Here is a 57,671-nt window from a genome sequence, read left to right on the forward strand (position 1 = left end):
ATGACCTTGGTCGGTACGACGAGGAGCACGGCATCAACACTATCTAATGCTTCACTCAAGTCCTTATAGGCCTTAATAGCAGGGTCTAGGACAATATCCTTGAAGTAGCGTTTGTTGGTGTGGAATTGGTTGATTTCATCGATTTGCTCTGGGATATTTCCCCAGATCCGCACTTCGTGCCCATTGTCATTGAGGACTTGCGACAGGGCGGTTCCCCATGATCCAGGGCCTAGTACAGCGATTTTTTGTTTGTTCATTATGCTTCCTCTCTTTGGGAGTAATCAGTATCTTTATTCTATCATATTTATGAAAAATTTGCATGGGCAACTTTTTTCTAATGAGCAAAAAGGATTGAAACTAAGCCTCAAATATGATACCATGGAGGGTATTATCAAAGTGAGAAGGAGACGATATGCTCATCAAAGCGATTATGAAATACAAGTGGCATGTCCTAGCGTCTATTAGTATGGTCATGTTATATGTCGGAAGTAGCTTGTTGCAGCCGCGATTTTTACAGAGTGTGTTAGCAGCTGTAGCAACAAATGATCAAGCAGAAATTTATCAACTTGGTGGCTGGTTGCTAGGAATTGCAGGAGTGGGACTGCTCGCAGGAGCGCTCAATACGGTTCTTGCTGCCTACATTGCCCAATCAGTGTCGGCGGACTTACGAGAGCAGATGTTCAAGAAAATCCAAACCTTTTCCTACGCCAATATCGAAGAATTTAACGCAGGAAACTTGGTTGTACGGATGACCAATGACATTTCTCAGGTGCAAAACCTGCTCATGATGACCTTTCAGGTCTTACTTCGGATGCCCTTGCTGTTTACAGGAGCTATTGTTTTTGCGATCATGACCATGCCGTCCTTGTGGTGGATTGTTCTTTTGATGATTGTCTTGATTGGTACGACCATGACAGTGATTATGGGGATTATGGGACCGCGTTTTGGTCGCTTCCAGCAATTGTTGGATAGACTAAATGCCATTGCTAAGGAAAATCTTCGTGGCGTGCGGGTGGTCAAATCCTTTGTTCAAGAAAAAGAACAGGCTGAAAAATTTAATCAGGTATCTGATGACTTGCTGGAGTTGAATCTTTTTATCGGACGGGGCTTTTCTTTCTTAGAACCTGTATTTATTCTCGTTTCTTATCTGGCGATTTATGTGGCAATTTACTCAGTCTATGGGATGTTGGGCTCAAATCCAGAAGCGATTAACAAGCTCGCTTCTTTTAACACCTATCTGATTCAGGTTATGTTTTCGATTATCATGGTTGGGTTTATGGGGAGTAATGCCAGCCGTGCTATGATTTCCATTCGTCGGATTAAGGAAGTGTTAACTACAGAGCCAGCCTTGGTATATCAGGATGTAGCAGATCAGGAATTGATAGGAGACATTCGCTTTGACCATGTAACGTTCACTTATCCAAAAGATGAACAGCCGACCTTAAAAGACATCAGTTTTGAGATTAAAGCAGGTCAAATGGTCGGTGTGGTTGGAGCAACAGGTGCAGGAAAGTCGACCCTCGCACAGCTTATTCCACGCTTGTTTGACCCTCAAGAGGGACAGATTGAAATCGGTGGTGTCGATATTAAGACTGTTAGCCAAGCCACCCTGCGTCAGACGGTATCGATCATTTTGCAAAAAGCTATTCTCTTTTCAGGAACCATTGCTTCTAATATCCGTCAAGGAAAGCAGGATGCAGATGATGCAGAATTGGAAAGCGCTGCACGGATTGCCCAGGCGATGGAGTTTATCCACCGCATGCCCGACCGCTACCATAGTGATGTTGAAGAGCGGGGCAATAACTTCTCAGGTGGTCAGAAGCAACGGATGTCAATTGCCCGTGGACTGGTGGCAAAGCCTAACATTTTGATTTTGGATGATTCCACATCGGCCCTTGATGCCAAGTCTGAAAAGCTAGTGCAAGAGGCTTTAAACAAGGACTTGAAAGGGACAACGACCATTATCATTGCCCAGAAGATTTCGTCTGTTGTTAAGGCGGATACTATTTTGGTCTTGGATGAAGGTCGCTTGATTGGGCAGGGGACTCATAAAGAATTACTTGCAACCAATAGCGTGTATCGTGAAATTTTTGAAACCCAGAAAGGAAAGGAGGAAGAATAGATGAAAACAGCACGGTTTTTTTGGACCTATTTTAAACAATTCAAACTGTCTTTTGCTATTATCTTTTTAGCCATTCTCCTTTCGACGGGTATGCAGGTCATCACTCCTGTCTACATGGGAAAAGCAGTGACAGAGTTGACCGAATTAGCCCAGAAAATGGCAGCAGGAGAGGCTGTAGATCCAGGAGTATTTTTTACGACCTTAAAAAGCTTGCTCGTAGCCGTATTTCTGATGGCAGCAAGCGCCGTCACCTACGCTCTCCTGTTTACAAGAATTATTTCCCGCTCAACCAATCAGATGCGCAAAGGCTTGTTTGGGAAGCTTGAACGCTTGACGGTTCGCTTCTTTGACCAACATCAGGACGGGGAGATTCTTTCTCGTTTTACATCAGACTTGGATAATATCCAAAATGCTTTTAACATGTCCTTGACCAACGTGGTGACCCAGTCGGTCCTCTATATCGGGATTGTCATCATGATGTTTCTCCAAAATAGCAAACTGGCGCTTGTCGTGGTAGCGACTAGCCCTCTTGCTTTTGCCTTTTTATTCTTTATTATCCGCATGTCACGGAAATATACAGATTTGCAGCAAAAAGAAGTGGGGCAGTTGAATGCCTATATGGATGAGCATATTTCAGGACAAAAAGCGATTATCGTTCAGGGCTTGCAGGAGCAGGTTATTGATGGTTTTATGGAGCGCAATGCCAGAGTACGGAAAGCTACCTTTAAAGGGCGGATTTTCTCAGGTTTGCTCTTTCCTGTTATGAATGGGCTGAGCTTGATCAATACTGCTATTGTGATTTTTGTGGGTTCTACGATTGCTCTGTCAGATAGTAGCTTATCAACGGCTGCTGCACTAGGTTTAGTAGTAACCTTTGTCCAATATTCCCAGCAATACTACCAGCCCATGATGCAGGTTGCGTCAAGCTGGGCAGAGATGCAGTTGGCCTTTACAGGAGCGCACCGGATTCAGGAAATGTTTGACGAGAAAGAAGAAGTCCGTCCGCAACATGCGCCAGCCTTTACTAAATTAGAAGACAAGGTCGAGATTGACCGAGTAGACTTCAGTTATGTAGCTGGGAAACCGATTTTGAAGCAGGTCAGCATTACCGCACCGAAGGGTCAGATGACGGCAGTTGTTGGGCCGACCGGCTCTGGAAAGACGACCATTATGAACTTGCTCAATCGTTTCTACGATGTAGACGGAGGAAGCATTCGTTTTGACGGGACAGACATTCGGGAATTTGAACTCGACAGTCTCCGCCAAAATGTCGGAATCGTCTTGCAGGAATCGCTCCTCTTTTCAGGTACGATTCGTGACAATATCGCCTTTGGAGCAGGTGATGTCTCGCAGGAAATGGTAGAAACAGCTGCTCGGGCGACCCATATTCATGATTTTATCAAGAGTCTGCCAGAAGGCTACGATACCTATGTCGATGATGAAAATAATGTCTTTTCAACAGGGCAGAAACAGTTGATTTCCATTGCACGAACCCTGTTGACAGATCCGCAAATTTTGATTTTGGATGAGGCGACTTCTAACGTTGATACTGTGACAGAAGCTAAGATTCAGTCAGCCATGGAAGCTATCGCAGCAGGTCGGACTAGCTTTGTCATCGCTCATCGCTTGAAGACAATTCTCAATGCTGATCAAATCATTGTCTTAAAAGACGGCGAAGTCATTGAGCAGGGGAATCACCATGAACTGCTTAAACTCGGCGGATTCTACGCAGAATTGTACCATAACCAGTTTGTCTTTGAATGACACTTGTTAAAAATCAAAACAGCACCGCACAAGGTGCTGTTTTGAACTATGCTTGAATATGTATTGAGAATGTCACCACGCAAATGCTCTTGTTATTTCTTTTTATATAGCACCATTTTCGTGTTGTTCTCCTTTTTCATCATTTTTCACGAATATATAGTATAATGGTAGGTAACTAGACTACAGTTTTAGGAGACAAACATGAAACAACGTGGATTTGAATTGGTATCGCACTTTACAGATGAGAACTTGCTGCCAAAGCGTGAGACAGCGCATGCGGCGGGCTATGATTTGAAAGTGGCAGAGCGTGTGGAGCTTGCTCCAGGTGAGATTAAGCTGGTGCCAACAGGTATCAAGGCTTATATGCAAGCAGGTGAGGTTCTCTACCTCTATGACCGCTCGTCCAATCCTCGCAAGAAAGGCTTGGTTTTGATTAACTCAGTCGGTGTGATTGATGGCGATTATTATGGGAATCCCGCTAATGAAGGGCATATCTTTGCGCAGATGCAAAATATTACGGATAGGACCGTCGTGCTTGAAGTCGGAGAGCGCATTGTTCAAGCTGTCTTTGCGCCCTTTTTACTAGCAGACGGTGATGAAGCAACAGGCACGCGGACAGGTGGCTTTGGCTCAACGGGGAATTAAGCATGGCCAAGAAAAAAGCAACCTTTGTCTGTCAAAATTGTGACTACCATTCACCTAAGTACTTAGGACGTTGCCCCAATTGCGGAGCTTGGTCCTCTTTTGTGGAAGAAATCGAAGTCGCAGAAGTCAAAAATGCGCGCGTGTCCTTGACAGGAGAAAAGACCAAGCCTGTTAAGCTCAATCAAGTCACTTCAAGCAATGTCGCCCGCACTAAAACTGATATGGCAGAGTTTAACCGCGTTCTCGGTGGTGGTGTAGTGCCAGGAAGCCTTGTTCTAATCGGTGGTGACCCGGGGATTGGAAAGTCTACTCTCCTCTTACAAGTTTCCACCCAGCTGGCGAGTCGTGGAACAGTTCTTTATGTCAGTGGAGAGGAATCAGCAGAGCAAATCAAGTTACGTAGCGAACGCCTGGGGGATATCGACAATGAATTTTATCTCTATGCCGAAACCAACATGCAGAGTATTCGAGCCGAGGTGGAGAAGATTCAGCCTGATTTTCTGATTATCGACTCCATCCAGACTATTATGAGTCCTGAAATCTCCAGTGTCCAAGGTTCGGTCAGCCAAGTCCGTGAGGTGACCGCAGAGCTGATGCAGATTGCAAAGACCAACAACATCGCAACCTTTATCGTAGGACATGTGACCAAGGAAGGAACGCTTGCGGGACCTCGCATGCTAGAACACATGGTAGACACTGTTTTGTATTTTGAGGGCGAACGTCAGCACACCTTTCGTATCCTGCGGGCCGTGAAAAATCGTTTTGGCTCAACCAATGAAATCGGAATTTTCGAGATGCAGTCGTCAGGTCTTGTGGAAGTGCTAAACCCTAGTCAGGTCTTTTTAGAAGAGCGGTTGGACGGTGCAACTGGTTCAGCCATTGTTGTGACCATGGAGGGGACACGTCCGATTTTAGCTGAGGTTCAGGCCTTGGTAACACCGACCATGTTTGGCAATGCCAAGCGCACAACGACAGGTCTTGATTTTAATCGGGCAAGCCTCATTATGGCAGTCTTAGAAAAGCGAGCTGGCTTACTTTTGCAAAACCAAGATGCTTATCTCAAGTCAGCAGGCGGTGTAAAACTAGATGAACCAGCTATTGACTTAGCGGTTGCTGTTGCCATTGCCTCAAGTTACAAGGATAGACCAACCAATCCTCAGGAATGTTTTATCGGAGAAATCGGTTTGACAGGTGAAATCCGTCGTGTCAACCGCATCGAGCAACGAATCAATGAAGCAGCCAAGCTTGGCTTCACCAAGATTTACGCTCCCAAAAACTCCCTTATAGGTCTTGAAATCCCCCAAGGTATCACGATCGTTGGTGTGACGACCATTGGTGAGGTCTTGCAGAAAGTATTTGGTTAGCTTACACGAAAAATGTAATAGAAGAGAAAAGCTAGAGATTCTATCTGGAATGTCTAGCTTTTTGCGTAAATCTGTCTAAAACATTCGGAAGTAGCAACAAGATTTTGCATTACCAAGCCCATATGCTGACAAATGCTCCATAAAATGATAGCCTAAGAAAAAGAAATGAAAATATACGATATGCACGAAAGGAGTTTTCATGTCTTATTTTCAACAGTTTATGAAGGCCAATCAGGCCTATGTCGATTTGCATGGCACGCACCATTTGCCCTTGAAACCAAAAACTAGGGTAGCGATTGTGACCTGTATGGATTCGCGGCTCCACGTGGCACAAGCCTTGGGGTTGGCGCTTGGAGATGCTCATATTTTGCGGAATGCTGGAGGTCGTGTGACTGATGACATGATTCGCTCGCTGGTCATTTCCCAGCAACAACTAGGTACTCGGGAAATTGTGGTTTTGCACCATACGGATTGCGGAGCTCAGACCTTTACCAATAAAGAGTTTCAGGCAGAGTTGCAGGAAAAATTTGACGTAGATGTGTCTCATCAGGACTTTTTGCCCTTTAGTGATGTGGAAGAAAGTGTTCGTGAGGATATGAACTTGTTGAGACAATCTCCCTTGATTCCAGAGGATATTGAGATTTCTGGTGCGGTCTATGATGTGGATACAGGGCGCATGACAGAAGTTGTATAAGATACGAGGGCGTAAAAAAAGCAAATGAAAAATAGGAAATACGACGAAGAAGCGCAAGCTTCTAGGAGTATTTATACCTAAAGGTAGCCATATCTATAATCTAGCTAAAGCTAGAACGGCTATGTCTCTTTTTTCCGAGCTTTTAGTCCGAGTTCAATTTCATAAGATACAAAGGACGTCAAGAGCAAAGTATACCCCTAGGGCATCCGTATCTGTAGAACGAGCAAGCTCGCAACAGCTACGGTAAGATAGGAGATTGACGATGTGCTCGATGAACACAAGGCAATCGATCCCTAAAGGGAGCCTCAGCTGTAACCAGCTAAAGCTGGAACATCTGCGTCCCCACTAAAGGGAGCCTCAGCTGTAACCAGCTAAAGCTGGAACATCTGCGTCCCCGCTAAAGGGAGCCTCAGCTGTAACTAGCTAAAGCTGGAACATCTGCGTCCCCACTAAAGGGAGCCTCAGCTGTAACCAGCTAAAGCTGGAACATCTGCGTCTCTTTTTCACCCAGTGCTTAGCTCGTGTTCAGTTCTCAATCCACTATATCGTTATGAGGGTGTGATGCGTATTCAATAAAAATGGGAAATTCATCTGCTATCAGGCTTGACAGGTTTTGAGGAAAAGTGTATAGTTGTATTAAATAAACGACACAAAAGGAGACTACATCATGGCTGATAACCGAATGAAGTATACCATTGACAGCAATATGCAATTTCCGCTGGTTGAGATTGCCTTAGAAAGAGGCGAAACTGCTTATATTCAGCGGGGAAGCATGGTCTATCATACACCGAGTGTAACCTTAAACACCAAGCTGAATGCGCGTGGTGGCTCTGGTCTTGGGAAGCTCATGGGAGCAATTGGACGTTCTGTGACATCTGGCGAGTCCATGTTTATCACGGAGGCAATGTCAAGCGCTGATGACGGCACATTAGCCCTTGCTCCGTCCATGCCAGGTCAAGTCATTGTGCTTGAATTGGGAGCAAAGCAATATCGTCTAAATGACGGTGCTTTTTTAGCCCTAGATGGTTCTGCCCAGTATAAAATGGAACGCCAAAGCGTGGGTCGTGCTTTGTTTGGTGGTCAAGGTGGCTTCTTTGTCATGACGACAGAAGGAGAAGGGACCTTACTTGCTAATGCCTTTGGCTCCATTAAAAAACTGGAATTAAACGGTGGCAGTATTACGATTGACAATGCCCATGTAGTAGCTTGGAGCAGGGACTTGAACTACGATATTCATCTTGAAAATGGCTTCTTGCAGTCTATTGGTACAGGCGAAGGCGTGGTCAATACCTTCTCGGGTTACGGTGAAATCTACGTTCAAAGTTTAAATATCGAAACCTTTGCCCAAGTTATCGGAAGCCATATCATCACAGGTGGTGGAGACGGTGGCGGCAAGACTACCTTACTTGATGCCTTTCTATAGTGCAAGAGACACGCGTCAACAATCAAACGCATGTCAGATTTTTGAGTCTGAAGTTCAGTAAAAAGGAGTTTCTATGACCTTATTTCCCGCTATAGCAGCTTTTCTTCCCTATCAAGGGGATAAATATATCGCGCCTGAAAAGGCGGGCGAATTAGAAGAGAGCATGCGTGAGATGAGACACGTAGCGCAGGCTGCACGCAAGGAATTTCAGCAGCTAGCCCAAGCATTCCACGCGCTTCATCCCAGCCTTGACATGCACCGCACGAGCCAATGGATGAATCAGGCTCAGTATGCGCGCCCTCATTTCTGGACCTATTTTCAAAGTGAGGGTGGGGTTAGCAAGCCCATGTTTGCCCTGCGCTTGTATGGAAATCAAAGAGCTTATGGTATCTCAGTAGAGGTGAGCTTTGTCGAGCGTAAAAAAGATGAGACAAGCCTTGTCAAGCAAAATCAGGTTTTGCAGGTTGCGGTAGCAGATCCTGTCTATTACATGGTTCAGGCAAATGGAGAAAGTCGGCGGGTAGAAGGGACAGAAGAAAATCGCTTCAGTCTTCTTGAGCAACTAGCCCAAGACCAGATTCGCAAAGTTTTGGTGAAGCTGGATATTGACCTGACCAAGGCAGATAGCATGGAGTCCGTTTTACATCAGCTGGAATCAGCTTTTGAAACTTTACAGCCCTATTATCAAGCGACAACCATCAAATTGTAAGAATTAACGGAGAAAAATCAGGTTTGATTCTTCTTCGTTTTTCATTTTCAATGCCCAATCCTGCCACTTACCCTCGAAAATGAACCACTCACGAAAATGGTCTTGCCTTTGTGTCAAATCTTGCTATAATGAGGTATAGCAAAATAAGGAGGGAGTTATGAAAATACGGATCGAGCTAGATGACAGCTTGGACGATGTGGAAGTGGTTATCAAGACCGCTCGTTTGACGGATCAAGTTGACCAGTTGCAGCAGCTGTTGTCCAAGATGAATCAGCCCTCCTTGATCTTTTACAAGGATGCGAGCGAGTATTTCGTCAAACTAGAGGATATTTTATTTTTCGAAACAGATGGTGCGAAGATTTTTGCCCATTCAAGGACAGATGCTTACGAGGTCAAGTTAAAGCTCTACGAGTTAGAAGAGGTCCTACCGATTACCTTTTGCAGGATTTCAAAGTCCAGCATTGCAAACGTTCGTGCGATATATTCGCTCGATAAGTCCTTTTCAGGGACCAGTCGGATTCGCTTTGCGGACACGCACAAGGTAGTTCATGTATCGCGTCATTATTATCAGTTATTAAAAGAAAGATTGCAGGAGTTGAGGTAGTGCGATGAAAAAGTATGCATTAGGAATTGGCTTGTTGGTTTTGTCAGGCTTGGTCTTGTTTCAAAATTATTTGCCACGGTTTGATCTTTCCATTTGGAAAATGGTCTGGCTTGTCGTATTGGCAGTAGGCTTGGTGAACGGTCTGGTAAAGAGAAGATTGTACGATAGTTTCTTTTTTGGAACTTGGTTGTTTATCTTGCTGAACAAGCAGTATCATTTTTTAATGATGGATACCAAGACAATCATTGTCGGAGCCATCTTGGCCTGTCTGGGTTGTCACATTCTCTTTAAGCCCAAGCGAGGAAATATTCGCTTTTTGGGAGATTTCAAGTCTGTCGCAAGTGGTGGAAAAGGAGCTATGGTCGAAGACGAAGACAGTGTAGCCTTTGGTAGCTCGACCCGTTACATTCACGACACCAATTTTGTACGTGACACGGTTGATGTCGCTTTTGGCAGTACAACGATTTACTTTGACAATACCGTCATGGCTGGTGAGGAGGCGACCTTTATTGTTGATGCAGCATTTTCAACAGTGCGGCTCTATGTGCCAGATACCTGGCTGGTAGAGGTCAGGGCAGATAAGGCTTTTAGCAGTATTCAGCAGGTATCTCCTCCTATCGTATTTGACAAGAAACTCGTGGTCAAGGCTGATTTAGCCTTTTCGACCCTTGAAATTATCAGCTTATAAGAAATCAGCCCTTGTGGCTGATTTTTTGGCTCAAAGTAGGGGATATGTGCTATAATAGGACTATTGAATGTTGACAAGGAGAGCTTATAGCAAATGACAAAACCTATTCGTGTGCGTTATGCACCAAGTCCAACTGGACTATTACACATCGGAAATGCGCGGACGGCGCTCTTTAACTATTTGTATGCACGTCATCATGGCGGAACTTTTTTGATTCGGATTGAAGATACTGACCGCAAGCGCCATGTCGAAGACGGTGAGCGTTCTCAGATGGAAAATCTGCGTTGGTTAGGGATTGATTGGGATGAAAGCCCAGAAACTCATGAAAAGTACCGCCAGTCAGAACGGCTTGACATTTATCAAGAGTATGTTAATGAACTGTTAGCAAAAGGTTTGGCCTACAAATCTTACGTGACCGAGGAAGAATTGGCGGCTGAGCGTGAGCGCCAAGAGGCAGCTGGTGAAACACCGCGCTACATCAATGAATACCTTGGGATGTCAGATGAAGAAAAGGCAGCCTATGTTGCGGAACGTGAGGCTGCAGGTATCATTCCGACCGTTCGTCTGGCCGTAAATGAAGCTGGCATCTACAAATGGAATGACATGGTCAAGGGTGAGATTGAGTTTGAAGGTGGCAATATCGGTGGCGACTGGGTCATTCAGAAAAAAGATGGCTACCCAACCTACAACTTTGCCGTGGTCATCGATGACCACTTAATGGAGATTTCCCATGTTATCCGTGGAGATGACCATATTGCCAATACCCCTAAACAACTGATGGTCTATGAAGCCCTTGGTTGGGAAGCACCAGCATTCGGTCACATGACCTTGATTATCAACTCTGAAACGGGTAAGAAACTATCCAAACGTGATACCAACACGCTTCAGTTTATTGAAGATTACCGCAAAAAAGGCTATTTGCCAGAAGCAGTCTTTAACTTTATTGCCCTTCTTGGTTGGAATCCTGGTGGGGAGCATGAAATCTTCTCTCGTAAGGAATTGATTGAGCTATTTGACGAAAATCGTCTCAGCAAATCACCAGCAGCTTTTGATCAGAAGAAGCTTGATTGGATGAGCAATGAATACATCAAGAATGCGGACTTTGCAACGATTTTTGAACTGGCAAAACCATTTTTAGCAGAGGCAGGTCGTTTGACAGACAAGGCCGAAAAATTGGTGGAACTTTACAAACCGCAAATGAAAGCAGTCGATGAAATCGTGCCATTGACAGACCTCTTCTTTGAAGACTTCCCAGCTCTTACTGAAGCTGAAAAAGAAGTCATGGCAGGAGAAACCGTACCGACTGTTCTGACCGCTTTCAAAGAAAAATTGGAAGCCATGACGGAGGAGGACTTCAAGTCTGAAAACATCTTCCCACAAATCAAAGCGGTTCAAAAAGAGACTGGTATCAAGGGTAAAAACCTCTTTATGCCGATTCGGATTGCCGTATCAGGCGAAATGCACGGACCAGAATTACCAGATACCATTTATCTGCTCGGCCGTGAAAAATCAATTCAGCATTTGGACAATATGCTGACAGAAATTACGAAATAATGTGAAAAGCCTGGGAACTCCCTAGGCTTTTTCTGCTAATAATTTATTGAGTTGTTCAACTAACCCGGTCAAGTTTGTAATCTGTTGCTCGAGCAGCTGAATTTGTGTTCTTCGTTCTGCGATTTCATCTTGCAGGACTTCTCGGTTTTCGAGCCACTGCTCTTTAGTGCCACACATGGTGTCATGGACTTCCTTTATGCGTTGAATGGCTTTAATAGATAGTCCCAATTCCCGCAGTTGGAGAATATTTTCCAGGTCGGTGCAATCTTTTTGGTTCCAGCTGTATTGGCCTTGTTGAGTTGCTGGAGAAAGCAGTCCTTTTCGAATATAAAATCGAAGGGTATCTCGGCTAATCTTGTAGGTTTGAGTGATTTGTCCAGTTTTCATGGAACTCCTTTCAAGTAGGGTTGACAGGGTCTTGGTCTTAGTCCCTCATGTTTTAATGGTGAACAAGGAGGAAAGATATGTTTCAGTTTTTGATTTTCTTGTATGTTACCTTGCCATTTTTGGCTGTATTGTTCATGAAAGAGCGAGTTTCTGCACTTTGGCGACTGGTTTATGCAATACCAGTCTTTCTGGTATTTCTGGCTTTGCTAGGGCAAGTTGACAGAGTTGTCAGTCAGGGGATGTTCATTGCTAGCTTAGTCCTTCTTTGGCTGATTCGTCCCTTAGTAGGAAAATTTGTTTTTGGTCAGGTTCACCTGTCTCATTTTCTCCTTCATGGTCTTATCAGCCTGTTGCTTGTATTGGGATTATTCGTTTTCTAAAAACAACTGCTCGACGTACTCTTTTTGCCGTGGAATGATGAGGGCATTTTCTAGAAAGGTAGGTAAATCTTTGCGTGACACCCAAATGAAATCAGTTGTTTCTCCGTCTTGGAGAGTAATCGTATCTTTTTTGCCATCGACCTTCGCCCAAAAGAGGTCAAAGATACAGTGGTCATCATGGGCCACAAAATGGTGATAATGAATGAGCTGATCAGTCTGTAGCTGGATACCGGTTTCTTCTGCCATTTCACGCAGGATAGCTGTCTCAGGACTTTCGCCAAGTAGGGCAGAGCCGCCTGCGGTTGCTTCAAAATAGTTGGGAAAGGCGGGTTTCGTACTATCTCGCTTCATGAACAGGATGCTTCCGTCCTTGTGGGCAATGATACATTCGACGACTAGGTGATAAAGCCCTTTGGGAATCACTTTGCCACGCTCTAAAATGACGTCTGTTTTCTCTCCAGTTTCTAAGTAAGCATTCCAATATTCCGTCATGATCTACTCCTTTGATTTTGTGGTAAAGATAGGATATCATAAATTTTCAAAAAAATCTGCAAAAAATCGTGGGAAAGGGCATAACTAAGCAGTTTATTGGCTTTTTTGAAAAATATGGTATAATAGAAGTAATTTTGAAAGATGGAGTTAGATTTTGAAGAAAACGTATCGTGTGAAGCGTGAACGTGATTTTAACGATATTTTTACACAAGGCAAAAATGTAGCCAATCGGAAGTTTGTGATTTATCGATTGGCTAAGGAGCAAGGGCATTTCCGAGTGGGTTTATCTGTCAGTAAAAAATTGGGAAATGCAGTAACGCGCAATAGAATCAAACGTAAAATTCGACATGTTCTGATGGAATGTGCTCCTTATCTAGCTACAGATGATTTTGTCGTTATTGCGCGTAAAGGCGTTGAGGAGTTGACTTATCAAGAAATCAAACAAAATCTTCTACATGTTTTAAAACTAGCTAAACTATACCAGGAAGGTGTTTCTCTTGAAAAAGAAAGTTAAATGGGCTAGTCTGCTTACCATATCCCTGCTGTTACTGACGGCTTGTGGTAGGGGAGATGTGACCAGCCAATCGACAGATGCTTGGGAACGATTGATTTATTGGTTTGCAAGTATCATCAAATTGTTGTCTATTAATGGACAGTTGGGAGTTGGGATTATTCTCTTTACCATCTTAGTCCGCACGCTCCTCTTGCCACTTTTCCAATTGCAGATGACCTCATCTCGGAAAATGCAGGAATTGCAACCTCAATTGCGAGCTTTGCAAGAGCAGTACCCAGGAAAAGATTTGGAGAGTAGAGAGCTTTTGACGCAAGCTACACGCAAGCTCTACAAGGACAATGACGTCAAAATGTCTGCGTCTATGATACCCGTCTTTATCCAGATGCCAATTTTGCTGGCCCTTTATCAGGCGCTTACAAGGGTGCCAGACTTGCGGGTTGGACAGTTCCTTTGGTTAAATCTCGGAGAGACTGATCCTTACTATATCTTGCCTATTCTAGCCACTGTTTTTACATTCTTGAGTATGTGGTTGAGCAATAAGGCTGCGCCAGAACGCAATGGTGCGATGACGGTCATGATGGTTGCGATGCCGCTGATGATTTTAATGTTTGCCCTAACAGCAGCAAGTGGTGTTACTCTTTATTGGACGGTATCAAATGCCTATCAGGTCTTCCAAATCTTAGCCTTGAACAATCCCTTTAAAATCATTGCGGAGCGAGAGGCCAAGATTGAAGCGGAGCGGGAGCGTCAAGCTAAAATTAGAAAAGCTCAGAAAAAAGCTCGGAAAAAGAAATAGGATATTAGGAGATAAAAGATGAAATTTACAGGAGCAACAGTTGAAGAGGCAATTCAGAATGGATTGGCAGAATTAAATATTCCTCGTAAGAGAGCGCATATCACCGTACTTGCACGTGAGAAAAAAGGATTTTTAGGGTTTGGGAAAAAGCCTGCTCAAGTTGACATCGATGTTATTGATGAAACCACGGTTGTTAAAGCCAATCAAAAGGCTATTCGTGGTGTTCCAAGTGAGGTCAATGAGCTCAATGATCCGGTTAAAAGTGTTTCTGAAGCAACGATTGACCTTGGGAAAGTGGTTGCGGCAGTCAAAGAATTTGAAAAAACAGGTCAGCACTTGGAGGATACGGTAAAGGCTAAAATCTTGAAAAACAAGAAGGATGCGAAGGCCATTCTTGCTGAGACAGGTCGTATCGAGATTCTTAAAGACGAAGATATCATGGCAGGAGCAGAGCCTGAAGTAGCTCAGGCTGAATCGTTTGATGATTTAGATATTAAGATTGAGCAACAATACGATATTGACCAAGTAGTAGCAGAAGTCTCTGCCTATATCCAAGAAATCTTAGATGACATGGATGTGGAAGCCCGTATTGAAACAACCCATAACCGCCGTACAATTAATCTCCAAGTGGATACTGATGAGCCAGGACGCGTCATTGGCTACCACGGAAAAGTGTTGAAATCCTTGCAACTCTTGGCGCAGAATTTCTTGTACAACCGTTATGAGCGTAATTTCTATATTACCATCAATGTCAATGACTACGTGGAGCACCGTGCTGAGGTCTTGCAAGGCTATGCTCAAAAACTGGCAGAGCGCGTGCTTGAAGAGCAAGAGGCTTACCATACAGACCCAATGTCTAGTAGCGAACGCAAGATTATTCACCGCATCATTTCCAAAATGGACGGTCTAACTAGTTATTCAGAAGGTAGTGAGCCAAACCGTTATGTGGTGGTAGATATCGAAGGAAAAAATGACTAAAATGGATAGACTGGAGGAATAATCCTCTGGTTTTTTCTTGAAAATTTTCCTTGTTTCCTGTTATTTTTTCATGGAATTTGACAAAATGATTGAAATTTAAAGAACTGACCAGCCGGTATAGCTTGACAAAGCCGACAGAATCAGATAGAATAGTAAAGTATGTTTAGTAACTGATCAAAACTAGCCGGCTAAACGAATACAAAATCTATGAGGAGGTATTCATCGTGAAACGTACTTTTCAACCAAGTAAAATCCGTCGTGCACGCAAACACGGATTCCGTAACCGTATGTCAACTAAAAACGGCCGTCGCGTGTTAGCAGCTCGTCGTCGTAAAGGACGCAAAGTGCTTGCAGTGGCATAATAAAACGATAAAAAAGCCAGCAGAAACTCGAGTCTGTTGGTTTTTTTATGGCAAAAGCGGTATAATAGAACAAATAAGTTAGTAGGTGTTTAAAAGCCTAGGAGAAAAAGATGATTCAAATTTTTGATACCCATACCCACCTCAACGTTGAAGAATTTGAGGGGCGAATTGAGGAAGAGTTGGCCTTAGCTGCAGAAATGGGTGTGACCAGAATGAATGTGGTAGGCTTTGATGAGCCGACGATTGAGCGCGCCTTGGACTTAGCAAACCGCTATGAGCAGGTCTATGCGACCATTGGTTGGCACCCAACGGAAGCTGCTACCTATACTGATGAGGTTGAAGAGTTTTTACGTCAGAATCTTAAGCACGATAAGGTCATTGCCCTGGGTGAGATTGGCTTGGATTACCACTGGATGACAGCTCCTAAAGAGGTGCAGGAGCAGGTCTTTCGCCGGCAGATTGCTTTATCAAAAGAACTCGGCTTGCCCTTTGTTGTCCATACTCGCGATGCCTTAGAGGATACCTATGACATCATCAAGAGCGAGGGCGTTGGAGCACGTGGTGGGATTATGCATTCTTACTCTGGTTCTTTGGAAATGGCAGAGCGGTTTATCGATCTTGGCATGACCATTTCATTTTCAGGAGTTGTCACTTTTAAAAAGGCTTTAGAGATCCAAGAAACAGCAACTCGTTTGCCGATTGATAAGATTTTGGTGGAGACAGATGCGCCCTATCTAGCTCCTGTTCCTAAGCGCGGAAGGGAGAATCGTACTGCCTATACCCGTTATGTGGTGGAGAAGATTGCAGATCTTCGTGGCTTATCTTTGGAAGAAGTGGCTACTAGAACCTACGCTAATGCACAAGAGTTGTTTGGGTTAAAAGACTGATATGAAGAAAAAAATATCAGAAATCATCGTAGTTGAAGGTCGAGATGATACGGCTAATCTCAAACGGTTTTACGAGGTAGAAACCTATGAAACCAGAGGATCTGCCATTTCGCAGGAGGATCTTGAGCGTATTAAGCGTTTGAATGACTTACATGGGGTGATTGTTTTTACAGATCCGGATTTTAACGGGGAGCGGATTCGGAAGATGATCATGGTAGCTGTTCCAACGGCAAAACATGCCTTCTTAAACCGAGATGAGGCAGCACCTGACTCTAAGACCAAGGGAAAGTCGCTCGGTATTGAACATGCTTCTTTTGAGGATTTGGACAAGGCGCTGTCGCAGGTCTTGGGTGCAGAGGACAAAAAGTCTACCTTTGACATCACACGGAGTGATTTGATTCGCTTCGGCTTTCTAGCAGGCGGAGATAGTCGCAAACGTAGGGAATACCTTGGACAACAGCTCCGTATTGGCTACACCAATGGCAAGCAACTTTTGAAACGTCTAGAGATGTTTGGTATTTCCTTAGCAGAAGTGGAAGAGGTTATGGCGGGATATGAGTAAGAAAGTGATACTATTGCGTGGCGTAACGCCGACAGGGCAAAATCGCATTCCAAAGATGTCTTATTTGGTAGAAATTCTGCAAAAAGCAGGGCTCGAAGAAGTCAAAACATATATTCAAAGTGGGAATATCGTGTTACAGACAACGAAGTCAGATGAAGAAATCAAGCAGATTGTTCACGATGTGATACGTGAGAAGATTGGGGCTGATTTGGCGGTAGTTGTTAAAACACCCCAGCAATTGGAAAGGGCTGCGGCTGAACAGCCATTTGATGATTCACACGACAGAACTAGGATTCATTTGGTTTTTACAAATGACACTATTGCCCAAACTAGGCTCGACAAACTACTTCAGGAAGATTTTGGCGATGAAAAGCTGGTTCAAGGTAGCGAATGTTTGTACTTATATCTGCCACGTGATGCGAAAAAGAAACGCTTATACACGAATTATCTCGAAAAACGCTTGGACAGCACCATGACGGCACGCAAACTGAGTGTCGTAGAACGTTTGATGGGGATGTAGGGAACAGGGTAAAAATCTATTGCCTCACTCTTTATGGACTTTATATTGAAAGAAAGGAATTGAATATGAGCTAAAAGTGTCGAGAAAATAGTGGCTTTTTAGTTTGTATGTACTTTTAGAAACAGAAAGGAACTGAACCCGGGCTACGGCCTGTGCCAAAAAGATAGTTTTTTTGTAGATGCCAGCATCTCCGTACAAAAACTCCTGTTTTGGCTTTGTCCGTTTTACGCCCTTGGTATCTTATATGAGAATTGCAGATTATAGTGTGACGCGTGCGATTTTGGAGCGTCATGGTTTTACGTTTAAGAAGTCCTTTGGTCAGAATTTTTTGACGGACACTAATATCTTACAGAAGATTGTGGATACGGCTGAGATTGATGAGTCGGTCAATGTGATTGAGATTGGACCAGGAATTGGAGCTTTAACAGAATTTTTGGCAGAGCGAGCAGCGGAGGTTATGGCTTTTGAAATTGATGACCGTTTGGTGCCGATTTTGGCGGATACCCTGCGTGATTTTGACAATGTGACGGTGGTCAATCAGGATATTTTAAAGACTAATTTGGTGGAGCATGTCAAGCAGTTTAAAAATCCTGATTTACCGATTAAGGTAGTAGCCAATCTTCCGTACTACATCACGACACCGATTTTGATGCACCTGATTGAAAGTAGCATTCCATTTAGCGAATTTGTCGTGATGATGCAGCGCGAGGTAGCGGACCGGATTTCTGCTGAGGCGAATACCAAGGCTTATGGCAGCTTGTCTATTGCGGTGCAGTATTATATGACTGCTAAAGTAGCCTTTATCGTGCCTCGCACGGTTTTTGTCCCTGCTCCAAATGTGGATAGTGCGATTTTGAAAATGACCAGACGTCCAGAGCCTGCGGTAGCAGTCGCAGATGAAAGCTTCTTTTTCAAGGTGGCAAAAGCCAGTTTTACTCACCGCCGCAAGACCTTGTGGAACAACTTGACCAGCTATTTTGGCAAGGCTGACAGCGTCAAAGAAAAGCTAGAAGCAGCGCTTGTAGCAGCAGACCTACAACCCTCTGTTCGCGGTGAGGCTCTTAGTCTGGAAGATTTTGCTCGATTGAGTGATGCATTGAAAGTAGCAGGACTAGGTTAAAATAGGCTAATACTTGTTGAAATTCAAAGATAACCCACTTATCCACCATTTACAACCTTAAAACATATAAATTGGTTACATTGACAAGGTTAAGATAGTGATTGGGTTAGGTTGGAAATACAGTAAGCCGAAGGTGTGTACACATATGCTGCTTTTGCAGTAGTGGTATTGAGGCTGGGTAAAAGTCTTAAAAATAGTAAATGGCTTAGATTAACGTTGTCAAGAAACGTTGATTCTAAGTCATTTTTTTTATTGTTCAATGTTTAAGAGGCTGGCTAAAAATTGAGTTTTTACCCAGCCTCAATGAAAATCAAAAATAGCTATTTTGTCTTATAAATATCACCAGATGAAAAATACCGAGGAGTTTGGGACAAAAGTTCGATTAGAAAAGTAAAAAGCGAACAAAGGAAGAGTTCAACCTTAAAACTCTCTCTTTGTTCGTTTTTGTATGATATAAGATCGTAAAAAAATCGATAGAAAATAAGGGAGACAGGCGCTGGAATCGCATTTCAGGTTAGTCTCATCTATTTTTCGAGATTTTAGCTCGTATTCAAATAGTCATATATTTTGGTAGAAGATACTATATGAAACTATTGAATTTCCAAGGTGAAACACTTTTATGCGCAATCTTCCGGATTCCATTCTTTTGTGGGGGAATGCGGTGCGCTCATCATGGTCTGCCCCACTCTCTTCGGTGTTTTATGCGTAAGTATGTATCTGTGTTTTCATATCGTCGGGTGAAAGACTGATGGTACGATAGCCTCTTGGTAAAACACCATAACAATTGTAGCCAGAAACATTTCCATAGATAAATCGATGGTTCAAAAACAAGCCTTCAAAATTATTATCATGGTCATGGCCACAGAAAATAGCATTGATATGCTGTTGATATAGGATATGACTGAAAAGACCAGTATTTAATTTAGGAGCTGAAATACGAGGATTCATTTCCCAATAGTGACCATCAATGATGTGCTCTCCTGCTTGTTCAAATTCAGGTAGAGGAATATGTAAAAAGAGTAGGTCATGGGTTAAGTGTGGGTAGTTGTCCAAATATTGTCGAGAAGTTTCTTTATACCAATTCACTTGCTCTAAGGATACCCAGTCATAGCTTTCGATATCTAGCAGCGCATCCGCTCCAGAATCAATAAAATAAAGGACATTGCTGAGCTGATTATTGTGATAGAGTTCAATCGTAAAACATTCCTTATGATCGCTATCAAAAAACGAGTGAGACTTTGGTGCTAAATGGTGGAATAATTCTTTCTCCAGGGCATGCAAATCTTTTCGGGACAAGGATTGTTCAGAATCGTGATTTCCATAAGTAATGGCAAGGGGAATAGGATATTGATTAAAAATTTCAGCTAGGGCAATCAGACCTTTTTGTGGGTCTTTTACCCCGTCTGACCAAATTAAGTCACCAGTGATACAAATTAAATCGGCTGATGTCGTCTCAAGAGTTGCCCTAATTTGTTCAAATGTTTTGAGGTCATCTTGATTAAAGGGAGCTTCACCGATATGAATATCAGTAAATTGTAAGATGTTGAATGGTTTGGTTGTATAAGTGAGCATGTAGTGGCTCCTTTCTTTCGTTCTCTATGCTTTTACCATAACGAATATTGCTCAAAAAATCAAGTTTATTAATAACATTTTTTTGTATAAAATTTGTAAAAGTTTGTCATTCGTTTTGTTGCAAGTCAATTTGGGATGTGATAGACTGGACATATATAAGTAAGCGCTTTCCAAAAATAGAGAGGGGATTTCTGAATGAAAAATGAAATCATAAAAGTAGATGGCGGGGAAATTCGGCTGTCAAAGATTATTTTAGGTTCAAGTGACTATCTAAAATTAAATAATATGGCTAAAGTTCATACGATGTTTGGGGCTTATGTGGCGTCTGGAGGGTTAGCGATTGATACAGCACGCCATTATAGGGAAAGCGAATCGGTTATCGGAGAGTGGCTAGATGGGAAGCCTCGCTCAGCCTATACCATTATTACTAAGTGTTGTCATCCTGTTCGAGAAGCTCCTCACACACCGAGGGTGACACCAGAGGCCATTGTTCAGGATTTGGAAACTAGTTTAGAAATGTTAGATACGGATTATGTGGACATTTTGTTACTACACCGTGATGATCCCAATTATCCTGTAGGCCCTTTGATGGAGACACTTAGTCGACTAGTAGATGACCAGAAAATACGAGCGTTTGGGGTATCGAACTGGACTCTGAATCGTATTAAGGAGGCACTGGCGTATTGTGAGGAACATCAATTACATCCACTATCATTTAATAGTCCTAATTTAAGTTTGGCTACTGTTAATTGCCAACGATGGGATAATACAGTCACGGCTGATCAAGAAATGCTTGACTGGCACGAGGCTAATCAATTTCCATTGATTGCATGGTCTGCACAGGCTGAGGGTTTCTTTGGACATCGTTTTAAACAAGAAGACAAAGATAACCCAGAGTTAAAAGAATTTGTAGATGTCTATTTTAACGAATTGAATTGGAATCGTTTATCTATCTGTGATCGGTTAGCAGAAGAAAAAGGAGTAAAACCAATTCAGGTTTCATTAGCTTATGTCTTAAACCAACCATTTCCAGTGTTTGCAACGATTGGTCCAGAAGAAGAATGGCATCTTCAGGATTCGCTAGAAGCGTTGGACATTCCACTATCAGATAAGGAAATGGAATCTTTAAAGAAAGGAGAGTAGAAATCAGTGGAGAGAAAAAAGATAGCAGCGCAGCTCTATTCGGTTCGGAAAGAACTAGCCGAAAATCCAGAAGCAACTTTTAAAGCGTTAAAAGAAATTGGATTTGAGGCTGTACAACTCGATGGAATGCGTGGACATTCTCCTCAGGAAATCAAGTCTTTAATTGATCAATATGGTTTTGAAATTGCGGGTATGCATATTAAGCATGATCGGTTCTTTCACGATGTAGATGGTATCATAGCAGAATCCTTGCTATTTAATTGTAAGACCATCTACGATAAGTATATTGATGATGAAGAGCAGCACGTAGAAGGGTATATCAAAACCAAGAAGCAGTTGTTACGCGTTCAAAATCGATTAAAGGGACTAGGATTTCGTGTCGGTTTGCATTGTCCAGAGTATGATTTTAATAACCAGATAGAGGGTGCAACAGTTTTAGATTATATCACCGCTCCGGATTATGGACTGGGTATTTATGCAGAACCAGATACGTATTGGATGTCTGTTGCAGGTAAAGACCCCGTGGAAGAATTCAAAAAGTTCTCGTACCGTGCTCCGATTGTACACCTGAAGGATTATAAAAAAGGATATAATCCGACAGATATGGACAATAACTTGACAGAGTTAGGCAATGGTGATGTACGTTTTGATGAAATCGTTCGCTGGGGAGAAGCAAATGGAGTAGAGTATTATTGTATTGAACAAGATTACTCTAAGATTGGAATGCTACATAGTTTAGCAAAAAGTTTTGATTATTTAATATCAATTTGAAAAGTGAGGAAATACAAATGAAAAGCAGAACAAAGTGGATGCTGATGAGCGGAGTATTGCTAGGTGGAGCCCTACTGAGTGCTTGTGGCAGTAGTTCATCAAAATCAAGTGATAAAGTATCGCTGTCAATTAATTATTATAATGGAGCGATTAGCGATACTGCTATTGAAAATGCTAAGAAGCAATTTCCAGATTATGAATTGAATTTCAAACAAATACCGGCTAATGGAGATTTTGATACAAAATTAAAAGCCAGTCTCAATTCAAAATCGGCTCCGGATATTACAGCAATCAATAGTAACATTGCCGATTACATTCCATATAGTGACCGTTTTGTAAACTTATTAGACTATGGTACAGCTGACTTAGCAAAAGAATACGTTGAGTGGAAGTGGGATTCTTGCTTTACCAATGACAAATCAGCTCAGATTGCTATGCCGATTGATATTGGGCCAACTGCTCTATTCTATAATGTTGAAGCCTTTAAAAAGGCAGGATTACCAACAGACGATAAGGCAGTCAGCGAGTTGTTGAGTAATGATGAAAAATATATGGAAGCGGCTAAGCAGATGAAAGAAAAAGCAGATATGCCGATGTTCCAATCATCACTATCTCTTCTTCAACAACGGTATCGCGCAATGACCAAGCACATCTATGACAAAGATGGAAAATTAATCTATGCTGATGGTGAACTGAAAAAAGCATGGGATTATGCTGTTATGGCAGAAAAGAATGGTTACACACTTGGTGCAAAAGGAAATAGTGCAGATGGTGCTAACTCTGTTCAACGGGGCTTGTTTGGTGGTATGATTGAAGCTTCTTGGGGGATCAATGACCTGGCTGAAGATGGTGCAGCTCCTGAACAATGGTTAATTGCTAAGTCCCCATTATTGCCTTCAAACTATGGTGGTTCTTATCTTGCAGTCATCAAGACAACAGCTTTCCCTAAAGAGGCTGCCGAAGTTGTCAAATATTTGACCAATGAAGAAAGTCAACGAGTAAATTATAAAGAATTGGCGCTCTTCCCAGCTAACAAAAAAGTATTTGATGATGATTTTGCAAATGTAAAACACGAGCTGTTTGGTAACGAGCAGTATAATCATTACTTTATCGAAGCAGCAAATGCTTTGGAATACGTTCCATTTGATCCACGTGAATCAGCTGCCTTTGAATGCTTTGAAAACCAAATGACCCTTGTTGCAGAACAAGGAAAAGCTCCTGAACAAGCATGGAATGATGCGATGAAGAAGGTAGAAGAAATCTCTAAATAGTTGATAGAACATTGTTTTGCTAGTAGATGAACGATTTCTACTAGCAAAACTTATCTTTCAAGGAGATGAAAGGTATGACGATGAGTAAGAAAAAAGATGTTGACAAGTATGTTCCCTATCTTTTTATTTCTCCCTTTTATATTTTGTTTTTGATTTTTGGCCTCTTTCCTATTATTTTTGCGGGGATTTTAGCCTTTAATAAATGGGATGGCTTAGGAGAAATGAGATTTGTCGGATGGGGAAATTTTATCCGATTGATACATGATGCGGATTTTTATCTATCCGTGAAAAATACATTGATTATTTGGGCGGTTGGAACTTTTCCAATGTTATTCATTGCTTTAGTGTTGGCATTTATGATCAATCTAAAGTTTGTGAAGCATAAAGAATTATTAAAAGCTATTTTCTTTTTACCGAATATTACCTCAGTTGTAGCAGTGACGATTTTGTTTGGACTTATCTTTTCTAATTTGGATGGTCTTGCCAATAGTTTGTTGCAATATTTGGGCCTAGCACCGATAAAATGGGTAACATCGACCTTCTGGGTTCGAATTGTTATTGCGCTCATTAATATCTGGATGTATCTAGGCTATAACACGATTATTTATCTGACAGGTATTACAAAAATTCCAAGCGACTATTATGAAGCGGCGATAATGGATGGTGCAACGAATCTGCAAATTTTCCGTCACATTACGATTCCGCAATTAAAACCGATTATTTTGTTTACAGTTATGATGTCGACGATTGGTGGTTTGCAAGTATTTTCAGAAGCGCAAGTTTTAGTACCGCAAGGAGCGACACCCGAAGGTGGTGCGATGACCATTGTTTATTACTTGTATAATACAGCCTTCTCCAATAATGATTATGGATACGGGTCAGCCATTGCTTGGGCCTTGGTGATTATTATCATGATCTTCTCGTTATTAAACTGGTATTTGACGACTTATCGCATAAAGGGAGAATAAATATGGGAAATAAGCCGTTTAAATTATTTGTCAGAATCTTTTTAGGAATTGGTGTGATTTTATCTGTTTTCCCATTTTATTGGATGTTAGTGATGGGAAGTAAAGAAAACAAGGAAATTTATCAGATTCCACCAAGTTTACTATTGGGTTCTAAATTATTTCAAAATATTGAGACTGTTTTTAGAGAAACACCGTTCTTTCATTCAGTTCTGAATACACTCTTTATTGCAATTACATCTACGATACTCATTTTGTTCTTTGATTCATTGGCAGGTTTTTCCTTTGCGAAATTAAAATTTAAAGGGAAAGGATTCCTATTCACATTTTTATTGGGGACAATGATGATTCCAGGGCAATTAAATATTATTCCCTCCTTTTATTTGATGGACAAATTGGGTTGGGTTGGCTCGTATAAAGCACTAATCATTCCTGGGATGGCGAACGCTTTTGGTATTTTTTGGATTAAGCAATACTGTACAGATGCGATACCAGACAGTCTTATTGAGTCAGCAAAATTAGATGGTTGTTCTACGTTTAATGCATACTTTAAAATTGCTTTACCCATTATGAAACCAGCCTTGGCTTTTTTGGCCTTGTATTCATTTATGGGTTCGTGGAATGACTATATCTGGCCGTTGATTATTTTGAATGATGAGTCGAAGTACACATTGATGCTAGCGCTCACTCAGTTAAAAGGACTTTACACTGTTAATTATCCTCTAGTTATTACAGGCGCACTATTAGCGACAATTCCGTTATTGATTGTATTTGTTATCTTTAGTAGGCAGTTAATTGCAGGTATTACAGAAGGGGCTGTGAAGCAGTAGATAGGGCGATGAAAGAAAAAGTAATAGAATGGCAAGCAAAGTTGATGGATATTATTATTGTAAGTGCGATTAGTGTGATTGGTTTACTGACCATTATTGGAGGGGTATACGGTTTACTGATAGCATTTGTATACTTATCTCCGTTGTCTGATAGTAAGTGGATGATTGTAAAAAATAGAAAAGTCATTGCTATTTGTGTTGGAGCTCAGCTGCTGGTCTATGTTTTCTTGTTCATTCTCTTATTGAATCTTCATATTCTGCCTGTTTTGCCAAGTCCACTAGTCCTTCTTAGTAGTCTTTTACTAACCGTACTAGGCATTGGGGGATTTTCTCTCTTGACGACAGGTATATGGCAGTTGGCAAGAGGGCAGTGTCCTTCCATGGAACTGTTGTATCAAGGAATGAAATTACTGATATTAGGAGTTCCAAGTTGGATATTGCTGTTTGTCTTGTTACTGCTAGTAGGTTTTGTAGTGGTAATTTACCCACCCTGTATGGTTATAGTAGTAGGTGTGTTTCTTCAGCTACTCAATAAGATGAGTGAGAAGATGATGATACGAATAATACAGTAATGAGGGGAGGAGTGCTATGAAGTTGACCCAGCGGGAAATCGACTTGCTCCGGTTTATTTTAGAACAAAAAGATGGACTGGAAATCGAGAATATCCGTCAAAGATTAGGCTTGTCTGATAACCAGATTCGATATACCATAGGAAAAATTAATCGCTTTTTACAAGCTAGGAAAGCGAGTTTGTTAAAGGTGGAAAAAGACTGTATCTGGGTAGGGGATAGGGAAAGAGTATCGAAAGAGTTTATCTTTTTTGTGTCTCACACGACACCAGGTCAGTTCAAATTTACGCCCCAACAAATGGAGTATTTTATCTTGTTGAAATTGTTGATTGGAGATGACTATATTCCGATTAATTATTTCACAAGGGTTCTTAGCTCTTCCCGAACTAGTATTGTGAATCTTCTTGAAAAAGTGAAAAAGCGGTGTGCAAGAGAAAAGATTCCACTCGATTATGTATTAAGACGGGGATACTGTGTTCCAGAGTATAGTTTTAAACGTTTTGCGCTCTTTGTGTCGCTATTAAAGAAATTGATTAATATCCGAGAAATCTATAGTTTTTATTATAAGGATAATGTGTATTCAAAAGTTGGCGATTTAGTGTTCTTTGACATTTTTGAATTGGATGTGCTATTTGAAGCCTTAGAGAAAACCATTGACTATTCAAAAACGGTAGACAACCAAATGGATGATACGGCATTTTTGAATATGATGATTTTACAGTATAAATTACTGAAGGTTGAAAACGAGCCTCTTACCTTAGGTCGACAAATAAAACAGCAACAGTTGCATCAGTTTCTGTCGATTTTGGAAATGAATCATGAGCAAAAGGTTGAAGATTCACAGCTAGCACAAGATTTACTTGTCTATCTAAACAAAAAAATTGCAGCCTCGTTTCAACTGGTAGAATCACATCATGCGTCAGAAGTATTGGTCCGCCATCTTCAGCGATTTATTCTGAGACAAAAGCAGCACAATCCTATGCAGGATGTGAATTTAGACTTTGTCAAAACACATCCAGAATTGTTTCAAACTATTTTTACAGCACTGCGCTCATATAAGGGGCAGATGTTTAAGCATGTTACGGTATCAGAAGCAGCCTTGGTGACTCTTTACTATATCAATGGGATTGATGAGCCACAATCGGTCTGTCAGTCCTGCCCTCGAATTCTCATTATTTGTGCGGAGGGTCGTGCTATTTCACGTCTCTTAAAAGGAAGAATTGCCCGTTTTGTTGATGAACAGTACATCGATACAATCGCTGTCTTTGAATTTCAGCCGAAACAAATTCAGGACTATGATTACATTATTACTACCATTAAATTACCGGAGGTTAACTCGGAGAAAGTCATCTATACAGACAATGCATTTTCGGACGTCTTTTTGAAGAAGATACAGAAGATGTTAGCCGCACAAGTATATGTAACGCCATCACGCGACGTAACGAAATTGTCACAGATCATGGAAGTTCTAGTTGAAGAATTGGGTGATCATATTGAAATGGATCGCATAGAGGCAAAGATTATTAATATTTTAGCGACGAATGTTGCAAAGAAATCTTCGGTTTCTTCAGTAGACTTTGTTTTTGATCCGACCATGCTAGTCTATCATCAAAATCAACAAGAACTGGAGTGGCGTGAGGCTGTGCAGCTTAGCTCTGAATGTCTGAAGGAGCATGGGAGTATTGAGGAGCGATACACTCAAAAAATTATTCGGAATATCGAGCAATTTGGCATGTATATGGTGATTGCTCCGGGTGTTATGCTGGTCCATGCAGGGGCAGAAGACGGGGTAAGACAAAATGGTCTTAGCATGCATATCTTTCAAGAACCTGTTATTTTCCCTTCGACAGATGGAATGCCCATACAAGTTATTGTTGTCGTAGCAATGGACAAACAAAATTCATATCCGATTATTGAGGGTCTTGTTCATTGGATTACGCAGGAAGAAACATTGTTTACTCTGCGAGACAGTGGAAATCGTTTTAAATTGATACAAAAAATAAATACTTTATTAGGAAAAAATGAGGGAAGATGATGAACGAGATTTCTTTTGAATTGATTTCAAAAGCAGGTACTGCTTTTTCAATGTTAGTGGAAGCACTACGAGAAGCTAGACAACGTCATTTTGATAGTGCCGAACAAAAAAGGCTAGAAGCCGAGCAATTGATGAATGAAGCCCATAATCTCCAAACTCAGTTGATTGTGAAGGAGATGAATGGGGAGGACAATCAAGTCAATGTGCTGTTGGTTCATGCTCAAGGGACATTAATGAATACGATATTGATGTCCACCGTTGTCGAAGAATTTATTTTGTTATACAAAGAAGGAGAATAAAATGGAAACATTATCAATCTGTTTGGCTTGTAATTTGGGAGCGTCAACTAGCATACTTGTTGGGAAAATGCGGACTATTGTGGAAGCAAGTGAAAAATTATCTACTAGCAATGTAACCATCGATGCAGTACCAGCTGGTAGCATTGATGATAAGATTTTGCAGACGTATCAAGTTATTTTATTAGGGCCACAAATTGGCCACCGGAAAGAAGAAATTGAAGAGAAAGCCCGTCCTTATCATGTACCAGTAGCTGTGATTAATGCGGCTGATTATGGGACGATGAATGCCGCAAATATTTTAAAAGAAGCCATTTACTTGATAAAGACTAGTTCACTTGAGGGTTAAACGAGTGGTATTGAACAGATTTCATCAGATGTTGGAGCGATTTCAGAAAATGATTTTACCCTTAGTCGGTAAACTGGAAAAAAATAGATGGTTTCAAGGGTTGAAGCAATGCCTGCTGCAGTTAAATATGCTAATGATAACCATGTCAGCTCTTGCGATGGTCAATATCGTGAATCGTTCCTGGATACACAATCAGTTGATAGGTAGGCTGACTACAGAATTATTAACATTGACTACGCAACATTTTTCATGGATTTTTTTCATCCTATTAGCCTATCTAGTAGCTCAAGAACAGACAAAGTATCTATTTTATTGTTGTAGCACGATTGTTTTCCTCCTGCTAAGAGGGATAGGGGAGCAGGAGCTGACAGATATGCCAGTGGCCTTTTGTTCGCTTCTATTTAGTGCTGGGATTATTCATGTCTATCAATGGATGCTGGCGCGATTGAAGCGGTATTTATCATTGCCGATGAAGGGAATCGAATACGCATTTCAAGCAATTTATTTTTTACTAGTATTTGCTATATTGTGGGGCGGGGTACAGGTTTTATCTGGTGTTGCGATTGTCCGCTGTATCCAATATTTGACGCTAGATCATCCTTTAGTGGTTTTTCTCGTTGTCTTTCTTGAAATGCTTTTGTGGTATATCGGTATCAACGGATATGGAGTTTTGGTTCCGATTGTGCTCTTTTTCGCGGTAAATCATTTTCAAGCCAATCTAGTAGCCGTTGCAGTTGGACGGGTACCAGAATACATTTTCACACCAAATTTGTGGGATTATTTTTTCAGCTTAACAGGTTCTGGATTGACTGGCGCATTGGTTATTCTCTCCTTGCTCAGTTCTAAAAAGAGCTTTAAAGAAGTAGGGAAAGCAGCTGTTTCTGGCATGTTTTGGTCGGTGTCAGAGCCGATTGTTTTTGGTGTTCCTGTAGTAATGAATCGATATTTGTTTGTGCCATTTGTGATTGGGACACCGCTCTTAGCCGTATTTCAATGGTTTGTTTTTCGAGTCGGCTGGGTCAATCCACCAATCTTTTTTGTAGCAGATATGCCCCTTCCACTAGCACCATTCCTTGCAACTTTAGATATTCGCTCCTTGGTGCTGGTTGGTGTGGTATTCATCCTAGCTATACTGATGTACTACCCATTTTTTAAAGCCTATGAAAAAAATTACCAAGAACAAGTCGAGGAGGACCGCTATTCAGATTTAGATTTAGATTTTTAAACAGGAGGTACATGATTGCAAAAGTCAATATTAAAAATTGTATTTGGAAATATTTTGCTTGGTTTAGCTTACGCTAAATTGATGGTACCAAACCATATTATCAATGGTGGCGTCACGAGCTTATCGTTGATTTTTAGCAGTATATTTAAGATTGATATTACTGTTTTTACAAACGGAATTACGATAGCCCTGCTCATCATAGCTTATCTATTTGTAGGACGATCTTTTTTGGTATCTTCGATTGTAAGTAGTCTATCTTACCTGCTGTTTTTCAATGTATTTTATCACTTACCTTTTACCTTGCATACAGCTATTGCTGTTGATTTTTTGCTAGCTGTTTTATTGATAGCAAGCGGTTATTATTGCTGTTTATCAGAAAATTCTTCTACGGCAGGTTTGGATGTCTTTGCGGTCATCCTACACAGGCGATTTCCTGCCTATTCAGTAGGACGTTATTTGCGGTATATCAATGTGGCTGTTTTAGGGCTAGGCTATACTTCCTATGGTCTTCGTTCTGTTGGTTTGGGTATTGTGTTTAGTGTTTGTTTTACCAAAGTTATGGATATGCTGATGCAGCAGAAAGAATGAAGAAGTTTTAAGGAGCTGATACATGAGTTTATTTTACCTAACAGAAAAGCTACGTGCTCGGATCAATGAGTTGGAGAATCATCGCTTTCATACCATTCAAACCATTCCAGAGTGGAAGTTATTGGAAGATACGACCAAGCAGGAGAAATATCCCCCTTCACCATTTTCAAACAGTGCTCCTTTTGTAATAGGAGATACTTGGAAGGGGAGAGATTATTACCTGTGGATTCAGCAAGATATTACAATCCCAGATGAGGATGATGTTTATTTGTATTTGGATTTCGGTCATACTGGTGGTGGTTATAATTCAGGATTTGAATCCCTTTTATTCATTGATCGAGAAATTTATCAAGGGGTTGATTCAAATCATAAGGAAGTCAAATTAGCAGAATGCTATCGGAATCGGACTATTACTGTGTCTCTTAAACTGTGGTCTGGTTTAGAAGGTGGCGGAGAGGAAAAAATCCAGATACATGAATTCCGAAAAGCCGCGTTATGTCGTTTGAATCGCCCGGTCGATGAGTTGATGTGCTATACAGATTTATTGCATAAGACAATGGCTGAACTAGGAGAAGAGCATCCCTTGTATCATCGTTATGCAGTTTTATTAAATCATACGTTTCAACTGGTAGACTGGTCGGAACCTGGTAGTGAATTGTTTTATCAATCCATAAGAAGTGCTCATAATTATCTAAAAGTAGAGCTTCAATCGATGCCAAAAGATAGCCCAATCACAGTGACTACTATTGGGCACACTCATATTGACGTAGCTTGGTTGTGGCGATTAAAACATACCCGTGAAAAGGCAGCGAGAAGTTTTGCAACAGTTCTACGCCTTATGGAAGAATATCCAGATTATATTTTCTTACAAACCCAACCCCAGCTTTATCAGTTCATAAAAGAAGATTATCCAGAACTGTTTGAAAAAATTAAGGAACGTGTGGCAGAAGGTCGTTGGGAAGTTGATGGGGCTATGTGGTTAGAGGCTGATTGCAACATTCCATCGGGTGAATCCTTGACCAGACAGATTTTACATGGCTCACAGTTTATTCGTAATGAATTTAATAAGGATGTACACTATCTTTGGTTACCAGATGTTTTTGGTTATTCATGGGCTTTACCGCAAATTTTGAAAAAGAGTGGAATCGATACCTTCATGACAACTAAAATCAGTTGGAATCAGTTCAATCGTATGCCACATGACACCTTTGTTTGGCGGGGACTGGATGGTTCTGAAGTATTGACTCATTTTATTACTACACCGGAACCAGGTGAAGAAAATGAATGGGAATCAAACTGGTATTATACCTACAATGGTGAGCTAGAGCCTGAAACTGTTCTAGGGGTTTATAAAGCCTATCGTGATAAAAATATTAACCAAGATCTGCTGATTTCCTATGGTTTTGGAGATGGCGGTGGTGGTGTGACTCGGGAGATGTTAGAGAAACGTAAGGTTATGGACCAATTACCGGGTTTGCCGTATGTTAAAAATGGGCGCGCAGATGACTATTTTGCTACCTTGCAAGATACGTTCAAAAATACTTCTCAATATGTTCATACATGGGATGGAGAATTATACCTAGAATACCACCGTGGAACCTACACATCTCAAGCTTTTGTGAAAAAAACTAACCGACAATGCGAATTGTTCCTACGTCGATTGGAGTATATCTTTTCACTACTAGATATGAAAGCGCATACTGACTATCCTAAGGAAGAGTTGTATGCGCTATGGGAGACCGTTCTGCGGAATCAATTCCATGATATTATACCAGGCTCATCCATTAAAGAAGTCTATCAAGATTATCGTATGGAGATGGGAAATGTGCTCGACAGAAGTAATGATCTACTCGAGCAATTAGCGACTTCTTCTTCAGCGCTAACTGTATGTAATACAAGTACGTGGGAAAGAAGTTCAATCCTAGAATTGCCACTTGCTCCTTCAGGATACGGTTATACAAATTCTTCAGGACAGCTATTGTTGAGCTTTGATTCAGAGGATAAAACGTATGTTTTAATGGAGCACCTTCCTGCTTATGGTTCTGAAATCCTTCAGTTGACTCAATGCCAAACAGCTCAAGAAACTCAAATAATCAGTGCGAAGATTGGCTCTCATTTTATTGAGAATGAATGGTACCATATTCAATGGAACGAAGAGGGGCATTTGACACGTATCTACGATAAAGAGTGTCAGAAAGAAGTACTCACGGGTCAAGGAAATGTGTTCCAGTTATTTGAAGATAAGCCAATGAACTTTGATGCTTGGGATATTGATATTTTCTATCAAGAAAAATATCGTGTATTGAGTGTAGAGGATGTGGAAGTCATACCGACCAATCCTTTGTTTGACAGCATTCGTTTCCGTTATCGTTTTGGAAAATCTACCCTCGTGCAGGAGATGAGACTCTATCACCACACCAAACGAATCGACTTTGTAACAGAAGTCGATTGGCAGGAACGCCAGCAATTGTTGAAAGTCAAATTTGATGTAAATGTTCGAAATACCTATGCTACGTATGATATTCAATATGGGAATGTTCGCCGTGCAACAAACTGGAATACCAGTTGGGAGCTGGCTAAATTTGAATCAGTTGTCCACCAATGGGTTGATTTATCACAGAGAGATTACGGTGTGAGTCTACTCAATGATTCCAAATATGGTTGTGATGTGAAAGGGCAAACTCTACGCTTGAGCTTACTAAAAGGAGCAATTTATCCAGATCCGACGGCGGATATTGGGACTCATCAGTTTACCTATAGCCTTTATCCGCATAGTGGCGATTACATTGAGGGAGAAACAGCAAAAGAGGCTTGGGAAATTAATGACGAATTATTGGTGGTAAATACTACTCTTGAGCTACCTAAGATTTCTATGATGGGTGGAGAGCATGTGGTTATGGATGCTTTGAAGAAAGCTGAAAATGAAGATGGCTACATACTTAGGTTACATGAGTATGCTGGCGGTACGGAGTCTCTGACCCTATCTATTAAGGATAATCAGTGGTGGCAGGAAGTTGATTTGTTGGAAAGACCAGTAGGTGATAAGCAGTATGGGCCAATTGACGTTGCTATTCAGCCGTATGAGATTAAGACATTCCGTATTGGAATAGGAAAAGAGGAGAAATCAACATGCAATTAATCAAACACCCCATTTATTTTCCGCTTACAAAGGGCGTAGAACTCATCCAGTATGTTAATCGAAAAAATAGTAGAATGAAGTATACTTCGGTTGAAGTTTATGAACTGCAAGCTGAGGCAGAAATGGTATTTTCTACGGAGCAAGACGAATGCTGTGCGGTGATTCTATGTGGGCAAGCGAGTCTATTTGTTGATTCGGAAACTTCTTTTCTACATCTAGGAACAAGAGAATCTGTTTTTGAGAAAAAGCCGACTGATAGTGTTTACCTTGGCATAGAAAGCCAGTGTAAGGTAGTAGCAGATACAGACTGCCGTATTTTGCTAGCTAAATCTCCAACAACAGTGAAAAAACCAACGAAATTACTATCTCATCAGGACGTTGCCATTGAATTTCGTGGAAAAAATCAAAATCAACGGAGAGTGCATACAATGTTATCTGATACCAGTGAGATCAGTGATCGTCTGTTGGTGGTTGAAGTGTATACAGATAGTGGTCACTTCTCTAGCTATCCTCCGCATAAACATGATGAGGATAATCTTCCTAAGGAATCAATGCTAGAGGAGCTATATTATCATGAGATTTTCCCAGCTCAGGGGTTTGTTTTTCAACGGGTTTACACAGATGATCGGTTGCTTGATACTAGTCTGTCGTGTCACAACAAAGACATTGTCTTAGTTCCTAAAGGTTACCATCCAGTAGGGGTACCAGATGGCTACGAATCGTATTATTTAAATATTATGGCTGGACCACAGAAAGTGTGGAAATTCACCGATGATCCAGATCATCAATGGACTAAAAATAGATAGGAGACAGCAATATGACCTATTCATTGATTGCTCTTGGAAGAGCATGTATTGACTTAAATGCGGTTGACTATAATCAGCCGATGGAAGAGACAATGACCTTTCAGAAGTATGTCGGAGGTTCGCCGGCTAATATTGCCATTGGATTGGCAAAACTTGGTGAAAGTGTCGGATTTATTGGTAAGGTATCTGACGATCAGCATGGTCGGTTTATCCGAGATTTTATGAGCCGATCAGGTGTGGATGTGTCACAGATGATTTTCGATTCTGTTGGTCATAAGAGTGGTCTTGCGTTTACAGAAATCAAGAGTCCAACTGAATGCAGTATTTTGATGTATCGCGAAGATGTAGCTGATTTATATTTAGAAGCAACAGAGGTTTCGGAAAGCTACATCCGACAGACTAAATACTTACTGGTTTCAGGGACTGCTTTATCCCAAAGCCCTTCTAGGGAAGCTGTTTTAAGGGCAGTAGAAATTGCTCAATCCAATGGTGTACCTGTCATCTTTGAATTGGACTATCGCCCCTATACTTGGAAGTCCTTAGCTGAAACGGCTGTGTATTATCAACTGGTGGCCCAAAAATCAACCATTGTAATCGGAACTCGGGATGAATTTGATATTTTGGAAAATAGAAAGGGTGGGGACAATGAGACAACGGTAAATTCCCTCTTTGGCTATTCACCAGAATTGATTGTCATCAAGCATGGTGTTGATGGCTCCTATGCTTATGAAAAAAACGGTAAGGTAACAAGGGGCTATGCTTATAAAGCAAATGTTTTGAAAACCTTTGGTGCAGGTGATTCCTATGCTGCAGCCTTTATCTATGCTTTGTTAAATGAAAAAGGCATTGAGGCTGCTCTTCAATATGCTAGCGCAGCTTCAGCGATTGTTGTTAGTCGCCATAGTTCATCAGAGGCGATGCCAACAGTTCAAGAGATTGAGGACGTCATTCGGACACAAACGTGGGGAGGGTGACAGAGATGCAGAAAACAATCCGCTTAACGACTGCTCAAGCCTTAGTTAAATTTTTAAATCAACAATATTTATCAAGCGATGGAGAGGAAATTCCGTTTGTTAAGGGTGTGTTTCATATTTTTGGTCATGGGAATGTCTTAGGACTTGGTCAGGCGCTTGCCGAAGATCCTGGACATTTAGACATTTACCAAGGGAAGAACGAGCAAGGGATGGCCCATGCTGCGATTGCTTTTGCTAAACAGAGCTTACGGAAGCAGATTTTTGCAGTAACTACCTCTATTGGACCGGGAGCGGCGAATCTTGTCACGGCTGCGGGGACTGCTCTTGCTAATCATATACCTGTTCTATTTTTACCAGGAGATACATTTGCCACACGGCAACCAGATCCGGTACTGCAACAAATCGAACAAAAAAATGGGATCAGTATTACGACAAATGATGCCTTGCGCCCAGTGTCACGGTATTGGGATAGAATCCATCGTCCTGAGCAACTAATGAGTGCCTTGCTCCGTGCTTTTGAAGTGTTAACAGATCCAGAATCAAGCGGGCCAGTCACTCTAGCTATTCCTCAAGATGTTGGAGGAGAAGCCTATGATTTTCCAGTTGAGTTTTTTGATAAGCGAGTACATTACCTAGATCGTCGTTCGGCAACCGATCGCGAAGTAGAAGCGGCTGTTCAACTGATTCAAGAAAGTCACTATCCAGTTCTGGTCGTTGGAGGTGGTGCGCGTTATTCACAAGCAGGGCAGGTTCTTCAAACCCTAGCGAAACAGCACAAGATTCCAATTGTGGAAACGCAGGCGGGGAAATCAACCGTTAGTTCGCTGCTTCCCCTGAATCTAGGAGGAGTTGGTGTCACAGGTAATGCGGCTGCCAACGAAGTGATGAAGCAGGCGGATTTGATTATTGGTGTTGGAACAAGATATTCTGATTTTACTACCTCATCCAAGACAGGATTTGACACAGAACATGTTCGATTTTTAAATATCAATGTGTCTCGTCAACATGCCTATAAATTAAATGGGGTATCCCTAGTGGCAGATGCTAGGACAGCACTAGAGCAAATTGCAGCAAGTCTTGATAGTGGCTATCAAACTTCGTATGGAGACCGCTTGACTAGTATTCAGGATTCTTGGCAAACAGAGAGAAAACGTCTAGCCTTGACTGAGTTTGGTAAAGCAGAGTATGTACCAGAAATAGAGGGTCATTTTTCAAGAGACAGATTAACTGAGTATGCAGCCACCCTAAAGACAAATTTGACACAGACTAGTGCTGTTATTGCCATTAATGAATCTATTTCAGAAGACAGTATTGTTGTTGGCGCAGCAGGGTCCTTGCCAGGAGATTTGCAACGCCTATGGGAGGCTAGAGATGTGAACACCTACCATATGGAATATGGTTATTCAACAATGGGGTATGAAGTGGCTGGTGCTTATGGTGTCAAAATAGCAAATCCAAACAAAGAAGTGTATGCCTTTGTTGGTGATGGCAGTTTTCATATGCTCCATTCGGAGTTGTTGTCTAGCTTACAGTACGATAAGAAAATGACGATACTACTGTTTGACAATGCTGGATTCGGTTGCATTAACAATTTGCAGATGGGAAGTGGTATGCCATCTTTTGGAACAGAATTTATTGATACGGCTCAGCAGCTAGTGACAGTTGATTTTGCGCAATTAGCTCAGGCCTATGGCGCAGTGGGGTATTCTGTTGGAAGCAAAGAAGAATTGTATAAGGCATTACAGGAAGCCAAGCAGCAAACCAAGTCTACATTGATTCACATTAAAGTGCTACCTAAAACAATGACTGCAAACTATTTGTCATGGTGGAACACAGGGCTTGCACAAGTCACACAAGATCATCAAACTAAAACAGTTTTAGAGGAAAAGACTGAAAAATTAAATGATGCTTTGCTATACTAGAAATAAGGAATGCGTGGAGAAAATATGAAACGACTATATTTACCGCAAGAGATAATTTATGGGCAAGATGCGGTAGGAAGTGCCTGTGATAGCATTGCAGGCTATGGCAACCGCTACTTGATTATTACAGACGAAACCATGTTGCAGTTAGGCTTAGTAAATAAGTTGACGCAGACATTGGAAGGGGAATGGACAATCTTCTCAGGAGTGACTAGCGAACCGACTGATGAAATTGTTAATCAAGTATTAGCCATCTTACAGGCTCAAGAACAGCCAATTGAAGCAATTATAGCGTTAGGGGGAGGAAGTTGCATTGATACGGCTAAGGCTGCTTCTGTCATGTACCGAAATGGCTATTCGACAATTTCGGCTCTAGCAAGTGCTAAGGAGTTTGCTGTGTCGCCGTTACCAGTTATTGCGATTCCTACGACAGCTGGAACAGGCTCAGAAGCAACGGACGTTACGGTCATTACAGATACACAACAGCAGATCAAGTATATGATGAAAGATAAGAGCTTTTTACCAAAAGTGGCGATTATCGATCCATTGATGACCCAATCTAGTCCACCATCTATTACAGCTGCGACAGGTCTCGATGCATTATGCCATGCGATTGAAAGTTATATTTCAAGAAAGGCGCATACCTTGACCAAGGAATTATCCTTATCAGCTGTAAAGGCAATTATGCACCATATTGTAACAGCCTACCAAGATGGAAATCATTTGGTGGCAAGAGAAGAAATGGCTTTGGCCGCTTTGAAAGCAGGAATCGCTTTTTCAAACGCCTCTGTGACGTTGATTCATGGGATGTCGCGTCCAATTGGAGCGCTCTTCCATATTCCACATGGTTTTTCAAATGCCATTCTAATGCATGAAGTGTTAGACTACTCTAAACCTGCAATTATCAAGCCATTAGCTGAACTGACCGAGTATGTTTACCCTGAGTTTAGTGGTACAGATGAAGAGAAAGCAACCTATTTCTTACAACAATTAGAAGACATTTGCCAGACTCTATCTATTCGTACCTATCATGATTTTGGAGTGAATAAAGAGCAATTTGTAGCCTCCCTTGACAAAATGTGTGATGATGCTTTTGCTAGTGGTAGTCCAGACAATAATCCAGTTGTACCAACGAAGGAAGAGATGAAACAAATCTATCTACGTAGTTGGAAGTAAGGAGTAGAAGATGATTACAGTAGCGACGTATAATATAAAAAATGCCCAACCAGTAGAAAAAATAGAGCACAATTGGACGCACCGTAAAAAAGAATTATTGCAGTTGATTTGCTCCAGAAAGTGGGATATTATAGGATTGCAGGAGGTGACAGAGGAGCAGTGGCAGGATTTTGCAAGACTAGAAGAGTTTGAGCGACTAGGAACGGTTCGTGATACGGAAGAATATGGAGAATACAATCCAATTTTATTTCGTAAAACTAAATACCGGTGTCTAGAGAGCGAGACCTTTTGGCTATCGCCTACTCCTCAAAAAATGTCAAAAGCTGATTGCTGGAAGGCAGCTTGCTTTCGCATTGCGACCTGGGCAGTATTACAGGACAAGGAAACAGGAAAAGAAATACTAGTGATCAATACGCACTTTGATCACATGAGTCGGCTTGCGAGAGAAGAATCTGCCAAACAAGTACTAGACTTTGTCCAATCTCAATCCTATCAAGAGGTGATCTTGATGGGGGATTTAAATGCAGAGTCAGATGAACCATTTTATCCAATTTTGTGCCAATTTTTTACAGATGTTAGCGTGGCTGTTGGACAATGTATGGGGCCTAAGGGTAGTTTTATCGATGAGGATTTTCCAGAAGAAATTGAGGGGAAAAAACTCGAAAAAATTGACTATATATTTGTCGCTGGGACATTTGCTATCCAAACAGTCGAGGTTGTAGCAGAGAAACGAGGCAATTTTTACCCATCTGATCATCTTCCGATAGAATGCCAATTACTGCATGCATAGAAAGAATCAAGAAACAATACGGAAAGCCTTTCGTCTGCTTTCCGTATTTTTATGCCTCTAAATGTCTGTTTTTATTTTAGAAACCAACTATTTTGCATGATTTTTGATATAATAAGAACAAGTATATGCAATGAAATGATGATTAGGAAGCATTGGCTTGCTAATCGCTAAAAACTGGAAATAAAAGGAGCGGATTTGCAAGGTATTATTATGAAAGCCCTTGCTGGATTTTACTACGTAGAGTCTGACGGGCAGATTTATCAGACACGAGCACGTGGGAATTTTCGGAAAAAAGGGCAGACACCCTACGTAGGAGACATTGTTGACTTTTCAGCAGAGGAGCAGTCAGAGGGATATATTTTAAAGATTTATGAGCGTAAAAATAGCTTGGTACGGCCACCAATTGTCAATATTGACCAGGCAGTTGTTATCATGTCAGCCAAGGAACCTGATTTCAACGCTAATCTCTTGGATCGTTTCTTAGTTTTGCTAGAGCAGAAAGATATGACACCAATCATCTACATCTCAAAGATGGATTTGCTGGAAAATCAGGATGAATTAGAGGTTTACCGTGCGATTTATGAAAAGATTGGCTACCCCTTTGTCTACAGTGTGGAGGAATTAACTCCTTTCTTGAAAGACAAGGTAACGGTCTTTATGGGGCAGACAGGGGTTGGAAAGTCGACTCTGCTCAATAAAATCGCTCCAGAATTACAATTAGAGACAGGAGCTATCTCAGACAGCCTCGGTCGGGGACGCCATACGACACGAGCTGTCAGCTTCTATAACGTTTATGGTGGAAAAATTGCTGATACCCCGGGATTTTCTTCGCTAGATTACGAAGTAAAAGAGGCAGAGGCACTTAATGATTGTTTTCCAGAAATTGCAAAAGAAAGTCGATCTTGTAAATTTCGGACCTGCACCCATACGCATGAGCCAGATTGTGCTGTCAAGCCTGCCGTGGAAAAGCAGATGATTTCCAAAAGTCGCTACGATAATTACCTGCAATTTTTATCGGAAATTCAAAATGTACGAGAAACCTATAAAAAAGTCAGTAAAAAAATAAAATAGAAAGTTGGAATGCCTATGTCACACTATAAAATCGCCCCTTCTATTCTTGCGGCAGATTATGCGAACTTTGAAGCAGAGTTAAAACGCCTTGAAGCAACAGGGGTGGAATATGTCCACATTGATATTATGGATGGACATTTTGTGCCGAATATTACATTTGGTGCAGATGTAGTAGCGGCTATGCGACCACATAGCAAGCTAGTTTTTGATTGCCATTTAATGGTGTCAAACCCTGAGCAACATATTGAAAATTTTGCGCGAGCAGGAGCTGATATTGTGACCATTCATGCAGAAGCTACCCAGCATCTTCATGGTGCCTTGCAAAAAATCCGTGCAGCAGGCGTGAAAGTAGGAGTTGTCATTAATCCTGGGACTCCGCTGGTTGTGATTGAGCCTGTTTTAAGTATGGTTGATCAGGTGTTGTTGATGACGGTCAATCCAGGGTTTGGTGGTCAGGCTTATATCCCAGAAGTAGCAGAAAAAATTGCTGCCTTGGCTCAACTTCGTGATGAAAAAGGTTTATCTTTTGATATTGAAGTAGACGGCGGAATTGACAACAAGACGATTGTATCTGCGAAGGAAGCAGGAGCAAATGTCTTTGTGGCAGGCTCATACTTGTTTAAGGGTGACTTGCAGACCAATGTCAATACATTGAAAGCGGCTCTGCATGACTAGGATTGCTGTGGTTGCAGGTGGTGACAAGGGCAAAATCCCCTCTTGCTACGACCTTTTTGTAGGAGTGGACAGAGGTTCTTTGTATCTCTTGGAACACGGTTTACCACTTGATGTGGCAGTTGGTGATTTTGACTCTGTATCGCTGGACGAACGGGAGCGGATTTGCCAAGCGGCGGCTATTTTCATAGAGGCACCAGCTGAAAAAGACGATACGGATTTGGAGTTGGCGCTAAAAGAAGTCTTTGTCCGTTATCCGAAGGCGCAGGCGACGGTGTTTGGTGCTTTTGGTGGGCGCTTGGATCACATGATGAGTAATCTTTTTCTGGCCAGTGAGCCCGATTTAGCACCTTATATGCGGCAGATTGAGCTGGTAGATGACATGAATATTGTGCGCTTTTATCCAGCAGGACAGTACACAATTGCTCCGATTGAGGGAATGACCTACGTGTCCTTTATGCCATCAGATGACAGTCGTTTGACGATTACTGATGCCAAGTATCCTTTAGATGAGAACAATTATTTTGTCAAAAAATGTTATAGCAGTAACGAATTTATCGGAAAAGAAATCGAATTTACAATAGATAAGGGCTATGTTGTTCTTATCTACAGTCGTGATAGGAGGTAGAATGGCGTATATCCTAGCCTTTATAGCAATAGTCATCTCGGTCATTACCCTGTTTCGTTTAGAGCAGCATGTGAAGCGCTTATCTACACAAGCAGAAGATGTTGCCGATCATTTGTCCGACCAGCTGACCTATCTCTTTGATCAGAAAAATCAACAAACCTTTGCCCAGCAGCAAGCCTTGCATCAGGATATGACGGAGTTACGCCGGGAGCTGTATCAGCAAATGACCGCTTTGCGACAGGAAATGCACCAACTTCTCTCTCAGAATCGTGATGTGGCAGATCAGCGTTTGCAAGCCATTCAAGATTCTAATGAAAAACGGCTGGAGGAAATGCGTCAGACAGTCGAAGAAAAGCTGGAGCAGACCTTGCAGACGCGCTTACAGGCCTCTTTTGAAACCGTATCTAAGCAGCTGGAATCTGTCAACCGTGGTCTTGGAGAAATGCAGACGGTGGCGCGTGATGTCGGCGCTCTTAATAAAATTCTTTCGAATACGAAAACGCGCGGTATCATGGGAGAATTGCAGTTGGGGCAAATTATCGAAGATATTTTGACACCGTCTCAGTACGAGCGGGAATTTGCAACAGTTGTAGGATCAAATGAACGGGTCGAATACGCCGTGAAATTACCAGGTCAGACTAAGGATGAGTCTGTCTACCTTCCGATTGACTCCAAGTTTCCCCTCGCAGATTATTACCGCCTAGAAGAAGCCTATGAAGTAGGGGACAAGGAGCAGATTGAGTTGCACCGCAAGCATCTCCTCGCCTCAGTTAAACGTTTTGCTAAGGATATAAAAGAAAAGTATCTCTATCCACCAGCAACGACCAACTTTGGTATTCTCTTTTTACCGACGGAAGGCTTGTATTCTGAAGTGGTGCGCAATCCGATTTTCTTTGATGAATTACGGCGGACAGAGCATATCGTAGTGGCAGGCCCGTCGACCTTGTCGGCTCTCTTGAATTCCTTATCTGTCGGCTTTAAGACCTTAAATATCCAACGTTCAGCTGATGATATTAGTAAAGTCCTTGGTAATGTCAAGTCAGAATTTAGCAAGTTTGGTACGGTCTTGATGAAAGCCCAGCGCCATTTACAGCACGCGTCAGGCAACCTAGACGATCTCTTGACACGGCGGACCAATGCGATTGAGAGGACTTTGCGCTATATTGAATTGCCAGATGGAGATGCAGGATTTGACCTATTGAATTTCCAGGAGGAAGAAGATGAAAATTAACCAAATGAAAAAAGATGAGCTCTTTGAAGGCTTTTATCTGATAAAAAGCGCCGATGTGCGGCAAACGAGGGCTGGAAAAGATTATCTCGCTTTGACCTTCCAAGATGATACAGGAGAAATCGAAGGAAAAATCTGGGATGCTCAGCCAGGCAAGATTAAGGATTTTAAGGCAGGTGTTGTCGTCCACATGCAAGGACGCAGAGAAGTCTATAACAATACACCTCAGGTCAATCAAATCATTCTCCGACTGCCAAAACCGGGTGAGCCAATGAATCCTGCTGATTTCAAGGAAAAACCACCTGTTGATGTGGAAGACACACGCAAGTACCTCAGTCAGATGATTTTTAAAATCGAAAATGCTGTTTGGCAGCGAATTGTGCGAGCCTTATATGGCAAGTATGAGCAGGAATTTTACTCCTATCCTGCTGCCAAGACCAACCACCATGCTTTCTACTCAGGTCTGTCTTTTCATACAGCGACTATGGTACGCTTGGCAGATAAGATTGGCGATATCTATCCACAGCTCAATAAAAGCCTGCTCTTTGCGGGGATTATGCTACATGATTTGGCTAAGGTCATTGAATTATCAGGCCCTGAAAATACTAACTACACTGTAAGAGGCAATCTCATTGGACATATTTCCTTGATTGATGAGGAAATTACCAAGGTCTTGATTGAGTTAGGAATCGATGATAGTAGGGAAGAAGTAACGGTTCTTCGCCATGTTATTCTCAGTCACCACGGCTTACTCGAATACGGTAGCCCCGTTCGGCCGCAGATTATGGAAGCAGAAATTCTCCACATGATTGACAATATTGATGCAGAGATGATGATGATGCTCACTGCCCTTGATAAGGTAGGCCCAGGGGAAATGACCAGTCGAATCTTTGCGATGGATAATCGTGCTTTCTATAAGCCAGATATCGACTAATGAGGAAAATAATCGAACGACTGCTTCACTTATAATGCAGGATACTGCAATGTGATAGGTGTAGAGCATCAACAAAATACGAAAAAAACGAGCTAATGGATAAAAAAAGTTCGTTTTTTCCTTTTTTATGATATAATATTAAAAAAGCAAAGAAGGAATCGACTATGAAATTAAGAAGAAGTGAACGCATGGTGGTCATCTCTCATTATCTCATCAACCACCCGTATGAATTGACGAGTTTAAATATGTTTGCAGAGAAGTATAGTTCTGCCAAATCATCGATTTCAGAAGATATTGCCATCATTAAAAAAGCCTTTGAAGAAAGCGCCATTGGTCAGATTGAAACTATTACAGGAGCAAGCGGGGGTGTGATTTTTACTCCATCGATTTCAGATGAAGAATCCCTTACGATTGCAGAAGAATTGCGCAGTCAAATGGCAGAAAGCAGTCGTATCTTGCCAGGTGGCTATATTTATTCTTCAGACCTGCTTTCAACACCTCATATCTTGAAAAATGTCGGACGTATCATTGCCAACAGCTTTAAGGATGAGCAGATCGATGCGGTCATGACGGTCGCAACCAAGGGGGTACCTTTAGCCAATGCGGTTGCCAATGTCTTAAATGTCCCTTTTGTCATTGTGCGCCGTGATTTGAAAATTACGGAAGGTTCAACCGTTTCGGTCAACTACGTGTCTGGCTCAAGCGACCGTATTGAAAAAATGTTCCTCTCAAAACGCAGTTTAAAGGCAGGTAGCCGTGTGCTGATTGTCGATGATTTCTTGAAAAATGGTGGAACGATTAACGGGATGATTAGCCTCTTATCAGAATTTGACAGTAGCCTAGCTGGTGTGGCAGTCTTTGCGGAAAACCAAAAAGGTGCGCGTAACGTCGCCAACTACAAATCACTTCTTGCTGTTACCAACATTGACGTCAAAGAAAACAAGGTTGATGTAGAATTGGGAAATATTTTCAAGTAATACGTGCCAAAAGTCTGAATGTTTATAGCGTATCAAAATACAACAAAAGCCCTGTCGAATGAACGACAGGGCTTTTAAGGAGATTCGCCACAGGAAACTGCAGATATGTACTCTAGCCAGTTTCAAGGACGATATGAAAAAGAAAAGTTTTTTAGGATGAATAAAGTATAACAGTCCAACCTTAATCTTTTCTTAATTGTGACATTCAATTGAAACGTAAAGACTATACTGATTAGATATGAATCCTATTTATAGTCTTTTGGATGAACGTTATACATCGTTAGTGTCGACTTTCCTTACTCAAGTACTGTTTGCGCCTCAGTTCCTTGTCTGAAAGTCTATCGATTTGACTATATGTTTGAGATTTGATGAGTAACAAATGTAAAACAAGCTGGAAAAATCCCAGCTTGTGCTTCTTAAACGACTTTTTTACGCCCTTGTATCTTGTGAAATTGAACGCGGGCTAAAAGCTCGGAAAATAGATAATCTTTCCTAGAATCGATGATTCTTCGTCAAGCTTCCTAATTTTGCCGTAGCTGTTATGGGTTTGCCCATTTTACAGATACGGATGCCCTATTGGTACTAGCTTTTTTACGCCCTTGTATCTTGTGAAATTGAACGCAGGCTAAAAGCTCGGAAAATAGATAATCTTTCCTAGAATCGATGATTCTTCGTCAAGCTTCCTAATTTTGCCGTAGCTGTTATGGGTTTTCCCATTTTACAGATACGGATGCCCTATGGGTACTAGCTTTTTTACGCCCTTGTATCTTGTGAAATTGAACGCGGGCTAAAAGCTTGGAAAATAGATAATCTTTCCTAGAATCGATGATTCTTCGTCAAGCTTCCTAATTTTGCCGTAGCTGTTATGGGTTTTCCCATTTTACAGATACGGATGCCCTATGGGTACTAGCTTTTTTACGCCCTTGTATCTTGTATAACCCCCAGTGTCTGATAAGGTTTAAGGGTGATGGTTTTGTCAATTGTGGTATCTGTGTAGTTGCTGATAAGGACTCGACCATTTTCATAGCCTGCCGGCAATTCCAGTTCAACTTCTTTGGCAAAGAAGTTGTTGAGGACGAGGAGTTTTTGTTCTTCTAAGTGGCGTTCAAAGGCGTAGACGCTGTCGCTGTCCGTGTAAGCTGCGCGGTAGTCACCTTCAGCAATGATTGGCATTTCTTTGCGCAGGCGAATCAGCTTTTGATAGAAGGTAAAGATTGGACCTTCTTTTTCAGTCTCAACATTGATTTCTGGGTAGGATTTTCCTGCCTTGAGCCAAGGGATGCCGGTCGTAAAGCCTGCATTGCTACTACTATCCCATTGCATCGGTGTGCGGGAATTGTCCCGTGATTTTGCTTGGATAATAGCAAAGGCTTCTTCAGGGGTCTTACCATCTTCTAGCATGATTTGATAAGCGTTAAGGCTTTCCACGTCGATATAATCTGTCATGGAATCATAGTCTGGGTCAATCATACCGATTTCTTCGCCCATGTAAATGTAAGGCGTTCCACGTGAGAGGTGGATAGAAGCGGCTAGCATGGTTGCTCCTTCGTTACGGAAATTTTTGACATCGACAAAGCGATTGAGGGCGCGTGGCTGGTCATGGTTGTTATAAAAGAGTGCGTTCCAGCCATTTCCCTCACTCATCCCTTCTCCCCAAGTGTGGAACAGGCGTTTTAATTCTTTAAAATCAAAATCCATAATAGACCATTTTTGTCCGTCCTTATAGTCGACCTTGAGATGGTGGAAATTAAAGGCCATGGCCAATTCTTCACGGTCAGGTGCTGTATAAAGAATACAGTTTTCAATGGTGGTGGCAGACATTTCTCCAACAGTCATAAAGCCATCCTCAGTTCCAAATGTTGCATTGTTCATCATCTTGAGGTAGTCATGCGTAATTGGGCGGTCGGTATAAGCAGGTTTGCCATCATTGATTGGGCAATCTTCTAGTACTTCGTCTTTTCCAATCAAGTTAATCACGTCAAAGCGGAACCCCTTGACTCCTTTGTCTTTCCAGAAATTGACAACTTTGAACAGCTCCTTGCGGACATGCGGGTTGCGCCAGTTGAGATCCGCTTGGGTCACATCAAAGAGGTGGAGATAGTATTTGCCAGTATCGCCAAAGGGTGCCCAGGCGTTGCCACCAAATTTTGACACCCAGTCGGTTGGCTCATCGCGTAAGATAAAGAAATCTTGGTAATATTGGTCACCAGCAAGAGCTTTTTGGAACCATTCGTGGTCAGTTGAGCAGTGGTTGAGCACCATATCAAGCATAAAATCGATACCCAATTTTTGCCCTGTCGCAATCATTTCTTCAAAATCCGCCATTGTCCCAAAGTCTGGATTGACGGCTGTATAGTCTGAAATATCGTAGCCATTATCACGTTGTGGGCTAGGGTAGAAAGGGTTGAGCCAAATCATATCGATGCCCAATTCTTTTAGATAGGGCAGTTTTTGGATAATCCCTTGCAAGTCTCCGATACCATTTCCAGTCGTATCTTTGTAAGATTTTGGATAGATTTGATAGACGACCTTGCGTTTATCGATTGCCATGTTGTTCTCCTATTCTATTTAATTCAAAGCAAATGGCAGAAGCTGAGTTCCTTCCAACCCATGTCAGAATGGTGGTGAAAGAGAGCTCAGCTTCAGCTGTTTATTTATACTCTCTAAAAACCGAATTCTGACGAGGTAACGAAACCGCAGGTAGAACGGAAGTTCATTTTAGCAACGTGAGAGTTTGATGTTTGACGAGTATTAGGCTTTGAGGATTGCTTGTCCGCGCATTACTTGACGTGGCAAGTCTCCGATGATTTCTGCTGGGAAATCAGTATGGTTGGTAATGATAACAGGTGTCTCAGCGACAAGACCTGCTTCTTTGATGACAGTAATATCAAAGCTGATCAACTTATCTCCTGCCTGGATACGGTCACCTTGTTGAACATGGGCCTCAAAACCTTTTCCTTCAAGGGTGACAGTATCCATACCGATGTGCATCAACATTTCAACACCGTCTGTACCAGTGATACCAATTGCATGTTTGGTTGGGAAGAGGACAGATACGACACCGTCAATTGGAGCAATCAATTCGCCCTCGCTCGGGTCAATCAAGACTCCTTGCCCCATTACACCAGAAGCAAAGACAGGGTCTGTTGCAGTTGACAAGTCTTTTACTTGACCAGTCAAGGGGCTAATGATTTCAGCAGGAGCTTTTGTTTCAGTTGTTTCAGTAACCGTTACAATTTCTTCAACGACTTCTTCTTTTTTGGCAAAGAGGCCAGTTTTCGCAAACACAAATGTCAAGATAAACGGAACGACAATCGCAATTGCCATGGTTAATAAGAACGCACCGAAATATTTCGAGTTGATGGAAAGGATAGCTGGTAAGCCACCAACACCGATTGCATTGGCTTGGACATTCAACATAACACAGGCTAAACCTGCAAGAGATGATCCAATCATTCCTGCAACAAATGGATAGATGTATTTCACATTTACCCCAAAGAGGGCAGGCTCTGTTACACCGAGGTAGGCAGAAATGGTAGCAGGGAGTGCAACTTGTGCCTCACGCTCATTGTGGCGTTTCATAAAGAAATAGGCAAATACAGCAGAACCCTGTGCGATATTTGACAGAGCAATCATTGGCCACAGACCAGTTGTATGAGTGGCAGTATCTGCCATGAGTTGCGTATCAATGGCATTGGTCATGTGGTGAAGACCAGTGATAACGAACGGCGCATAAAGGGCACCAAAGATAAGACCAAAGAGCCATTTAAGTGGACCAGTCAAACCAGCAAAGACAACAGCTGAAAGACCTTTACCGATTGCCCAACCGATAGGACCAAGGACCGTGTGTGCAAGGATAAGAGCTGGAACCAGTGAGAGGAATGGCACTAAAATCATAGAGACCACTTCGGGAGTGACCTTGCGCCAGAATTTTTCAAGGTAGGCAAGTGACAAGCCGGCAAGAAGGGCTGGGATAACTTGCGCTTGGTAACCAATACGAGCAATCGTTGCAAAGCCGAAGTTCCAAGACCAGTTTTCAGCGATTTCTGCTGCGGATGTACCTGGTACAGCATAGGCATTGAGCAATTGTGGAGACACCAAACAGATACCAAGAACGATACCAAGGATTTGAGTGGTTCCCATTTTACGGGTGACAGACCAAGTGATTCCGACTGGTAAGAAGTGGAAAATCGCTTCACCTGGTAGCCACAAGAAGTGGTTGACCCCGCTCCAGAATTGAGAAACATCCACAATCGTATTGTAGATTGGCTCACCTTGTTCATTGACTTGTTTGACACCATCAATGATTTTTTGACCGAGCCACTCCATTTGAACGCCTTCAAGGACATTACGGAAACCGAGGATCAATCCCCCAACAACCAAGGCTGGAATGATTGGAGTGAAGATTTCTGCCAACATGGTCATGACACGTTGGATAGGATTTTGGTTGCTTTTTGCAGCAGATTTAGCAGCTTCTTTTGAAACACCTTCGATACCTGAAACGGCAGTAAAGTCATTGTAGAAGATTGGTACATCGTTTCCGATGATGACTTGGAATTGACCTGCGTTGGTGAAAGTTCCCTTAACAGCAGGAATGTTTTCGATTGTTTTGACATCTGCTTTTTTCGGATCTCCCAATACAAAACGCATACGTGTAGCACAGTGGGTGACAGCAGTCACGTTTTCCTTACCGCCGACCGCATCCAGTAGGGTCTTAGCGTCTTGTTCAAATTTTCCCATTTATATTTCCCTTAGACAATCGTTGAACGATGTCTCCTTTCTTTTTGTAAAATTTGTACGGACAAATCTTAAAGACAAGAGTATTGTATCCGATTTCAAGACAGAATGCAAGCTTTTTTGTAAAAAAAATTAAAATTTTGTTATAATAGGAACAGTTGTATGATAAAAAGCAGACCAATGGAAAGAGTTATGAAAAAATATCAAGAAATTTTCAATGATATCAAGGAAAAAATTGAGGATAATATCTACCCAGCAGAGCATGTTCTGCCAACGGAAAAAGAGTTGCAATTACAGTATCAAGTCAGCCGAGACACGATTCGCAAGGCTTTATCCATGCTGACCGAGCGGGGCTTGATTCAAAAAGTGCAGGGCAAGGGCTCACTCGTCTTAAAGCAAGAGTTACTTGATTTTCCTGTATCGGGCTTAACTTCCTATCAAGAGTTGACCCAGTCCCTTCACATGGATAGTCATACGGAGGTGGTGAGCTTGGAATTGTTGACGGTGACAAGTAATCTATCTCAGCTAACAGGGTTTGAACCCTACAGTCAGGTTTGGAAACTTGTCCGTACAAGGTCTATTGACGGAAAGGTATCGGTTCTTGATACGGATTATCTATCCTATGAGGTGGTGCCGCATTTGACTAAGGAGATTGCCGAGATTTCAATCTACGCTTATTTAGAGGGTGAGCTGGGCTTGGATATCGCCTATGCGCAAAAGGAAATCACAGTTGAGCCGACCAATCGGGAGGAGCGAGAATTGATGAAGAGCAAGGATGATTATCTCGTTCAGATTCGCTCCCGTGTCTTTTTGGGCAATACTCAGCAATTTCAGTATACAGAAAGTAAGCATAAGATTGATAAGTTTCGCTTTGTCGATTTTGCACGGAGAAAGACTATTCTTTAAGGGAAGAAGGGCATTGGGATTAGCCAAATAGCTGATTTTACGATATAATGAAAGTTGAGGTAATTTTATGGCAAACTTAAATCGATACAAATTTACATTTGGAGAAAAGCAACTCACGCTCACAACGGAGCATGATAATCTTTTTATGGAAGAAATTGAGCGGATTGCGCAGGAAAAGTATCAAGCAATCAAAGAAAAAATGCCGACAGCAGATTCTGAGACGTTGGCTCTTTTGCTTGCAATCAACGCCTTATCTGTCCAACTAAAACGGGAAATGGAGCACGAGAAAGTAGAAGCAGAACTAGCTAGGGTAAAAGAAAAAGTTCTCAAGAAGAATGTGACCCTATTAGACTTGGATGAACTTGAGGATTTGTCATGATAACGTTACTCTTGTTGATTATTTTATGCTGGAGTTATTATATTGGCTATAGTCGGGGAATTGTGCTACAAAGTTATTATACTTTTGCCAGTATCTTTGCCTTCATTATTGCAGCAGGTCAGTTTAAAAAGTTGGTTCATTTGCTCTACTTGTGGGTACCATTTGCAACAGCGGGACAAGGTGCTAGTACCTATTATTTTGATAGCCAGTATTTGTTCAGCTTAGATAAGATTTTTTATGCAGGACTAGCCTTTTTAGTGGTCTACATACTTGTTTACGCAACTATGCGCCTCTTGGGTCTTTTAATGCACCTTTTGCGCTTTGCTGATCCAGATACGACCGCCACCAATGTCATTAGCGGAGCCCTAGCAGTGTTTGTAGCTCTTATATCGCTACAGATTCTTCTCACTATTGTAGCCACCATTCCGCTGGCATCCGTACAGGAAATGCTCCATAAGAGCTGGCTTGCCAATGCCATTATCCAATACACACCGATTACCAGTAGCTTGTTGAAACAGTTGTGGATTGCGGCAATTGGCTAATCAGTGAGTTGTTTTAGTTGTAAAAAAGGGGTTGAGCACACGTTGCCCAGTCCCTCTGTTTTTACCACGATTATGCTACGAAAGTAATGTTTTATAAACATATAGTGAATCGAATAAAGGTTAGGACATCGTTAAGCCGCTTTGATGAACCCAGTTGTATCTACAGCTCCTGGCCTTGTCTTACTCCTTTCTCAATTCACTATAATACCCTATAAAAATCAAAATCTGATTAGCTTCCACAATTGAGAATTGTGGAAGGCTGGAAATAGAACGAGCGCAGCTCGCCCCTTGCAATTGAGAATTGTGGAAGGCTGGAAATAGAACGAGCGCAGCTCGCCCCTTGCAATTGAGAATTGTGGGAGGCTGGAAATAGAACGAGCGCAGCTCGCCCCTTTGAACCGCTAGTTCGGACTAATGGTAGCTGAGGATTATTTCATAATCCTTATTTCCAACCTTCAACAGTCCCCCGGACTGTTGAAGCAAGGTGAGTTAACGACATCAGAGGTTGATTTTTGATGAGTATAAAATGAGTATTTTAAACTAGTATCACCTAAATACCCGTGAAAAATAAAAGGGGAAAATCCTCGGAGAAAGAATATGAATCAAAAAATTATGGAAATCCTAGAGTTTCACAAGGTCAAGTCCTTGTTTGAACCTCTTATTTTGACAGAACAGGGGGCTGTTGAGTTAGGCGAGCTTATGCCCATGACAGATGCGGCGAAAATTCAGCAGGCCTTTGATGAAGTGACTGACATGGCCCAGTTGTTCGTAGAACACCCTCATTTTAGCTTGGGAGCGACGGTTGATATAGCACCTGCCATGAAACGATTGGACTTGGAAGCTGACCTCAATATTCCTGAGATATTGGCTGTCAAAAAGGTCTTGGAAGTATCAAAAGAATTGGTCGATTTTTATCAACAGTTGGAAAATGTGGACTTGATTCAGTTGCCGACCTTGTTTGAAAAAATTGAACTCTTTCCTCATATCCAAGGGAGTTTACAGGCGATAAATAATGTGGGCTTTGTCGAAGATTTTGCCAGTGAAAAATTGATGCAAATTCGCAGGAAGATTCGCGAGTCTGAAGATCAGATCAGACAGGTCTTGCAAGATATGCTTAAGACCAAGAGTGATATGCTGACAGACACCATTCTAGCTAGCCGTAATGGTCGAAATGTCCTTCCTGTCAAAAATACCTACCGCAATCGCATTTCAGGTGTGGTTCATGATATTTCAGCCTCAGGCTCAACCGTCTATATCGAACCGCGTGCAATCGTCTCCCTCAATGAGGAACTGACCCATGCTAAGGCAGAAGAACGCCATGAGATTGGCCGGATCTTGCAGGAATTATCCGATATGTTGCGTCCCCATAGTCGTATCATTCGCAACAACGCTTGGGTAATTGGGCATCTGGACTTTATCCGTGCCAAGCATGTCTTTGCCCGTACTTATCAGGCTACGATTCCAACCTTATCCCTGACTAAGGATATTGCCCTTTTAAATGTTCGTCATCCGCTCTTGGCTAATCCTGTGCCTAATGATCTGTATTTTAAGGAAGCATTAACCGCCATCGTGATTACAGGTCCCAATACAGGTGGTAAGACCATTATGCTCAAAACACTGGGGCTGACGCATCTCATGGCCCAGTCTGGTCTTCCGATTTTAGCAGATAAGGGCAGTCGGGTTGGGTTGTTCCGAGAGATGTTTGCAGATATTGGAGATGAGCAGTCGATTGAGCAGAGTCTGTCTACTTTCTCAAGCCACATGACGCATACAGTGGATATTTTAGCGACTGCTGACCAAGATTCCCTTATCTTATTTGATGAATTGGGAGCGGGAACTGATCCACAAGAGGGGGCCTCCCTTGCCATGGCGATTTTGGAAGATTTGCGCTTGCGGGGAATTAAAACCATGGCGACCACCCATTATCCTGAATTAAAAGCCTACGGAATCGAGACAATTGGCGTGGAAAATGCCAGTATGGAATTTGATAGCCAGAGTCTGCGACCAACCTACAAGTTCATGCAGGGCGTTCCAGGGCGTTCTAATGCCTTTGAGATTGCAAAGCGTCTCGGCTTATCAACAGCTATTATTAGCGATGCCGAAAGCATGACAAAGACCGACAGTGATGTTAATCAAATTATTGAAAAGTTAGAAGCACAGACAGTAGAAAGTCGCAAGCGTCTGGACACGATTCGTGAAGTCGAGCAGGAAAATCTCAAGATGAATCGAGTCTTGAAGAAACTCTATCATGAATTTTCACGGGAGAAAGAAAGTGAGTTAAATAAGGCACGTTTGGAGGCTCAGGAGATTGTAACCTTGGCTTTGGCTGAAAGTGATGAGATTCTGAAAAATCTCCATAGTCAGGCTAGTCTCAAACCGCATCAGATTATTGAAGCCAAAAGTCAGCTGAAAAAATTAGCACCAGAAGTCGTAGATTTGTCGAAAAATAAGGTCTTAAAAAAAGCCAAAAAAGAAAAGGCAGCGCGCGTGGGTGATGATATTTTAGTGACCAGTTATGGACAGAGAGGCACTTTGACCAAGCAGTTAAAAGACGGACGTTGGGAAGCCCAAGTTGGTTTGATTAAGATGACCCTAAAAGCAGATGAATTTACCCTTGTGAAGGCTGAAAAAGAAGAAAAGCCAAAACAAAAGCAGGTCCATGTCGTCAAACGTACAACTGGCAAAGGGCCTAAGGCTCGCCTTGATTTGCGTGGCAAACGCTATGAAGAAGCCATGCAGGAACTGGATGAATTTGTCGACCAAGCTCTCCTCAACAATCTGTCTCAGGTAGACATCATTCACGGTATTGGAACAGGTGTCATCCGTGAGGGAGTGACCAAGTATCTTCGCCGCAACAAGCAGGTCAAAGAATTTGGCTATGCCCCGCAGAATGCAGGAGGTAGTGGTGCTACCATTGTGACCTTTAAATAATAACTAGTGGTAGATGATCTTAAAGATAAGGAGAGCTTGCCAGACAGTTCAATACACTTATTCCAGAATTATCTGTCTTTGATATGACACAAACAAAAGATTTTTATGCAACCCTAGGTTTTAAACTAGAGTATGAGCGCAAAGAAGACAAGTTTGCTTTTATGACGTTTGAGGGTAGTCAGTTTATGTTTGAGCAAATCCACGACGATGGCTGGAATATTGGTGAATTAGAATATCCCTTAGGGAAAGGAATCAATTTTTCAATCGCTTGTGACCATGTGGAAGAACTCTATCGAACGATTCAAAAGGAGCAAATCAAGATTTATAGAGAGTTGACAAGAAATTCGTATCTCGTTAATGGTATCGCTATAGAGCAAATCGAATTTCTCCTGCAAGACCCCAATGGCTATTTGCTGCGATTTACAAATTGAGCATTTCTAGTTCAATAGTAAGGAAGCGGTGCTATTATTGTAACCTCTAAACAACTGCCCCTTTGACAGATGTGAAGGGTAGGCTATTAAGAGGGGGATTTATATAGTTGCTAATCAGGCGGATTTGGACTTGTTTGACATTGAGGAATGCTACCAAGAATTCACTATGTCATAGATATTTGCCCTGCGTAGCAAATATTTTGAAAAAGTTTCCTTTTGGTGTAGAATAACAATACAAAGAAAAAAAGGAGAACAACTATGGTTCAAGCAGTTACTGATGCAAACTTTGTCGAAGAAACAAAAGAAGGTCTTGTGTTGATTGATTTTTGGGCAACTTGGTGTGGCCCATGTCGTATGCAGGCACCGATTTTGGAGCAATTAGCAGAAGAAATTCATGAAGATGAGTTGAAAATTTTGAAAATGGATGTCGATGAGAATCCAAACACCGCCCGTGAATTTGGTATTATGTCAATCCCGACTCTTCTATTCAAGAAAGACGGAGAAGTCGTAAAACAAGTCGCTGGTGTCCACAGCAAAGAGCAACTCAAAGCGATTATCGCTGAGTTGGCGTAATAGAAAAAAGCTGAGAACGGAAAAAGTTCTCAGCTTTTTTCTATTGTACAACCTTGCTTAGTCAGGGGACTATTTCTGCTTTACTCCCTTGCGCTTCCGATATTGTCTAGGCGTCAATTGAAAGCGCCGTTTGAAATGCCGATTAAAATTGGATAAATTATCAAAGCCAGCAAGAGGAGCGATTTCAGCAATGGGCAACATGGTCTGGATTAACAATTCGCAAGCCTTGTTGAGGCGTTTTTGCAGGATGAATTCCCCACAGGAACTTCCCGTATGCTGTTTGAAAATACTCATAAAATGATTGCGACTGTAGCCAAAGTAATCTGCTAGGGCATCAATGGTGAGAGGCTCTGCCAAGTGATCGTCAATATACTGAATTAAATCGCGCAATTTCTGATACTTGTGATAGGTCTCATCACTATAGTGTCGGTTGACATGGCGATACTTAAATAAAAGATAGAAAAATTCATATAGTTTTGACTTCAGTAGTACATCATAGTAGAGGCTTTGGTCGTGCACCAGGGCAAAGATGGCTAGCAGACAACCCTTAATTTCCTCATAGCCTGGCATAGTGGGCTGAATCCGTGTAGTCAGATGAAAATGCCCTGTATAAATGGGTTGAATATAGCGTTGGCTAAACAATTCAATGTGGGAACGTCCCAGATTGTCTAGGTCAATCCGAAAGAGTTGGCATTGCTGTTCTTTTCCTGCGATTGGCTTAATAGCATGTAAAAAAGTTGGTTGAATCAGAATAATATCGCCAGGAGAACTCGCAAAGGCTTCCGCATGAATATGGTAGTAGGCGCTCCCTTTTTGGACATAAATCATTTCTAATTCCGGATGCCCGTGGTACATGATATCAGAATCCTGAGGCATCAGGTGCATTTTTTCATAGTGATAGGGAAAACCAGAAGGATTGTCTTTAATATACCGCGAATAGTTTGCCATATTTCCCTCCTATCTCTTTTATACGATTATACCAAAATTCATAGGCCTAAGCAGGGCTATTCAGGTCACTTTTTGTGTATTTTGATATAAATAAGATTAAGCCCAAGCCCAACAACTGCAAAGGCAATCGAGAGATAAAAGGCCTGACTATAGTTTCCGTTATTAGCATTGGCCAATTGGATGGCTAGACGAGGTGCGAAAAAGGCGGCTAACGAATAACCTGTAAAGATAATTCCGTAATTCACCCCTTGATTTGCCGGTCCATAATTTTCCATAACGATAGACGGAAAGACTCCCATGACCCCTCCAAAGCAAATACCAAGTCCGATAATTCCTATAGAGAAGCCCATTTGGCCAGGAACGAGGGTCAAGATAAGGAGTGAGGCAATGACGACAGAAAAGATGATGAGTAGTGTTTGACTACGACCGATTTTATCAGAGACACTTCCCCAGATGAAACGTCCACTTGAATTACTAATTGAGTAGAGACTGACATATAGTGCAGCTGTTCCAGCTGAAAGCCCAAACATCGATTGACCGATTGGTGAGGCCTGTGAAGCGATCATCAAACCAGAAAATGCACCGACGAAAAACATGGATAGAATCACATAAAAAATAGGTGTTCGGAGCATTTCTTTCCAGTTTTTAGTGATTGTAGCTTGTCCAGATCGTGTAGGAGGAGTCCACCCCTCTGGTTGATAGCCTGCTGGCGCAGGTTTGATGAAGAAGCTGGCAATCAGAACAACGATGAGATAGACCATTCCCAGTGTCCTGAAAGCAAAACTAGCGCTATTGCTTTGGATCAAATGGCTGGCAATAGGAGAGGCGATAACAGCAGCAAATCCCATTCCGGCTGTCAATATACCAGAAGCCAATCCTCGTTTGTCAGGAAAGAGGCGAATGGTGTTGCTCAAAGCTCCAGAGTAAGCAAATCCTTGACCGAGGCCTGCTAATACTCCATAACTTAAATAGAGCATGACAGGGCTACTAGCAAATCCAGTCAGGATGAAGCCGAATGCAAAAAGGACAGCTCCTAGTGTAATCGTCCATTTGACGTATCCTTTATCAACTAAGTAGCCTCCTAGGATCATCGGAATAGGGCCGATGGCAGAGTTAATCGCAAAGGCTAGCATGATTTGTGGCATGCTCCACCCTGTTTCAACACTCAAAGGTTTTGCGAAGACGCTAAAGGAATAGATGGCACCTGTACATAATAAAATAGCAGTGGAAGCCATGATGACTTGCCAGCGATTCAGTGAACGATTCATAGTGAACCTCCTCAATAGTTTGTTTGTTTTTTTCACAAACGCTATAACAGAAAGTAAATTAAGGTGTCAATCATCTTTTGAAAAAATCCTCATCTTTTTGATGAAAGTGATAGGATGGTCAGAAAAATGAATACAATAGCACGGATTTGCTCGATAAAACGTTTACAAAACCTAGCCAAATAGTATAATAGTATTATCAAAAGATTGTGAAAGGAGTAACAATATGAAATTGGTGGCTATCCTTGGGACGAATTCAGATCGTTCAACCAATCGTAAATTGTTGCATTTTATGTCGAACTACTTTCGTGAGAAAGCAGATATTGAGGTATTGGAAATCAGGGACCTCCCTGCCTTTAATGAGCCTGCAGATAAGTCGGTTCCCGCTGCAGTAGCAGAGTTTTCGCAGAAAATTTTGGAGGCAGAAGGGGTTATCATTGCGACACCTGAGTATGACCATACG

Annotated in this window: 57 protein-coding genes (2 of these 57 only partly in view); 49 read left to right on the forward strand and 8 right to left on the reverse strand. The window is 41.9% G+C overall.

The features are described from left to right. Positions 1-257, reverse strand: partial view of an NAD(P)H-dependent glycerol-3-phosphate dehydrogenase gene (locus CHF41_RS00810; RefSeq protein ID WP_119875576.1) — the start only. It extends 760 nt beyond the left edge of the window; 257 of the gene's 1,017 nt are visible here — the first part of the coding sequence; it begins with the start codon at positions 255-257; the stop codon falls past the left edge of the window. A 155-nt stretch (positions 258-412) separates the two neighbouring features. Here CHF41_RS00810 and CHF41_RS00815 point away from each other — a divergent pair, with 155 nt between their 5' ends. The 10 genes from CHF41_RS00815 to gltX all read left to right on the forward strand — a co-directional run bounded on the left by CHF41_RS00815 (position 413) and on the right by gltX (position 11,567). Next, on the forward strand, positions 413-2,122 hold the full coding sequence (locus CHF41_RS00815) for an ABC transporter ATP-binding protein (RefSeq protein ID WP_119875577.1): 1,710 nt from the start codon (positions 413-415) through the stop codon (positions 2,120-2,122). Further along, positions 2,123-3,886 carry an ABC transporter ATP-binding protein gene (locus CHF41_RS00820; protein ID WP_119875578.1) on the forward strand — a complete coding sequence of 588 codons (1,764 nt, stop codon included), beginning with the start codon at positions 2,123-2,125 and terminating at the stop codon, positions 3,884-3,886. Between the two features lie 201 nt (positions 3,887-4,087). Then, on the forward strand, positions 4,088-4,531 hold the full coding sequence (locus CHF41_RS00825; protein ID WP_119875579.1) for a dUTP diphosphatase: 444 nt from the start codon (positions 4,088-4,090) through the stop codon (positions 4,529-4,531). A gap of 2 nt (positions 4,532-4,533) precedes the next feature. Then, positions 4,534-5,895, forward strand: coding sequence for a DNA repair protein RadA (gene radA / locus CHF41_RS00830; RefSeq protein WP_119875580.1), 1,362 nt, complete (start codon positions 4,534-4,536; stop codon positions 5,893-5,895). Positions 5,896-6,094: 199 nt separating this feature from the next. Next, a complete protein-coding gene (locus tag CHF41_RS00835; protein ID WP_119875581.1) occupies positions 6,095-6,589 on the forward strand; it encodes a beta-class carbonic anhydrase in 495 nt (164 codons plus the stop codon). A 667-nt stretch (positions 6,590-7,256) separates the two neighbouring features. Continuing rightward, positions 7,257-8,012 carry a TIGR00266 family protein gene (locus CHF41_RS00840; RefSeq protein WP_119875582.1) on the forward strand — a complete coding sequence of 252 codons (756 nt, stop codon included), beginning with the start codon at positions 7,257-7,259 and terminating at the stop codon, positions 8,010-8,012. A 73-nt stretch (positions 8,013-8,085) separates the two neighbouring features. Then, positions 8,086-8,721, forward strand: a complete 636-nt coding sequence (locus tag CHF41_RS00845) for a ribonuclease P (protein WP_119875583.1) — start codon at positions 8,086-8,088, stop codon at positions 8,719-8,721. A gap of 157 nt (positions 8,722-8,878) precedes the next feature. Then, the gene (locus tag CHF41_RS00850) at positions 8,879-9,325 is read left to right on the forward strand and encodes a LytTR family DNA-binding domain-containing protein (RefSeq protein WP_119875584.1); all 447 of its coding nucleotides are present in this window, start codon (positions 8,879-8,881) and stop codon (positions 9,323-9,325) included. A gap of 4 nt (positions 9,326-9,329) precedes the next feature. Beyond that, positions 9,330-10,013, forward strand: a complete 684-nt coding sequence (locus CHF41_RS00855; protein WP_119875585.1) for a hypothetical protein — start codon at positions 9,330-9,332, stop codon at positions 10,011-10,013. Between the two features lie 93 nt (positions 10,014-10,106). Further along, positions 10,107-11,567, forward strand: a complete 1,461-nt coding sequence (gene gltX / locus CHF41_RS00860) for a glutamate--tRNA ligase (RefSeq protein ID WP_119875586.1) — start codon at positions 10,107-10,109, stop codon at positions 11,565-11,567. A 21-nt stretch (positions 11,568-11,588) separates the two neighbouring features. On the opposite strand, the gene CHF41_RS00865 is transcribed toward gltX, so the two are convergent. Next, on the reverse strand, positions 11,589-11,954 hold the full coding sequence (locus tag CHF41_RS00865; RefSeq protein WP_119875587.1) for a MerR family transcriptional regulator: 366 nt from the start codon (positions 11,952-11,954) through the stop codon (positions 11,589-11,591). Positions 11,955-12,031: 77 nt separating this feature from the next. On the opposite strand from CHF41_RS00865, the gene CHF41_RS00870 reads away from it, so the two are divergent. Then, on the forward strand, positions 12,032-12,334 hold the full coding sequence (locus CHF41_RS00870; RefSeq protein WP_119875588.1) for a hypothetical protein: 303 nt from the start codon (positions 12,032-12,034) through the stop codon (positions 12,332-12,334). On the opposite strand, the gene CHF41_RS00875 is transcribed toward CHF41_RS00870, so the two are convergent. Next, entirely contained in the window at positions 12,320-12,826 is a 507-nt protein-coding gene (locus CHF41_RS00875; RefSeq protein ID WP_119875589.1) for an NUDIX hydrolase, read from the reverse strand. The two genes, CHF41_RS00870 and CHF41_RS00875, sit on opposite strands and share 15 nt — an antisense overlap. A gap of 154 nt (positions 12,827-12,980) precedes the next feature. Here CHF41_RS00875 and rnpA point away from each other — a divergent pair, with 154 nt between their 5' ends. The 8 genes from rnpA (at position 12,981) to rsmA (ending at position 18,565) form a co-directional block, all read left to right on the forward strand. Further along, positions 12,981-13,340: a ribonuclease P protein component gene (gene rnpA / locus CHF41_RS00880; protein WP_119875590.1), complete on the forward strand. Its 360-nt coding sequence runs from the start codon at positions 12,981-12,983 to the stop codon at positions 13,338-13,340. Further along, a complete protein-coding gene (locus CHF41_RS00885) occupies positions 13,324-14,136 on the forward strand; it encodes a membrane protein insertase YidC (RefSeq protein WP_119875591.1) in 813 nt (270 codons plus the stop codon). The genes rnpA and CHF41_RS00885 overlap by 17 nt, the downstream gene beginning before the upstream one ends. Before the next feature lie 18 nt (positions 14,137-14,154). Beyond that, the gene (gene jag / locus CHF41_RS00890; protein WP_119875592.1) at positions 14,155-15,114 is read left to right on the forward strand and encodes an RNA-binding cell elongation regulator Jag/EloR; all 960 of its coding nucleotides are present in this window, start codon (positions 14,155-14,157) and stop codon (positions 15,112-15,114) included. 224 nt (positions 15,115-15,338) lie between these two features. Then, positions 15,339-15,476: a 50S ribosomal protein L34 gene (rpmH, locus tag CHF41_RS00895; protein WP_018368178.1), complete on the forward strand. Its 138-nt coding sequence runs from the start codon at positions 15,339-15,341 to the stop codon at positions 15,474-15,476. Positions 15,477-15,586: 110 nt separating this feature from the next. Beyond that, the gene (locus CHF41_RS00900) at positions 15,587-16,363 is read left to right on the forward strand and encodes a TatD family hydrolase (protein ID WP_119875593.1); all 777 of its coding nucleotides are present in this window, start codon (positions 15,587-15,589) and stop codon (positions 16,361-16,363) included. A gap of 1 nt (position 16,364) precedes the next feature. Beyond that, positions 16,365-16,925, forward strand: a complete 561-nt coding sequence (gene rnmV / locus CHF41_RS00905) for a ribonuclease M5 (protein ID WP_119875594.1) — start codon at positions 16,365-16,367, stop codon at positions 16,923-16,925. Then, the gene (locus tag CHF41_RS00910; protein ID WP_119875595.1) at positions 16,918-17,445 is read left to right on the forward strand and encodes a DUF1697 domain-containing protein; all 528 of its coding nucleotides are present in this window, start codon (positions 16,918-16,920) and stop codon (positions 17,443-17,445) included. Before rnmV ends, CHF41_RS00910 begins: the two co-directional genes overlap by 8 nt. 244 nt (positions 17,446-17,689) lie before the next feature. Next, entirely contained in the window at positions 17,690-18,565 is an 876-nt protein-coding gene (rsmA, locus tag CHF41_RS00915) for a 16S rRNA (adenine(1518)-N(6)/adenine(1519)-N(6))-dimethyltransferase RsmA (protein ID WP_119877109.1), read from the forward strand. A 699-nt stretch (positions 18,566-19,264) separates the two neighbouring features. Here the strand turns inward: rsmA and CHF41_RS00920 are convergent. Next, positions 19,265-20,137, reverse strand: a complete 873-nt coding sequence (locus CHF41_RS00920; protein ID WP_119875596.1) for a metallophosphoesterase family protein — start codon at positions 20,135-20,137, stop codon at positions 19,265-19,267. 195 nt (positions 20,138-20,332) lie between these two features. Here CHF41_RS00920 and CHF41_RS00925 point away from each other — a divergent pair, with 195 nt between their 5' ends. From CHF41_RS00925 to purR, 23 genes are all read left to right on the forward strand, one after another. Then, positions 20,333-21,280: an aldo/keto reductase gene (locus tag CHF41_RS00925; protein ID WP_119875597.1), complete on the forward strand. Its 948-nt coding sequence runs from the start codon at positions 20,333-20,335 to the stop codon at positions 21,278-21,280. A 6-nt stretch (positions 21,281-21,286) separates the two neighbouring features. Next, positions 21,287-22,051, forward strand: coding sequence for a sugar phosphate isomerase/epimerase family protein (locus CHF41_RS00930; protein WP_119875598.1), 765 nt, complete (start codon positions 21,287-21,289; stop codon positions 22,049-22,051). 17 nt (positions 22,052-22,068) lie between these two features. Then, entirely contained in the window at positions 22,069-23,322 is a 1,254-nt protein-coding gene (locus CHF41_RS00935) for an ABC transporter substrate-binding protein (protein WP_119875599.1), read from the forward strand. A gap of 74 nt (positions 23,323-23,396) precedes the next feature. Beyond that, positions 23,397-24,290: a carbohydrate ABC transporter permease gene (locus tag CHF41_RS00940; RefSeq protein WP_240622961.1), complete on the forward strand. Its 894-nt coding sequence runs from the start codon at positions 23,397-23,399 to the stop codon at positions 24,288-24,290. Positions 24,291-24,292: 2 nt separating this feature from the next. Beyond that, the gene (locus CHF41_RS00945) at positions 24,293-25,117 is read left to right on the forward strand and encodes a carbohydrate ABC transporter permease (RefSeq protein ID WP_119875600.1); all 825 of its coding nucleotides are present in this window, start codon (positions 24,293-24,295) and stop codon (positions 25,115-25,117) included. A gap of 8 nt (positions 25,118-25,125) precedes the next feature. Next, positions 25,126-25,689 (forward strand): hypothetical protein, encoded by a 564-nt coding sequence (locus CHF41_RS00950; protein ID WP_119875601.1) that lies wholly within the window; start codon positions 25,126-25,128, stop codon positions 25,687-25,689. Positions 25,690-25,705: 16 nt separating this feature from the next. Then, positions 25,706-27,721: a BglG family transcription antiterminator gene (locus CHF41_RS00955; RefSeq protein WP_119875602.1), complete on the forward strand. Its 2,016-nt coding sequence runs from the start codon at positions 25,706-25,708 to the stop codon at positions 27,719-27,721. Further along, positions 27,718-28,020, forward strand: coding sequence for a PTS sugar transporter subunit IIA (locus tag CHF41_RS00960; RefSeq protein ID WP_119875603.1), 303 nt, complete (start codon positions 27,718-27,720; stop codon positions 28,018-28,020). Before CHF41_RS00955 ends, CHF41_RS00960 begins: the two co-directional genes overlap by 4 nt. A gap of 1 nt (position 28,021) precedes the next feature. Then, entirely contained in the window at positions 28,022-28,366 is a 345-nt protein-coding gene (locus CHF41_RS00965) for a PTS sugar transporter subunit IIB (RefSeq protein ID WP_119875604.1), read from the forward strand. Between the two features lie 49 nt (positions 28,367-28,415). Then, positions 28,416-29,591, forward strand: coding sequence for a PTS transporter subunit EIIC (locus CHF41_RS00970; protein ID WP_162911897.1), 1,176 nt, complete (start codon positions 28,416-28,418; stop codon positions 29,589-29,591). 15 nt (positions 29,592-29,606) lie between these two features. Continuing rightward, positions 29,607-30,179, forward strand: a complete 573-nt coding sequence (locus tag CHF41_RS00975) for a YitT family protein (RefSeq protein WP_119875606.1) — start codon at positions 29,607-29,609, stop codon at positions 30,177-30,179. A 22-nt stretch (positions 30,180-30,201) separates the two neighbouring features. Beyond that, complete coding sequence (locus CHF41_RS00980; protein WP_119875607.1) at positions 30,202-33,318, forward strand: alpha-mannosidase; 3,117 nt, start codon at positions 30,202-30,204, stop codon at positions 33,316-33,318. Further along, positions 33,309-34,124, forward strand: coding sequence for a 5-deoxy-glucuronate isomerase (gene iolB, locus CHF41_RS00985; protein ID WP_119875608.1), 816 nt, complete (start codon positions 33,309-33,311; stop codon positions 34,122-34,124). The genes CHF41_RS00980 and iolB overlap by 10 nt, the downstream gene beginning before the upstream one ends. Before the next feature lie 11 nt (positions 34,125-34,135). Next, entirely contained in the window at positions 34,136-35,098 is a 963-nt protein-coding gene (gene iolC / locus CHF41_RS00990) for a 5-dehydro-2-deoxygluconokinase (protein ID WP_119875609.1), read from the forward strand. 5 nt (positions 35,099-35,103) lie between these two features. After that, complete coding sequence (gene iolD / locus CHF41_RS00995; protein WP_119875610.1) at positions 35,104-37,020, forward strand: 3D-(3,5/4)-trihydroxycyclohexane-1,2-dione acylhydrolase (decyclizing); 1,917 nt, start codon at positions 35,104-35,106, stop codon at positions 37,018-37,020. 24 nt (positions 37,021-37,044) lie between these two features. After that, positions 37,045-38,196 carry an iron-containing alcohol dehydrogenase gene (locus CHF41_RS01000; RefSeq protein WP_119875611.1) on the forward strand — a complete coding sequence of 384 codons (1,152 nt, stop codon included), beginning with the start codon at positions 37,045-37,047 and terminating at the stop codon, positions 38,194-38,196. A 10-nt stretch (positions 38,197-38,206) separates the two neighbouring features. Beyond that, complete coding sequence (locus CHF41_RS01005; protein ID WP_119875612.1) at positions 38,207-38,986, forward strand: endonuclease/exonuclease/phosphatase family protein; 780 nt, start codon at positions 38,207-38,209, stop codon at positions 38,984-38,986. Between the two features lie 195 nt (positions 38,987-39,181). Beyond that, complete coding sequence (rsgA, locus tag CHF41_RS01010) at positions 39,182-40,057, forward strand: ribosome small subunit-dependent GTPase A (protein ID WP_119875613.1); 876 nt, start codon at positions 39,182-39,184, stop codon at positions 40,055-40,057. Between the two features lie 15 nt (positions 40,058-40,072). Next, a complete protein-coding gene (gene rpe / locus CHF41_RS01015; protein WP_119875614.1) occupies positions 40,073-40,732 on the forward strand; it encodes a ribulose-phosphate 3-epimerase in 660 nt (219 codons plus the stop codon). Then, on the forward strand, positions 40,725-41,357 hold the full coding sequence (locus tag CHF41_RS01020) for a thiamine diphosphokinase (protein ID WP_119875615.1): 633 nt from the start codon (positions 40,725-40,727) through the stop codon (positions 41,355-41,357). Before rpe ends, CHF41_RS01020 begins: the two co-directional genes overlap by 8 nt. A 1-nt stretch (position 41,358) precedes the next feature. After that, complete coding sequence (locus tag CHF41_RS01025; RefSeq protein WP_162911898.1) at positions 41,359-42,588, forward strand: DNA recombination protein RmuC; 1,230 nt, start codon at positions 41,359-41,361, stop codon at positions 42,586-42,588. Further along, positions 42,578-43,519 (forward strand): 3'-5' exoribonuclease YhaM family protein, encoded by a 942-nt coding sequence (locus CHF41_RS01030; RefSeq protein ID WP_119875617.1) that lies wholly within the window; start codon positions 42,578-42,580, stop codon positions 43,517-43,519. The genes CHF41_RS01025 and CHF41_RS01030 overlap by 11 nt, the downstream gene beginning before the upstream one ends. 164 nt (positions 43,520-43,683) lie before the next feature. Continuing rightward, positions 43,684-44,496 carry a pur operon repressor gene (purR, locus tag CHF41_RS01035; RefSeq protein WP_119875618.1) on the forward strand — a complete coding sequence of 271 codons (813 nt, stop codon included), beginning with the start codon at positions 43,684-43,686 and terminating at the stop codon, positions 44,494-44,496. 915 nt (positions 44,497-45,411) lie between these two features. On the opposite strand, the gene treC is transcribed toward purR, so the two are convergent. Continuing rightward, complete coding sequence (treC, locus tag CHF41_RS01040; protein ID WP_119875619.1) at positions 45,412-47,046, reverse strand: alpha,alpha-phosphotrehalase; 1,635 nt, start codon at positions 47,044-47,046, stop codon at positions 45,412-45,414. A gap of 201 nt (positions 47,047-47,247) precedes the next feature. Then, entirely contained in the window at positions 47,248-49,236 is a 1,989-nt protein-coding gene (gene treP / locus CHF41_RS01045; RefSeq protein ID WP_119875620.1) for a PTS system trehalose-specific EIIBC component, read from the reverse strand. A gap of 189 nt (positions 49,237-49,425) precedes the next feature. Between treP and treR the strand changes: the two genes are divergently transcribed. From treR to trxA, 6 genes are all read left to right on the forward strand, one after another. Next, positions 49,426-50,139: a trehalose operon repressor gene (treR, locus tag CHF41_RS01050; protein ID WP_119875621.1), complete on the forward strand. Its 714-nt coding sequence runs from the start codon at positions 49,426-49,428 to the stop codon at positions 50,137-50,139. Between the two features lie 67 nt (positions 50,140-50,206). Further along, entirely contained in the window at positions 50,207-50,518 is a 312-nt protein-coding gene (locus CHF41_RS01055; RefSeq protein ID WP_119875622.1) for a cell division protein ZapA, read from the forward strand. Further along, entirely contained in the window at positions 50,515-51,060 is a 546-nt protein-coding gene (locus CHF41_RS01060) for a CvpA family protein (RefSeq protein ID WP_119875623.1), read from the forward strand. Before CHF41_RS01055 ends, CHF41_RS01060 begins: the two co-directional genes overlap by 4 nt. Positions 51,061-51,657: 597 nt before the next feature. Continuing rightward, complete coding sequence (locus CHF41_RS01065; protein ID WP_119875624.1) at positions 51,658-53,991, forward strand: endonuclease MutS2; 2,334 nt, start codon at positions 51,658-51,660, stop codon at positions 53,989-53,991. A gap of 59 nt (positions 53,992-54,050) precedes the next feature. Next, a complete protein-coding gene (locus CHF41_RS01070) occupies positions 54,051-54,422 on the forward strand; it encodes a VOC family protein (protein ID WP_338058445.1) in 372 nt (123 codons plus the stop codon). A gap of 258 nt (positions 54,423-54,680) precedes the next feature. Continuing rightward, a complete protein-coding gene (gene trxA / locus CHF41_RS01075; RefSeq protein ID WP_119875626.1) occupies positions 54,681-54,995 on the forward strand; it encodes a thioredoxin in 315 nt (104 codons plus the stop codon). A gap of 69 nt (positions 54,996-55,064) precedes the next feature. Here trxA and CHF41_RS01080 read toward each other — a convergent pair whose 3' ends face one another. Together CHF41_RS01080 and CHF41_RS01085 are read right to left on the reverse strand one after the other, a co-directional pair. Further along, positions 55,065-55,943 (reverse strand): AraC family transcriptional regulator, encoded by an 879-nt coding sequence (locus tag CHF41_RS01080; protein WP_119875627.1) that lies wholly within the window; start codon positions 55,941-55,943, stop codon positions 55,065-55,067. 65 nt (positions 55,944-56,008) lie between these two features. Next, a complete protein-coding gene (locus tag CHF41_RS01085) occupies positions 56,009-57,211 on the reverse strand; it encodes an L-lactate MFS transporter (RefSeq protein WP_119875628.1) in 1,203 nt (400 codons plus the stop codon). A gap of 223 nt (positions 57,212-57,434) precedes the next feature. Between CHF41_RS01085 and CHF41_RS01090 the strand changes: the two genes are divergently transcribed. Beyond that, a protein-coding gene (locus tag CHF41_RS01090) for an NADPH-dependent FMN reductase (protein WP_119875629.1) crosses the window boundary here: on the forward strand, positions 57,435-57,671 show its start. 366 nt of this gene lie beyond the right edge of the window; 237 of the gene's 603 nt are visible here — the first part of the coding sequence; it begins with the start codon at positions 57,435-57,437; the stop codon falls past the right edge of the window.

The sequence above is a fragment of the Streptococcus respiraculi genome (assembly GCF_003595525.1).
Taxonomy (GTDB): Bacteria; Bacillota; Bacilli; order Lactobacillales; family Streptococcaceae; genus Streptococcus; species Streptococcus respiraculi.

What these genes read in the sequence shown, in the direction of transcription:
- CHF41_RS00815 (WP_119875577.1), top strand. Translation starts at nt 413, where the DNA reads ATGCTCATCAAAGCGATTATGAAATACAAGTGGCATGTCCTAGCGTCT.
- CHF41_RS00820 (WP_119875578.1), top strand. Translation starts at nt 2,123, where the DNA reads ATGAAAACAGCACGGTTTTTTTGGACCTATTTTAAACAATTCAAACTG.
- CHF41_RS00825 (WP_119875579.1), top strand. Translation starts at nt 4,088, where the DNA reads ATGAAACAACGTGGATTTGAATTGGTATCGCACTTTACAGATGAGAAC.
- radA (WP_119875580.1), top strand. Translation starts at nt 4,534, where the DNA reads ATGGCCAAGAAAAAAGCAACCTTTGTCTGTCAAAATTGTGACTACCAT.
- CHF41_RS00835 (WP_119875581.1), top strand. Translation starts at nt 6,095, where the DNA reads ATGTCTTATTTTCAACAGTTTATGAAGGCCAATCAGGCCTATGTCGAT.
- CHF41_RS00840 (WP_119875582.1), top strand. Translation starts at nt 7,257, where the DNA reads ATGGCTGATAACCGAATGAAGTATACCATTGACAGCAATATGCAATTT.
- CHF41_RS00845 (WP_119875583.1), top strand. Translation starts at nt 8,086, where the DNA reads ATGACCTTATTTCCCGCTATAGCAGCTTTTCTTCCCTATCAAGGGGAT.
- CHF41_RS00850 (WP_119875584.1), top strand. Translation starts at nt 8,879, where the DNA reads ATGAAAATACGGATCGAGCTAGATGACAGCTTGGACGATGTGGAAGTG.
- CHF41_RS00855 (WP_119875585.1), top strand. Translation starts at nt 9,330, where the DNA reads ATGAAAAAGTATGCATTAGGAATTGGCTTGTTGGTTTTGTCAGGCTTG.
- gltX (WP_119875586.1), top strand. Translation starts at nt 10,107, where the DNA reads ATGACAAAACCTATTCGTGTGCGTTATGCACCAAGTCCAACTGGACTA.
- CHF41_RS00865 (WP_119875587.1), bottom strand. Translation starts at nt 11,954, where the DNA reads ATGAAAACTGGACAAATCACTCAAACCTACAAGATTAGCCGAGATACC.
- CHF41_RS00870 (WP_119875588.1), top strand. Translation starts at nt 12,032, where the DNA reads ATGTTTCAGTTTTTGATTTTCTTGTATGTTACCTTGCCATTTTTGGCT.
- CHF41_RS00875 (WP_119875589.1), bottom strand. Translation starts at nt 12,826, where the DNA reads ATGACGGAATATTGGAATGCTTACTTAGAAACTGGAGAGAAAACAGAC.
- jag (WP_119875592.1), top strand. Translation starts at nt 14,155, where the DNA reads ATGAAATTTACAGGAGCAACAGTTGAAGAGGCAATTCAGAATGGATTG.
- CHF41_RS00900 (WP_119875593.1), top strand. Translation starts at nt 15,587, where the DNA reads ATGATTCAAATTTTTGATACCCATACCCACCTCAACGTTGAAGAATTT.
- rnmV (WP_119875594.1), top strand. Translation starts at nt 16,365, where the DNA reads ATGAAGAAAAAAATATCAGAAATCATCGTAGTTGAAGGTCGAGATGAT.
- CHF41_RS00910 (WP_119875595.1), top strand. Translation starts at nt 16,918, where the DNA reads ATGAGTAAGAAAGTGATACTATTGCGTGGCGTAACGCCGACAGGGCAA.
- rsmA (WP_119877109.1), top strand. Translation starts at nt 17,690, where the DNA reads ATGAGAATTGCAGATTATAGTGTGACGCGTGCGATTTTGGAGCGTCAT.
- CHF41_RS00920 (WP_119875596.1), bottom strand. Translation starts at nt 20,137, where the DNA reads ATGCTCACTTATACAACCAAACCATTCAACATCTTACAATTTACTGAT.
- CHF41_RS00925 (WP_119875597.1), top strand. Translation starts at nt 20,333, where the DNA reads ATGAAAAATGAAATCATAAAAGTAGATGGCGGGGAAATTCGGCTGTCA.
- CHF41_RS00935 (WP_119875599.1), top strand. Translation starts at nt 22,069, where the DNA reads ATGAAAAGCAGAACAAAGTGGATGCTGATGAGCGGAGTATTGCTAGGT.
- CHF41_RS00940 (WP_240622961.1), top strand. Translation starts at nt 23,397, where the DNA reads ATGACGATGAGTAAGAAAAAAGATGTTGACAAGTATGTTCCCTATCTT.
- CHF41_RS00945 (WP_119875600.1), top strand. Translation starts at nt 24,293, where the DNA reads ATGGGAAATAAGCCGTTTAAATTATTTGTCAGAATCTTTTTAGGAATT.
- CHF41_RS00950 (WP_119875601.1), top strand. Translation starts at nt 25,126, where the DNA reads ATGAAAGAAAAAGTAATAGAATGGCAAGCAAAGTTGATGGATATTATT.
- CHF41_RS00955 (WP_119875602.1), top strand. Translation starts at nt 25,706, where the DNA reads ATGAAGTTGACCCAGCGGGAAATCGACTTGCTCCGGTTTATTTTAGAA.
- CHF41_RS00960 (WP_119875603.1), top strand. Translation starts at nt 27,718, where the DNA reads ATGATGAACGAGATTTCTTTTGAATTGATTTCAAAAGCAGGTACTGCT.
- CHF41_RS00965 (WP_119875604.1), top strand. Translation starts at nt 28,022, where the DNA reads ATGGAAACATTATCAATCTGTTTGGCTTGTAATTTGGGAGCGTCAACT.
- CHF41_RS00970 (WP_162911897.1), top strand. Translation starts at nt 28,416, where the DNA reads ATGATTTTACCCTTAGTCGGTAAACTGGAAAAAAATAGATGGTTTCAA.
- CHF41_RS00980 (WP_119875607.1), top strand. Translation starts at nt 30,202, where the DNA reads ATGAGTTTATTTTACCTAACAGAAAAGCTACGTGCTCGGATCAATGAG.
- iolB (WP_119875608.1), top strand. Translation starts at nt 33,309, where the DNA reads ATGCAATTAATCAAACACCCCATTTATTTTCCGCTTACAAAGGGCGTA.
- iolC (WP_119875609.1), top strand. Translation starts at nt 34,136, where the DNA reads ATGACCTATTCATTGATTGCTCTTGGAAGAGCATGTATTGACTTAAAT.
- iolD (WP_119875610.1), top strand. Translation starts at nt 35,104, where the DNA reads ATGCAGAAAACAATCCGCTTAACGACTGCTCAAGCCTTAGTTAAATTT.
- CHF41_RS01000 (WP_119875611.1), top strand. Translation starts at nt 37,045, where the DNA reads ATGAAACGACTATATTTACCGCAAGAGATAATTTATGGGCAAGATGCG.
- CHF41_RS01005 (WP_119875612.1), top strand. Translation starts at nt 38,207, where the DNA reads ATGATTACAGTAGCGACGTATAATATAAAAAATGCCCAACCAGTAGAA.
- rpe (WP_119875614.1), top strand. Translation starts at nt 40,073, where the DNA reads ATGTCACACTATAAAATCGCCCCTTCTATTCTTGCGGCAGATTATGCG.
- CHF41_RS01020 (WP_119875615.1), top strand. Translation starts at nt 40,725, where the DNA reads ATGACTAGGATTGCTGTGGTTGCAGGTGGTGACAAGGGCAAAATCCCC.
- CHF41_RS01025 (WP_162911898.1), top strand. Translation starts at nt 41,359, where the DNA reads ATGGCGTATATCCTAGCCTTTATAGCAATAGTCATCTCGGTCATTACC.
- CHF41_RS01030 (WP_119875617.1), top strand. Translation starts at nt 42,578, where the DNA reads ATGAAAATTAACCAAATGAAAAAAGATGAGCTCTTTGAAGGCTTTTAT.
- purR (WP_119875618.1), top strand. Translation starts at nt 43,684, where the DNA reads ATGAAATTAAGAAGAAGTGAACGCATGGTGGTCATCTCTCATTATCTC.
- treC (WP_119875619.1), bottom strand. Translation starts at nt 47,046, where the DNA reads ATGGCAATCGATAAACGCAAGGTCGTCTATCAAATCTATCCAAAATCT.
- treP (WP_119875620.1), bottom strand. Translation starts at nt 49,236, where the DNA reads ATGGGAAAATTTGAACAAGACGCTAAGACCCTACTGGATGCGGTCGGC.
- treR (WP_119875621.1), top strand. Translation starts at nt 49,426, where the DNA reads ATGAAAAAATATCAAGAAATTTTCAATGATATCAAGGAAAAAATTGAG.
- CHF41_RS01055 (WP_119875622.1), top strand. Translation starts at nt 50,207, where the DNA reads ATGGCAAACTTAAATCGATACAAATTTACATTTGGAGAAAAGCAACTC.
- CHF41_RS01060 (WP_119875623.1), top strand. Translation starts at nt 50,515, where the DNA reads ATGATAACGTTACTCTTGTTGATTATTTTATGCTGGAGTTATTATATT.
- CHF41_RS01065 (WP_119875624.1), top strand. Translation starts at nt 51,658, where the DNA reads ATGAATCAAAAAATTATGGAAATCCTAGAGTTTCACAAGGTCAAGTCC.
- trxA (WP_119875626.1), top strand. Translation starts at nt 54,681, where the DNA reads ATGGTTCAAGCAGTTACTGATGCAAACTTTGTCGAAGAAACAAAAGAA.
- CHF41_RS01080 (WP_119875627.1), bottom strand. Translation starts at nt 55,943, where the DNA reads ATGGCAAACTATTCGCGGTATATTAAAGACAATCCTTCTGGTTTTCCC.
- CHF41_RS01085 (WP_119875628.1), bottom strand. Translation starts at nt 57,211, where the DNA reads ATGAATCGTTCACTGAATCGCTGGCAAGTCATCATGGCTTCCACTGCT.